This window comes from Castellaniella sp. S9, from assembly GCF_027257175.1.
Lineage (GTDB): Bacteria > Pseudomonadota > Gammaproteobacteria > Burkholderiales > Burkholderiaceae_B > Castellaniella.
Window position 1 is genome coordinate 279914 of record NZ_JAPFGD010000004.1, and the last position, 57671, is coordinate 337584.

Annotated in this window: 44 protein-coding genes, 1 pseudogene and 1 CRISPR repeat array (2 of these 46 running past the window's edge); of the genes and pseudogenes, 32 read left to right on the plus strand and 13 right to left on the minus strand. The window is 65.6% G+C overall.

What is annotated here, in order from left to right; genetic code table 11:
• Both OOZ48_RS08435 and OOZ48_RS08440 read left to right on the plus strand, forming a co-directional pair.
• Positions 1 to 280 carry the 3' portion of a phage holin family protein gene (locus tag OOZ48_RS08435; RefSeq protein ID WP_269497317.1) on the plus strand. The gene continues 137 nt to the left of window position 1, outside the view, so 280 of the gene's 417 nt are visible here — the last part of the coding sequence; its start codon lies off the left edge, out of view; it ends in the stop codon at positions 278 to 280.
• Positions 277 to 597, plus strand: coding sequence for a hypothetical protein (locus OOZ48_RS08440; RefSeq protein ID WP_269497318.1), 321 nt, complete (start codon positions 277 to 279; stop codon positions 595 to 597). Before OOZ48_RS08435 ends, OOZ48_RS08440 begins: the two co-directional genes overlap by 4 nt.
• A gap of 11 nt (positions 598 to 608) precedes the next feature.
• Here OOZ48_RS08440 and ubiD read toward each other — a convergent pair whose 3' ends face one another.
• Positions 609 to 2153: a 4-hydroxy-3-polyprenylbenzoate decarboxylase gene (gene ubiD, locus OOZ48_RS08445; RefSeq protein WP_269497319.1), complete on the minus strand. Its 1545-nt coding sequence runs from the start codon at positions 2151 to 2153 to the stop codon at positions 609 to 611.
• Between the two features lie 77 nt (positions 2154 to 2230).
• Between ubiD and OOZ48_RS08450 the strand changes: the two genes are divergently transcribed.
• On the plus strand, positions 2231 to 3127 hold the full coding sequence (locus OOZ48_RS08450; RefSeq protein WP_269497320.1) for a lytic transglycosylase domain-containing protein: 897 nt from the start codon (positions 2231 to 2233) through the stop codon (positions 3125 to 3127).
• 51 nt (positions 3128 to 3178) lie between these two features.
• Here the strand turns inward: OOZ48_RS08450 and OOZ48_RS08455 are convergent, their stop codons facing one another.
• Positions 3179 to 4339, minus strand: coding sequence for a pyridoxal phosphate-dependent aminotransferase (locus tag OOZ48_RS08455; RefSeq protein WP_269497321.1), 1161 nt, complete (start codon positions 4337 to 4339; stop codon positions 3179 to 3181).
• Between the two features lie 61 nt (positions 4340 to 4400).
• Between OOZ48_RS08455 and OOZ48_RS08460 the strand changes: the two genes are divergently transcribed.
• The 4 genes from OOZ48_RS08460 (at position 4401) to OOZ48_RS08475 (ending at position 9421) form a co-directional block, all read left to right on the plus strand.
• Positions 4401 to 5303 carry a hypothetical protein gene (locus OOZ48_RS08460; RefSeq protein ID WP_269497322.1) on the plus strand — a complete coding sequence of 301 codons (903 nt, stop codon included), beginning with the start codon at positions 4401 to 4403 and terminating at the stop codon, positions 5301 to 5303.
• 170 nt (positions 5304 to 5473) lie between these two features.
• Positions 5474 to 7768: an NADP-dependent malic enzyme gene (locus OOZ48_RS08465; RefSeq protein ID WP_269497323.1), complete on the plus strand. Its 2295-nt coding sequence runs from the start codon at positions 5474 to 5476 to the stop codon at positions 7766 to 7768.
• Complete coding sequence (locus OOZ48_RS08470) at positions 7743 to 8954, plus strand: patatin-like phospholipase family protein (RefSeq protein ID WP_269497324.1); 1212 nt, start codon at positions 7743 to 7745, stop codon at positions 8952 to 8954. Before OOZ48_RS08465 ends, OOZ48_RS08470 begins: the two co-directional genes overlap by 26 nt.
• Entirely contained in the window at positions 8942 to 9421 is a 480-nt protein-coding gene (locus OOZ48_RS08475) for a barstar family protein (protein WP_442867555.1), read from the plus strand. Before OOZ48_RS08470 ends, OOZ48_RS08475 begins: the two co-directional genes overlap by 13 nt.
• A 32-nt stretch (positions 9422 to 9453) precedes the next feature.
• Here OOZ48_RS08475 and OOZ48_RS08480 read toward each other — a convergent pair whose 3' ends face one another.
• Positions 9454 to 10185: a 16S rRNA (uracil(1498)-N(3))-methyltransferase gene (locus OOZ48_RS08480; RefSeq protein ID WP_269497325.1), complete on the minus strand. Its 732-nt coding sequence runs from the start codon at positions 10183 to 10185 to the stop codon at positions 9454 to 9456.
• A gap of 139 nt (positions 10186 to 10324) precedes the next feature.
• Between OOZ48_RS08480 and tkt the strand changes: the two genes are divergently transcribed.
• The 12 genes and pseudogenes from tkt (at position 10325) to cas2e (ending at position 23888) form a co-directional block, all read left to right on the plus strand.
• Positions 10325 to 12367 (plus strand): transketolase, encoded by a 2043-nt coding sequence (tkt, locus tag OOZ48_RS08485; protein ID WP_269497326.1) that lies wholly within the window; start codon positions 10325 to 10327, stop codon positions 12365 to 12367.
• A gap of 14 nt (positions 12368 to 12381) precedes the next feature.
• Positions 12382 to 13395 carry a type I glyceraldehyde-3-phosphate dehydrogenase gene (gap, locus tag OOZ48_RS08490; RefSeq protein ID WP_269497327.1) on the plus strand — a complete coding sequence of 338 codons (1014 nt, stop codon included), beginning with the start codon at positions 12382 to 12384 and terminating at the stop codon, positions 13393 to 13395.
• A gap of 66 nt (positions 13396 to 13461) precedes the next feature.
• The gene (locus tag OOZ48_RS08495) at positions 13462 to 14661 is read left to right on the plus strand and encodes a phosphoglycerate kinase (RefSeq protein WP_269497328.1); all 1200 of its coding nucleotides are present in this window, start codon (positions 13462 to 13464) and stop codon (positions 14659 to 14661) included.
• A 418-nt stretch (positions 14662 to 15079) separates the two neighbouring features.
• Positions 15080 to 15329: pseudogene (locus OOZ48_RS08500) on the plus strand (molybdopterin adenylyltransferase); the annotation flags it as partial.
• 140 nt (positions 15330 to 15469) lie between these two features.
• Positions 15470 to 18019, plus strand: a complete 2550-nt coding sequence (cas3, locus tag OOZ48_RS08505; protein ID WP_269497434.1) for a CRISPR-associated helicase Cas3' — start codon at positions 15470 to 15472, stop codon at positions 18017 to 18019.
• Positions 18012 to 19622, plus strand: a complete 1611-nt coding sequence (casA, locus tag OOZ48_RS08510) for a type I-E CRISPR-associated protein Cse1/CasA (protein ID WP_269497329.1) — start codon at positions 18012 to 18014, stop codon at positions 19620 to 19622. The genes cas3 and casA overlap by 8 nt, the downstream gene beginning before the upstream one ends.
• Positions 19619 to 20164, plus strand: coding sequence for a type I-E CRISPR-associated protein Cse2/CasB (gene casB, locus OOZ48_RS08515; RefSeq protein WP_269497330.1), 546 nt, complete (start codon positions 19619 to 19621; stop codon positions 20162 to 20164). The genes casA and casB overlap by 4 nt, the downstream gene beginning before the upstream one ends.
• A gap of 5 nt (positions 20165 to 20169) precedes the next feature.
• Positions 20170 to 21309, plus strand: a complete 1140-nt coding sequence (gene cas7e / locus OOZ48_RS08520; protein ID WP_269497331.1) for a type I-E CRISPR-associated protein Cas7/Cse4/CasC — start codon at positions 20170 to 20172, stop codon at positions 21307 to 21309.
• A 3-nt stretch (positions 21310 to 21312) separates the two neighbouring features.
• Positions 21313 to 22029 (plus strand): type I-E CRISPR-associated protein Cas5/CasD, encoded by a 717-nt coding sequence (gene cas5e / locus OOZ48_RS08525; protein ID WP_269497332.1) that lies wholly within the window; start codon positions 21313 to 21315, stop codon positions 22027 to 22029.
• On the plus strand, positions 22026 to 22724 hold the full coding sequence (locus tag OOZ48_RS08530; protein WP_269497333.1) for a type I-E CRISPR-associated protein Cas6/Cse3/CasE: 699 nt from the start codon (positions 22026 to 22028) through the stop codon (positions 22722 to 22724). Before cas5e ends, OOZ48_RS08530 begins: the two co-directional genes overlap by 4 nt.
• Positions 22725 to 22753: 29 nt before the next feature.
• Positions 22754 to 23620, plus strand: coding sequence for a type I-E CRISPR-associated endonuclease Cas1e (gene cas1e / locus OOZ48_RS08535; protein WP_269497334.1), 867 nt, complete (start codon positions 22754 to 22756; stop codon positions 23618 to 23620).
• Positions 23621 to 23657: 37 nt separating this feature from the next.
• Positions 23658 to 23888 carry a type I-E CRISPR-associated endoribonuclease Cas2e gene (gene cas2e, locus OOZ48_RS08540; protein WP_269497335.1) on the plus strand — a complete coding sequence of 77 codons (231 nt, stop codon included), beginning with the start codon at positions 23658 to 23660 and terminating at the stop codon, positions 23886 to 23888.
• A 60-nt stretch (positions 23889 to 23948) separates the two neighbouring features.
• Positions 23949 to 25928: a CRISPR direct-repeat array (repeat unit 28 nt; unit sequence GGCTGCCCCGCGCATGCGGGGATCTACC).
• Between the two features lie 344 nt (positions 25929 to 26272).
• Here the strand turns inward: cas2e and OOZ48_RS08545 are convergent.
• Positions 26273 to 26623 carry a GFA family protein gene (locus OOZ48_RS08545; RefSeq protein WP_269497336.1) on the minus strand — a complete coding sequence of 117 codons (351 nt, stop codon included), beginning with the start codon at positions 26621 to 26623 and terminating at the stop codon, positions 26273 to 26275.
• A 252-nt stretch (positions 26624 to 26875) separates the two neighbouring features.
• Here OOZ48_RS08545 and OOZ48_RS08550 point away from each other — a divergent pair, with 252 nt between their 5' ends.
• From OOZ48_RS08550 to mog, 4 genes are all read left to right on the plus strand, one after another.
• Complete coding sequence (locus tag OOZ48_RS08550) at positions 26876 to 27121, plus strand: type II toxin-antitoxin system Phd/YefM family antitoxin (protein ID WP_269497337.1); 246 nt, start codon at positions 26876 to 26878, stop codon at positions 27119 to 27121.
• 192 nt (positions 27122 to 27313) lie between these two features.
• On the plus strand, positions 27314 to 27664 hold the full coding sequence (locus tag OOZ48_RS08555; RefSeq protein ID WP_269497338.1) for a Spx/MgsR family RNA polymerase-binding regulatory protein: 351 nt from the start codon (positions 27314 to 27316) through the stop codon (positions 27662 to 27664).
• A 24-nt stretch (positions 27665 to 27688) separates the two neighbouring features.
• Positions 27689 to 28213: a hypothetical protein gene (locus OOZ48_RS08560; protein WP_269497339.1), complete on the plus strand. Its 525-nt coding sequence runs from the start codon at positions 27689 to 27691 to the stop codon at positions 28211 to 28213.
• A gap of 70 nt (positions 28214 to 28283) precedes the next feature.
• On the plus strand, positions 28284 to 28904 hold the full coding sequence (gene mog, locus OOZ48_RS08565; protein WP_269497340.1) for a molybdopterin adenylyltransferase: 621 nt from the start codon (positions 28284 to 28286) through the stop codon (positions 28902 to 28904).
• 172 nt (positions 28905 to 29076) lie between these two features.
• Here mog and OOZ48_RS08570 read toward each other — a convergent pair whose 3' ends face one another.
• From OOZ48_RS08570 to OOZ48_RS08580, 3 genes are all read right to left on the minus strand, one after another.
• Positions 29077 to 30846, minus strand: coding sequence for a sensor domain-containing diguanylate cyclase (locus tag OOZ48_RS08570; RefSeq protein WP_269497341.1), 1770 nt, complete (start codon positions 30844 to 30846; stop codon positions 29077 to 29079).
• Positions 30847 to 31266: 420 nt separating this feature from the next.
• Positions 31267 to 32421 carry a type I restriction endonuclease gene (locus tag OOZ48_RS08575; protein ID WP_269497342.1) on the minus strand — a complete coding sequence of 385 codons (1155 nt, stop codon included), beginning with the start codon at positions 32419 to 32421 and terminating at the stop codon, positions 31267 to 31269.
• A 300-nt stretch (positions 32422 to 32721) separates the two neighbouring features.
• Positions 32722 to 39357 (minus strand): DUF3320 domain-containing protein, encoded by a 6636-nt coding sequence (locus OOZ48_RS08580; RefSeq protein ID WP_269497343.1) that lies wholly within the window; start codon positions 39355 to 39357, stop codon positions 32722 to 32724.
• Positions 39358 to 40020: 663 nt separating this feature from the next.
• Here OOZ48_RS08580 and fba point away from each other — a divergent pair.
• The 7 genes from fba to ggt all read left to right on the plus strand — a co-directional run bounded on the left by fba (position 40021) and on the right by ggt (position 47206).
• The gene (fba, locus tag OOZ48_RS08585) at positions 40021 to 41085 is read left to right on the plus strand and encodes a class II fructose-bisphosphate aldolase (RefSeq protein WP_269497344.1); all 1065 of its coding nucleotides are present in this window, start codon (positions 40021 to 40023) and stop codon (positions 41083 to 41085) included.
• Positions 41086 to 41134: 49 nt separating this feature from the next.
• Positions 41135 to 42022 (plus strand): phosphoribosylaminoimidazolesuccinocarboxamide synthase, encoded by an 888-nt coding sequence (locus OOZ48_RS08590; protein ID WP_269497345.1) that lies wholly within the window; start codon positions 41135 to 41137, stop codon positions 42020 to 42022.
• A 67-nt stretch (positions 42023 to 42089) separates the two neighbouring features.
• On the plus strand, positions 42090 to 42605 hold the full coding sequence (purE, locus tag OOZ48_RS08595) for a 5-(carboxyamino)imidazole ribonucleotide mutase (protein WP_269497346.1): 516 nt from the start codon (positions 42090 to 42092) through the stop codon (positions 42603 to 42605).
• Positions 42602 to 43798: a 5-(carboxyamino)imidazole ribonucleotide synthase gene (locus OOZ48_RS08600; protein WP_269497347.1), complete on the plus strand. Its 1197-nt coding sequence runs from the start codon at positions 42602 to 42604 to the stop codon at positions 43796 to 43798. Before purE ends, OOZ48_RS08600 begins: the two co-directional genes overlap by 4 nt.
• Positions 43791 to 44810, plus strand: coding sequence for an L-threonylcarbamoyladenylate synthase (locus OOZ48_RS08605; RefSeq protein WP_269497348.1), 1020 nt, complete (start codon positions 43791 to 43793; stop codon positions 44808 to 44810). The genes OOZ48_RS08600 and OOZ48_RS08605 overlap by 8 nt, the downstream gene beginning before the upstream one ends.
• Positions 44811 to 44907: 97 nt before the next feature.
• Positions 44908 to 45345: a MaoC family dehydratase gene (locus OOZ48_RS08610; protein ID WP_269497349.1), complete on the plus strand. Its 438-nt coding sequence runs from the start codon at positions 44908 to 44910 to the stop codon at positions 45343 to 45345.
• Positions 45346 to 45448: 103 nt separating this feature from the next.
• Positions 45449 to 47206: a gamma-glutamyltransferase gene (ggt, locus tag OOZ48_RS08615; RefSeq protein WP_442867561.1), complete on the plus strand. Its 1758-nt coding sequence runs from the start codon at positions 45449 to 45451 to the stop codon at positions 47204 to 47206.
• A 20-nt stretch (positions 47207 to 47226) separates the two neighbouring features.
• Here the strand turns inward: ggt and purU are convergent, their stop codons facing one another.
• The 4 genes from purU to OOZ48_RS08635 form a co-directional block, all read right to left on the minus strand.
• Positions 47227 to 48075 carry a formyltetrahydrofolate deformylase gene (gene purU, locus OOZ48_RS08620; RefSeq protein WP_269497350.1) on the minus strand — a complete coding sequence of 283 codons (849 nt, stop codon included), beginning with the start codon at positions 48073 to 48075 and terminating at the stop codon, positions 47227 to 47229.
• Between the two features lie 117 nt (positions 48076 to 48192).
• Complete coding sequence (locus OOZ48_RS08625) at positions 48193 to 48723, minus strand: flavin reductase family protein (RefSeq protein WP_269497351.1); 531 nt, start codon at positions 48721 to 48723, stop codon at positions 48193 to 48195.
• Between the two features lie 9 nt (positions 48724 to 48732).
• Positions 48733 to 49362 (minus strand): pyridoxamine 5'-phosphate oxidase, encoded by a 630-nt coding sequence (gene pdxH / locus OOZ48_RS08630; RefSeq protein WP_269497352.1) that lies wholly within the window; start codon positions 49360 to 49362, stop codon positions 48733 to 48735.
• 27 nt (positions 49363 to 49389) lie between these two features.
• Positions 49390 to 50037, minus strand: a complete 648-nt coding sequence (locus OOZ48_RS08635; protein ID WP_442867562.1) for a gamma-glutamylcyclotransferase — start codon at positions 50035 to 50037, stop codon at positions 49390 to 49392.
• 89 nt (positions 50038 to 50126) lie between these two features.
• Between OOZ48_RS08635 and OOZ48_RS08640 the strand changes: the two genes are divergently transcribed.
• Positions 50127 to 50990: a tRNA threonylcarbamoyladenosine dehydratase gene (locus OOZ48_RS08640; protein WP_269497353.1), complete on the plus strand. Its 864-nt coding sequence runs from the start codon at positions 50127 to 50129 to the stop codon at positions 50988 to 50990.
• 48 nt (positions 50991 to 51038) lie between these two features.
• Here OOZ48_RS08640 and OOZ48_RS08645 read toward each other — a convergent pair whose 3' ends face one another.
• Positions 51039 to 51701: an aminotransferase class IV gene (locus OOZ48_RS08645; RefSeq protein WP_269497354.1), complete on the minus strand. Its 663-nt coding sequence runs from the start codon at positions 51699 to 51701 to the stop codon at positions 51039 to 51041.
• Entirely contained in the window at positions 51691 to 57348 is a 5658-nt protein-coding gene (gene uvrA, locus OOZ48_RS08650) for an excinuclease ABC subunit UvrA (RefSeq protein ID WP_269497355.1), read from the minus strand. The genes OOZ48_RS08645 and uvrA overlap by 11 nt, the downstream gene beginning before the upstream one ends.
• A gap of 217 nt (positions 57349 to 57565) precedes the next feature.
• Between uvrA and OOZ48_RS08655 the strand changes: the two genes are divergently transcribed.
• Positions 57566 to 57671, plus strand: the 5' portion of a protein-coding gene (locus tag OOZ48_RS08655; protein ID WP_269497356.1) for a YceI family protein. The gene runs 458 nt beyond the window's last position; the window shows 106 of its 564 coding nt (coding positions 1-106); its start codon is at positions 57566 to 57568; its stop codon lies beyond the right edge, outside the window.

The window sequence follows — 57671 nt, forward strand, 5'->3', positions numbered from 1 at the left end:
GGCGGCCTGCCTGTTCATGGCGTTGCTGATCGCCTCGCTGGCGATCGGCCTGTATTTCTGGCCGACTGAATACCGCTATGTGGCCCTGGGGCTGCTGGTCCTGGCCTATGTCGTCGCGGGCGGTATCCTGGCCTGGCGCCTGTGTACGGCCCTGTCGCGCGGCCCGGCGCCGTTCTCGACCCTGGCCGAGGTGCTGGGCGAGGATGCGCGGTCGCTGCGCCGCGGCCGCGAGCTGCCCCCACCCTCGCCCGAGCCCAGCACCCCCGAGGAGGCCTCATGAGGAACGGCTCCGATCGCCGCGCCCGCATCGAGCTGCTGCGCGCCCGCGCGCTGGTCGAGCGCATGATGCTGCGGCGTGCCGCCTGCGATGCCCTGGAAGGCCTCAGGCCCGAATCGCTGGCCTCCGACGCATCGGCCGGGCTGCGCGCCGCGGGCATGGGCTGGCTGACCGCCGCGATCCGCACCGTGCGGCGGTATCCGCTGGTCCTGTCGCTGGCCTCGTCGGCGATATCCGGGGTGCGTCACGGCAATCCCTACGCCCGGGTCGGCATGCTCGCCCTGGTGGCCTGGCGCCTGTTGCGCGCGCGCAGGCGCTGACGGCCCCGGCCCTATAGGCCCAGCTGGTCCCACATCGCGTCGACCCGCGCCTTGACGGCCTCGTCCATGCGGATCGGGCGGCCCCATTCGCGGCTGGTCTCGCCCGGCCATTTGTTGGTGGCGTCCAGGCCCATCTTGCCGCCCAGCCCCGACACTGGCGAGGCGAAATCCAGATAGTCGATGGGCGTATTTTCGACCAGCACGGTATCGCGCACCGGATCCATGCGCGTGGTCATGGCCCAGACCACCTCGGTCCACTGGCGCGGATCGATGTCCTCGTCCACCACCACGATGAACTTGGTGTACATGAACTGCCGCAGGACGCTCCATAGGCCGAACATGATGCGCTTGGCATGGCCGGCGTACTGCTTGCGCATGGACACCACCGCCAGGCGGTAGCTGCAGCCCTCGGGCGGCAGGTAGAAATCGACGATCTCGGGGAACTGGCGCTTGAGCAGCGGCACGAAGACCTCGTTGAGGGCCACTCCCAGCACCGCGGGCTCGTCGGGCGGCTTGCCCGTGTAGGTGCTGTGGTAGATGGGCCGGCGCCGGTGGGTGACGCGCTCGACCGTGAACACGGGAAACCAGTCCTGTTCGTTGTAGTAGCCGGTGTGGTCGCCGTAGGGCCCCTCCAGCGCCATCTCGTAGCCGGTGTCCGGGGCCGCGGGCGCGCCGTCCGGGACGGCGGGCGCCACGGCGCGCGGGTCGGCGGCCGGCAGGATGTGGCCTTCGAGGATGAGTTCGGCGTGGGCCGGCACCGACAATTCGCTGCCCAGCGCCTGGGCGACCTCGGTGCGTCCGCCGCGCAGCAGGCCCGCGAACTGGTATTCCGAGAGACTGTCCGGGATGGGGGTGACGGCGGCCAGCAGCGTGGCCGGATCCGTGCCCAGCGCCACGGCGATGGGGAAGGGTTGCCCGGGGTGGGCGAGGGCGTGGTCGCGGAAATCCAGCGCGCCGCCGCGATGCGACAGCCAGCGCATGATGAGCTTGTTGCGCCCGATCAATTGCTGGCGGTAGATGCCCAGGTTCTGGCGCCGCGCGCGCGGCCCGCGGGTCACCACCAGGCCCCAGGTGAGCAGCGGGGCGGCGTCCCCCGGCCAGCAGGTCTGCAGGGGCAGGGCGTCCAGGTCCACGTCGCCGCCCTCCAGCACGACCTCCTGGCAGGGGGGCGCGCGCAGCGTGCGGGGGTTCATGTCCCACAGCGCGGATTTCAGCATGGACACCTTGGACAAGGCGTCGCGCATGCCTTGCGGCGGGGCGGGCTCGCGCAGCGAGGCCAGGAGTTCCCCGGTGTCGCGCAGCGCCGCGACGGATTCCGCCCCCATGCCCCAGGCCACGCGCTGCGGCGTGCCGAACAGGTTGGCCAGCACCGGGATGGGGCTGTCGGCGCCGCCGTGCACGGGCCGCTCGAACAGCAGCGCCGGCCCCCCGGCGTGCAGGACCCGGTCGCTGATCTCGGTGATCTCGAGCTCGGTCGAGACCGGGTGGGCGATGCGCTTGAGCTGGCCCAGGCGCTCGAGCTGGGCGATGAAGTCCCGAAGGTCGCGGTATTTCACAGAACTCCGTCATCAGGTTACAGTTGGGTTCGTGTCACAGATTACCACCGACTCCCCTCGTTCTGTTCGGAGGCTCCATGCCCGCTGCCACGGTCGGTGACCGGCTGCTGGCCGGACTGCTGTCGGTCGTGCGTCCGATCGGTGAGTTCATCCACGTCAGCGCCATCTATCTGGGTATCGCCGTCCTCACCACGCTGGGCCTCAGCCTGGTGCTGCCGTCCATGCGCCAGCAATCCCAGCAGCTCCACGAGGTCGTGCTGACCATGTTCCAGGCGGACGGCGACGGTTACGCCGCGGCCGACGAGCCCCTGGCCGACCCCGCGGCGGCCGACTGGTCCATGCCCGTCGCGCCACCGGATGCGCAGGCAATCCCGGACGAGGGCGCGGCGCAGGCCGACGGCGAGGCCGCCGCGCCGGGGGACGAGGCCACCGTGCCCGAGGCCGACGAGGCGCCGCCCAACTTCGCGCTGGCGCTGGATGCCGCGATCCGCAGCCAGCCGATTCCCGGGGTCACCCAGGCCCAGGCGCAGGCCCTGCGCAGCTACCTGGCCCGCAAGTACAAGATCGCCAACAGCGTGGCCGGCGCCCTGATCCGCATCGCCTTTGCGGTCGGCGAGCAAAAAGGCCTCGATCCGCAATTGCTGCTGGCGGTCATCGCCATCGAGTCGCGCTACAACCCCTTCGCCGAGAGCTCGGTCGGCGCCCAGGGGCTGATGCAGGTCATGACGCGTGTGCACCACGACAAGCTGACGGACACCGGTGGCGGCCAGGTGGCCGTCTTCAACCCCGCGGTGAACATCAGCGTGGGCGCCCAGATCCTGTCCGACTGCATCCGGCGCCGGGGCTCGCTGGCGGGGGGGCTGGCCTGCTATGTGGGCGCCACCGGCCCCAACGACAGGGGCTATGGCGCGCGCGTGCTGGCCGAGCAGCGGCGCATCGCCCTCGCCTCGGGAATCGCGCCCACCCGGCGCTGACGGTGTCGTGGATGCGTAGGGTTCCGGGGTGCCGGATGCGGCCGGACGCCGTCAGGCCCTGAGGAAACGGCCCATCCGGTCGACCGCCTCGCGCAGGCGGTCGAGGCCCGTCGCATACGAAAAACGCAGCGTATGCGCGGCGTGCGCCTGGCCGAAATCCACCCCCGGCACCGCCGCCACCAGGGCCTCGTTCAGCAGGCGCCGGGCAAAGTCCGTGCTGTCGGTGCTATGGGCCGAGATGTCGGCGAAGATGTAAAACGCCCCGTCGGGCGCCACCGGCACCTCGAGACCCAGGCGCGCGAACTCGGGCAGCAGGTAGTCGCGGCGTTCCTTGAAGGACAGGCGGCGGCCCTCATAGATGCGCATGACCTCGGGGGCGAAGCAGGTGAGGGCGGCGTGCTGGGCCAGCGAGGGGGCGCAGATCGCCAGGCTGGCGGCCAGGCGCTCGAGCGCCGGCATCATCGAGGCCGGGGCGATCAGCCAGCCCAGCCGCCAGCCCGTCATGTGGAAATATTTGGAAAAGCTGTTGATGATGACGATGTCGTCGTCCAGCGTCAGCGCGCTGAGCGGCGCGTCCTCGTAGTACAGGCCGAGGTAGATCTCGTCCATGATCACGAAGCCGCCGCGCTGCCGGACCTGCGCGATCAGGGCGCGCAGGGCCTCGCGCTCGATCGAGGTGCCCGTCGGATTGCTGGGCGAGGCGATCAGGACGCCGCGCGTGGCGGGGCCCCAATGGGCCGCCACGTCCCCGGCGCTGAGCTGGTAGCGGTTGGCGGCGGTGCAGGGCACCAGGCGCGTGATGCCGCCGGCCGCGGTGATGAAGTTCTGGTTCGCCGGATACGAGGGATCCGGCATCAGGATCTCGTCGCCCGGATTGATGAGGGCCATCGCCGCCAGCAGCAGCGCGCCCGACGCCCCCGAGGTGATCAGCACGCGCGCGGGATCGACCTCGGCCTGGAACTGCTGCTGGTAATAGTGCGCGACGGCCTCGCGCAGGGCCGGGATGCCGGCCGGCGGCGTGTAGCCCCCCAGGCCCGCCCCCGCGGCGCGGTTCAGGGTCTCCAGGACCTGGGGCGGGGCGGTGAAATCGGGCTCGCCGATCCCCAGGCTGATCACGTCGTGCCCCTGTGCCGCCAGCGCCTGCGCCTGCTTGAAGACTTCGACGGCGTAGAATGGCACCGTGCGATCGGTTCGGGCGGCAAGACGAGGCATGACGAACTTCCAGAAAAATGAACATTGTAGGGCCTGTTCACCCATGCAGGAGTTTCACGATATGGAATCACCCGCGCGCCGTGCGTTCCTGACGGGACGCCGCAAGGCGCAGACGCCCTGGGAAGACTTCCTCAGCCGTCTGCGGCGCACGGTCGAAGGCAAGGTCTTCGACTTTTCGTCGCCGGCCGGCAGCGCCCGCCTGGTGCCGGCCCGCATGACCGACGTCTATCACGCCCGCAGCCTGTGCGCGCAACACGGCATCGTGCTGGCGCTCGACGGCGTGCCCCATGCGTCGCGCCTGGACGAGGGGCCTGTCCTCTGGGTGGAGCCGGGCGCCGCCATGGCGCGCTTCGAGCGCATGGGCGAGGGCGATACGCGCTGGTTCGTCCAGCCCGGCTGCCTGATCGGCGAACTCGAGGAGGCCGGCCTCCCCCAGTTCCGCGACCTGCCGCCGCACCTCACCGTGGCCGCCTGGCTGGCCGATCGCGAAGGCTGCGACTGGGATGCCGGGCGCACCGCCGATTCGGGACTGGTGCACGCCCTGGTGCTGCTGGGCGACGGCACGCAGGCGAACCTGGGGGCCTTCGGCCTGCGCAACCAGAAGCCCCTGGACAATATCCGCGTGCAGCAGATGATCCCGCGGCTGTTCGAACTGGCCGGCGCCGCGGACGCGGAGCAGGTCGGCGCCGGACCCGCCTGGGATGCGCGCTACCGGCTCGACGCCCTGCGGCCCGCCGACGGCGCCGGCATCAACCTGGCCCACCTGCTGCTGGGCCATGGCGGCGACCTGGGCTGGGTCGAGTGGATGGTGCTGGACGAGCGTGCGCCGGCGGCCGCGCCGCGGCCCTACGAGCGCCGCTATTTCAAACGCGGGCCGGCGCCGGCATCCAGCGTCCTGGATCGCGCGGTCAAGGACCTGTTCGACGCCGCGCGCCTGTTTCCGGCCCCGGGACAGCGGCCCTGAGCCGTCCCGGCGGCGGGGATTGCGCCGCCGCCGTGCGCAAGCCGTGGGGCCATCCCTGTCCTAGGGACCCGCCAGGGGCTAGAATGATCCGCACGCGCGGACGGCCCGCGCGGTGTGTGCCTCATGCACGCTCGATCGAACATTTTCGTCTTTATATAGGCTGCCTCACCATGGATGACTCCTTACGCGTCGCCGCGCTTGAATACCACGAGCACGGCCGTCCCGGAAAAATCTCCGTCACCCCGACCAAGCAGTTGTCGAACCAGCGCGACCTGGCTCTGGCATACTCGCCGGGCGTCGCGGCCGCCTGCGAGGAAATCGTCGCCGATGCGCACAACGCCTTCCGCTATACCGGGCGCGGCAATCTGGTCGGCGTGATCACCAACGGCACCGCCGTGCTGGGCCTGGGCAACATCGGCGCGCTGGCCTCCAAGCCCGTGATGGAAGGCAAGGCCGTGCTGTTCAAGAAATTCTCCGGCCTGGATGTCTTCGACATCGAGATCAACGAAACGGATCCCGACAAGCTCGTCGACATCATCGCCGGGCTCGAGCCCACCTTCGGCGGCATCAACCTCGAGGACATCAAGGCCCCCGAATGCTTCGAGGTCGAGCGCAAGCTGCGCGAGCGCATGAACATCCCCGTCTTCCACGACGACCAGCACGGCACCGCCATCTGCGTCACCGCCGCCTTCATCAACGGCCTCGCGGTCGTGGGCAAGGACATCGCCCAGGTCAAGGTCGTGGTCTCGGGCGCGGGAGCGGCCGCCCTGGGGTGCCTGGACCTCATGATCGACATGGGCCTGCCGCTCGAGCACATCTGGGTGTCCGACATCGAAGGGGTGGTCTACAAGGGCCGCACCGCGCTGATGGACGACAAGAAAGCGCGCTTCGCCCAGGACACCGATGCCCGGACCCTGGACGACATCATCGGCGATGCCGACGTGTTCCTGGGCCTGTCGGCCGGCGGCGTGCTCAAGCCCCACATGGTGGCCAGGATGGCGGCTCGCCCGCTGGTCCTGGCGCTGGCCAATCCCAACCCCGAGATCCTGCCCGCCGACGCCTTCGCGGTGCGCGAGGACGTGGTGATGGCCACCGGGCGCTCCGATTTCCCCAATCAGGTCAACAACGTCCTGTGCTTTCCCTACATCTTCCGGGGCGCGCTGGACGTGGGCGCCACCACCATCACGCGCGGTATGGAAAAGGCCGCGGTCATGGCGATCTGCAAGCTCGCTCGCGAGGAACAGAACGACGTGGTGGCGGCGGCCTACGGCCTGTACGACGTGTCCTTCGGCCCCAGCTACTTCATTCCCAAGCCCTTCGACCCGCGCCTGATCGTGCGGATCTCGCCGGCCGTGGCCAAGGCCGCCATGGACGACGGCGTCGCCTCCCGGCCGCTGGCGGACATCGACGCCTATGCCGAGCAGCTCCAGCAGTTCGTCTACCATTCGGGCGCCTTCATGAAGCCCCTGTTCTCCAGGGCCCGCCAGATGGTGCGCGACGGCGGCAAATCGCGGATCGTGTTCGCCGAGGGCGAGGACGAGCGCGTCTTGCGCGCCGTCCAGATCGTGGTCGACGAGCGCGTGGCGCATCCCATCCTGATCGGCCGCCCGGCCGTGCTGGCCGCCCGCATCGAGAAATACGGCCTGCGCCTGCGGCTGGGCGAGGACGTCGAGGTCACCAACCCCGAGCACGACGAGCGCTTCCACCGCTACTGGACGGCGTACTGGGAGATGATGTGCCGCAAGGGGATCACCAAGGAAATGGCGCGTGTCGAGATGCGCCGCCGCCTGACACTGATCGGCGCCATGATGGTCCACCTGGGCGATGCCGACGGCATGATCTGCGGCACCGTCGGCGCCTACGGCAACCACCTGCGCTTCATCGACGAGGTCATCGGCCGCCAGCCGGGCGTGCTGACCTATGCGGCCATGAACATCCTGCTGCTCGACGAGCGCACCGTGGCCCTGGCCGATACCCACGTCAACGACAACCCCGACGCCGCCCAGATCGCCGAGATCACCCTGATGGCCGCCGAGGAGATGCGGCGCCTCGACATCGAGCCCAAGGTCGCACTGCTGTCGCGCTCGAATTTCGGCACCGGCAGCTCGTCCTCGGGGGCCAAGATGCGCGAGGCCCTCGACCTGGTGCGCGAGCGCGATCCGGGGCTGGAGATCGACGGCGAGATGCACGGCGACTGCGCCCTGGATCCCTCGCTGCGCGAGCGCATCCTGCCCTCGACCACGCTGCACGGCGAGGCCAACCTGTTGATCTGCCCGAACGTGGATTCGGGCAACATCGCCTACAACCTCCTCAAGACCGCCGCGGGCGGCAACGTGGCCGTGGGCCCCTTCCTGCTCGGCGCCAATGCGCCGGTGCATATCCTGACCTCCAGTTCGACGGTGAGGCGCATCGTCAACATGGCCGCCCTCACCGTGGTCGATGCCAACAAGCCACGCAGCACCTGAGCGGCCGGCGATCGGGCTGGTCCTGACCGGGGGCGGCGCGCGCGCCGCCTACCAGGCCGGCGTGCTCTCGGGCGTCATGGACATCCTCGACCCCGAGCGCCGGCCCGGCTTCCGCAATCCGTTTCCCATCATCTCGGGCACCTCGGCCGGCGCGATCAACGCCACGGCCCTGGCCTGCCGCGCGCACCAGCCCCACCGGGCGATCGATCGCCTGGGCGCCCTCTGGAGCGGCCTGCGCTCCGAGGACGTCTATTACGCCGACGCGCCGCGGCTGCTGCGCACCGGCCTGCAATGGCTGGGCATGCTGGGCCTGGGCTGGATCGCGCCCAGCCTGAACGTCTACGCGCCGCATTCGCTGCTGGACAATTCGCCGCTGGCCGACCTGCTGGCCCGCACCATGAATTTCGAGCGGCTCAGGATCAACCTGGCCCGGGGCCACCTGTCGGCCGTCGCCGTGACGGCCACCGCCTACACCACCGGCGAGCACCTGACCTTCTACCAGGCCCACGAGCGCATCAAGCCCTGGACGCGCTCGCTGCGCCGCGCCGTGGCCTGTCCGGTGGGCGTGGACCACCTCCTGGCCTCCAGCGCCATTCCCTTCGTCTTTCCGGCGCGTGCCATCCTCGTGGGCGACGCCACCTTGTGGTGCGGCGACGGCTCCATGCGCCAGCTCGCGCCCATGAGTTCGGCGATCCACCTGGGGGCCGAGAGGATCTTCGTGGTGGGCACGAACTACCGCGACGAAACCCACCCCGGCGCGCGCGAACTCAATCCGTCCTACCCCAATCTGGCGCAGGTCGCGGGCCACACACTGTCGAATATTTTCCTCGACAGCGTGTCCATGGACATGGAGCGCGTGGAGCGCATCAATGAGTTGCTTGCACGATGTCCTCCAAATGGATTAAAAAGCGAGTCACTGCGCCCCATCCGCTCGCTGATGATCGCGCCCAGCCAGTCCCTGGATGATCTGGCGATGGCGCATCTGCAGGAGCTGCCGCGCGCCGCGCGCACCTTGTTCCGTGTGCTCGGCGTGTCTCCGCGGCAGGCCCGTGCGGGCAGCGGGGCCCTGGTGTCTTATCTATTGTTCGAGGCGGGCTATACGCAAGACCTGATCGCGTTGGGAAGGGCTGATAGCATGAGCCGTGCTGGGGAAGTCGAGGCTTTTTTCAAGGAGTGGTCCGAATGAGTCAGGCCCAGTTAAAAAAGATGCTGAAGACCGGCGTCGTTGATGCCAAGGCGGTGTCCGAGGACGAGGCCTTGGCCGCCGCGCGCGAGGCCGGCCTGACGGCCTTCGTGGTCGACTGCGATCGGGCCCGCAGCCGCTCGGCGGTCCTGCGGGCGGTCGTCAAGGCCGTGGATTTCCCCGAGTATTTCGGCGGCAGTCTCGATGCCTTCTATGATTGCCTGTGCGACACCATGCTCGACCAGAAGGACGGCCTGTTCCTGTGGTTCCGACACCTGCATTCCGGCGACCCCGCCCTGGCCGAGGACGCCGTCGCCATCGAGGCGGTCTGCGAGGACGCCATCGAGTTCGCCAGCAACAACGATCGCCGCTTTGCCTACGCCATCCAGCATGCGGGCAAGCACCCCGATCCGGAACCCGGCGTCGATCCCACCCCGTATTCGGGCCATCGCGAGGAAGAAGGCATCTGATCCGGCGGGCCGGCGGCTTGGCCGCCGCGCCCTCACCAGCCCAGCAGGGCGGTGGCGGCCGCGATCAGGGCCACGCCGGCGGTCTCGGTGCGCAGCACCCTCGGCCCCACGGTGACGGGCACCAGCCCCGCCGTGGCGGCCGCCGCCAATTCGGCGTCCGACCAGCCGCCTTCCGGGCCGACCAGCAGGTTCAGGCGATCCCGCACGGGCATCAGGGCCTGCGCGAGGGGCAGGGCGCCCTCGGGATGGCAGAACAGCGCCGGCCCCTCGGCGGGCGTCAGCCCGCGCAGCGCCTCGGCCAGCGGCTGCGGGTCAGCGACGGCCATCAGGCGATTGCGGCCGCATTGTTCGCTGGCGGCGCGGGCGATGGCGCGCCAGTGCGTCAGGCGCCTGGCCAGGCGCGGCCCGGCCAGGCGCAGCACGCTGCGGTCGGCGGTGATCGGCACGACGCGGGCCGCCCCGGTCTCGACCGCCTTTTCGATGATCCAGTCCATCTTGTCGCCGCCGGCCATGCCCTGCAGCAGGGTGATGCGTCCAGGCAGTTCGCGCTCGACGGGGTCGAATTCGCCGGTGTCGGCCCAGGCGGCCTTGCCGTCGGCCTGCAGGATGGCGGGGTATTCGCCGCCGCCGCCGTCGAACAGCGTGATCGGCGCCCCCGGGCGCAGCCGCAGCACCCGCAAGGCGTGGTGCGCGAGGGCGTCGGGCAGCTCGATGCGGGCATGGGGCGCCAGCGGCGCGGGACAGTGGAAGCGGGGTGCGGGCATGCCGGGGTTGCGCGTGAACGGGCGCCGGGCGCCATGTGGTGTGCGAACTATAAACCGGATCCTCCAGGATGGTAAAATCTGCAGCTTTGCAATCCTTTTTTTCGGCGCCGCCGACCTTTTGCGCCGCGCCCTCCGACCTATGAGCATCCCCGCCCCCGATCCCTCCATGGCCAATGCGGTCCGCGTATTGGCCATGGATGCCGTCCAACAAGCCAATTCCGGACATCCGGGGGCCCCAATGGGGATGGCGGACATCGCCCACGTGCTGTGGACGCGGCACCTGCGCCACAACCCGGCCGACCCGGCCTGGATCGACCGCGACCGCTTCGTGCTGTCCAACGGCCATGGGTCCATGCTGATCTATGCCTTGCTGCACCTCACCGGCTACGACCTGCCGATCGACGAGCTGCGGCAGTTCCGCCAATTGCATTCCCGCACCCCCGGCCATCCCGAGGTCGGCATCACCGCGGGTGTCGAGACCACCACCGGGCCGCTGGGCCAGGGGCTGGCCAACGCCGTGGGCATGGCGCTCGCCGAGGCGCTGCTGGCGCGCGAGTTCAACCGCCCGGGCTACGACCTCATCGACCACGACACCTACGCCTTCGTCGGCGACGGCTGCCTGATGGAGGGCATCTCGCACGAGGCCTGCTCGCTGGCGGGCACCCTGCGGCTGTCGCGGCTGATCGTGTTCTACGACGACAACGGCATTTCCATCGACGGCGAGGTGCGCGACTGGTTCGCCGACGACACCCCGGCGCGTTTCGAGGCCTACGGCTGGAACGTCCTGCGCGGCGTCGACGGCCACGACATGGCGTCCATCGAGGCCGCCATCGCTCAGGCCCAGGCCAACGCCGCGGCCGGCCAGGGGCCGACCCTGGTGTGCTGCCGCACCGTCATCGGCAAGGGCGCGCCCAACAAGGCCGGCACCGAGAAAGTCCACGGCGCCCCGCTGGGCGCGGACGAGATCGCCGCCACGCGCCACGCCCTGGGCTGGACGCACGACCCTTTCCAGATCCCCGCCGAGGTCTACCAGTACTGGGACGCGCGCGAGGAAGGCGCGCGCCGCCAGGCCGACTGGGAGGCCTTGTTCTCGCGCTATGCCGAGGCCCATCCCGCCGAGGCGGCGGAACTGCGCCGCCGCATGGCCGGCGAACTGCCCGCCGACTTCGCGCAGCGCGCCGCCGAGGTGCTGCGCGCGACCCAGGACAAGGGCGAATCCATTGCCTCGCGCAAGGCTTCGCAGCAATCCATCGAGGCCTTTGCCGCCATCCTCCCGGAAATGCTGGGCGGCTCGGCCGACCTGACCGGCTCCAACTTCACCGACTGGAAGGGCGTGGCGCCGGTACGCGCCGGCACCGACGCCATCCAGGCCGGCCGCCACATCAATTACGGCGTGCGCGAGTTCGGCATGGCGGCCATCATGAACGGCATCGCGCTGCATGGCGGCTACCTGCCCTTCGGCGGCACCTTCCTCACCTTCTCGGACTATTCCCGCAACGCCCTGCGCATGGCGGCCCTGATGCGCCAGCGCGTGGTTCATGTCTTTACCCATGACTCGATCGGCCTGGGCGAGGACGGCCCCACTCATCAATCCATCGAGCACGCCGGCAGCCTGCGCCTGATTCCCAACCTGCACGTCTGGCGCCCCTGCGACACGACCGAAACCGCCGCCGCCTGGACGGCGGCGCTGTCGCGCCCGGCCAGCCTGGGCATGACGGTGCGCGAGGGCGGCCCCACGGCCCTGCTGCTGTCGCGCCAGAACCTGCCCTTCGTCGCGCGCGACGAGCGCACCACCGAGGCCATCGCCCGCGGCGGCTACGTGCTGCGCGACGCCCCCGGCGCGTGCGCGGTCATCATCGCCACCGGTTCCGAGGTCGGCCTGGCCCTGCAGGCCCAGGACCTGCTGGCCGCCAAGGGCGTCGCCACCCGCGTCGTGTCCATGCCGTGCACCGAGGTGTTCGACGCCCAGCCGGACGACTGGCGCCGCGCCGTGCTGCCCGACGGCCTGCCGCGGGTCGCCGTCGAGGCCGGCGGCACCACCACCTGGTACAAGTACGTCGGCCTGCAAGGCGCGGTCGTCGGCATCGACACCTACGGCGAGTCCGCCCCCGCGGGGGTATTGTTCAAACACTTCAACCTGACGGCTGAACACCTTGCCGCCACGGTCGAGCAGCTTTTGTAAACAGGAGATCCATCATGACCATACGCGTGGCGATCAATGGCTATGGCCGCATCGGCCGTAACATCCTCCGGGCCCATTATGAGGACGGCAAGCAGCACGACATCCAGATCGTGGCGATCAACGACCTGGGCGACCCCAAGACCAACGCCCACCTCACCCGCTACGACACGGCCCACGGCCGCTTCCCGGGCACCGTCGAGGTCGATGGCGACAACATGGTGGTCAACGGCGATCCCATCCGCGTGCTGGCCGAGCGCGACCCGGCCAAGCTGCCCTGGGGCGATCTGGGCGTCGACGTGGTGCTGGAATGCACGGGCTTTTTCACCTCCAAGGAAAAGGCCTCGGCCCACCTGAAGGGCGGCGCGAAAAAGGTCATCATTTCCGCCCCCGGCGGCAAGGACGTCGATGCCACCATCGTCTACGGCGTCAACCACCAGGTCCTGAAGGCCTCGGACACGGTGATCTCGAACGCCTCCTGCACCACCAACTGCCTGGCGCCGCTGGTCTATGCGCTGAACAAGGACCTGGGCGTGGTCAACGGCCTGATGACCACGGTGCACGCCTACACCAACGACCAGGTCCTGACCGACGTCTACCACTCGGACCTGCGCCGCGCGCGCTCGGCCACGCAAAGCATGATCCCGACCAAGACCGGCGCCGCGTCGGCCGTCGGCCTGGTGCTGCCCGAACTGAACGGCAAACTGGACGGCTATGCCATCCGCGTGCCGACGATCAATGTCTCCATCGTCGACCTGACTTTCGTGGCCGCCCGCGCCACCACCGTCGAGGAGGTCAACGGCATCCTCGAGGCGGCCGCCAACGGCCCGCTGAAGGGCATCCTGGACTACACCACGGAACCCCTGGTCTCGGTCGACTTCAACCACACCGCGGTCTCCAGCACCGTGGACGCGGGCCTGACCAAGGTCTCCGAGGGTACGCTGGTCAAGGTCGGCTCCTGGTACGACAACGAGTGGGGTTTCTCCAACCGCATGCTCGACACCACGGTCGCCCTGATGTCGGCCAAATAAGCCGGCCGGCAGGCAACACGAGGGCGGGGCAACCCGCCCTCATCGTATCCACTTGGAGCCCACCCTATGTCCACCTCTGTCCTGACCTTGTCCGGCTTGGCCGGATCCGGCGCCCTTGCCGGCAAGCGGGTCTTCATCCGCTCCGACCTGAACGTGCCCCTGGATGCGGGGCGCATCACCGAGGACACGCGCGTGCGCGCCTCGGTGCCGGCCATCCGCATGGCCCTGGACGCCGGCGCGGCCGTCATGGTGACCTCGCACCTGGGCCGTCCCAAGGAAGGCGTCCTGAACCCCGAGGACTCCCTCGAGCCCGTGGCGCGCCGCCTGTCCGAATTGCTGGACCAGCCCGTGCGCCTGCTGCGCGACTGGGTCGGCGGGGTGCAGGTCGCCCCGGGCGAGGTCGTGCTGCTGGAAAATTGCCGCGTCAATCCCGGCGAAAAGAAGAACGATCCCGACCTGGCGCGCCGCATGGCGGCCCTGTGCGATGTCTATGTGAATGATGCCTTCGGCACGGCCCACCGCGCCGAGGCCACCACCGAGGGCATCGCGCGCTTTGCGCCCGTGGCCTGCGCCGGCCCTTTGCTGGAGGCCGAGCTGACGGCCCTGGGCAAGGCGCTGGAGGCGCCGCGCCGGCCGATGGCGGCCATCGTCGGCGGCTCGAAGGTCTCGACGAAGCTGTCGATCCTGCAGTCCCTGTCCGAGCGCGTCGATCAATTGATCGTGGGCGGCGGCATCGCCAACACCTTCATGCTGGCCGCCGGCCTGCCCATCGGCAAGTCGCTGGCCGAGCCCGACCAGGTCGAGCAGGCCCGCGCGGTCATCGAGGCGATGCGCGCACGCGGGGTCGAGGTGCCGATTCCCGAGGACGTGGTGGTCGCGCAGACGTTTGCGGCGGATGCGCCGGCGACGGTGAAGGACGCGGCCGACGTCGGCGCCGACGACCTGATCCTGGACATCGGGCCGCGCACGGCGGCGCGCCTGGCGGCGCAGTTGCGCGAGGCGGGCACGATCGTCTGGAACGGGCCGGTGGGGGTGTTCGAGTTCGAGGCCTTCGCGGGGGGCACCCGGGCGATTACCGAGGCGATCGCGGCCTCGAATGGATTTTCGATCGCGGGCGGCGGGGATACGCTGGCGGCGATTGCGAAGTTCGATATCGCCGATCGCGTGGGGTATATCTCGACGGGGGGCGGGGCGTTCCTGGAGTTTCTGGAGGGGAAGTCCTTGCCGGCGGTGGCGGTGTTGAAGGAGAGGGCGGCTGGGGGGTGATTGTTGTTGGGGTGTTGCTGGGGTTTTGGGGTTTTCGGCTGTTGCGTCGGATTGGCAGGCACAACTTCCGGGAACCCGCCAGCGGTCCGGCCTGACGGCCGGACTGCCCGGACCTTCCTCGTCCAGGCGGGCGGCGCGCAAACTCGGCCCTGCGGGCCTCAGACAGTGCGCGCCGACACCTCCCGCCTTCCCTTCGGAAGCCTCCGGCGCTGGCTCAAAGTTCCCGGAAGCTGTGCCTGCCAATCCGCTGGAGTGTCTGACGGGGGCGGGTGTGGGGGAGGCGTCAGCGCGATGCATGTGGACGCACTATGAGTAGCGCGCCTGATAGCCTCAGCGACTATCCGCTGTGGGCCGATTGCCGCGCCACAGCGGCTCTTACAATACCAGCAGCTTGATTCTGAATCGGCGCAGTCCATACTCATCTATCTTGTCGCGCCAGGTCGCCGCCATCCGCGAATTGGCCGACTATGCCGCGCTGATCATCGATCTACCGGAGCAGCACAAGGCGATTCAGGAAACGCTGGGGCCCGCGAGTCGCCGACGGGACCGTCGAAGTCCCAGGTGTTCTTGCTGCCGTTCCTTATTGTCTGGGTTTGATCAGTGGTCCGTATATTAAGACGCATGATGAAATTGTGACGGCGTTTCGACCCAGGTCGGCGCGTCGTTGAGGTAGATTCAGAATACCTGCCCAAAGCCAAGGGGTGATACAGGTCGATACGGTTGTGTCATACTAAGATACATATCGATCGGAATCAGCGCATCGCTGAGCGTCCGACCAAGACAGTCATAGGAGACTTGAGGCTTGGTCATGCGTACAGGAGCGGCATGGGGCAAATTCAGTGAGCGGGATGGCCGTAAGCATCCCTTAGCTGATCATTGTCTGGATGTCGCCATCGTTTTTCGCTTGCTGTTGGATTTGCCGCTACTTGCGCGTATCACCAATTTGAATCCGGCCCAGCAGGCGCGACTTGCCGTGCTGGCCTTCCTGCATGACTTTGGCAAGTGCAATCACGGGTTTCAATCCAAGTCCGACCCCGCTGCCAGGCTGACAGCTGGACATGTCATGGAAGCCGCAGCACTGCTATTGGATCTCAGCGATCAATGGACCGAGGCGTGGACCGGGCTGATCACTGAGATCTGCGGCTGGTTCGTCAACGAGGAACAAGCTGCACAGATGCTGTTGGCGAGCATCTCACATCATGGCCGGCCAGTGTCACTGAATGACTACGGTAGTTCGGGCGCAGCATACGCGGCAAGGAAATGGTGGGGTGCGATGGGCGGGTATGACCCCAAAGCACAGCTCGATATCTTGGCCGACAGGGCCCGTACGGCGTTCCCCGACGCCTTTGGGCATGATGTGCCTGCCATTGATGCAGTCCCGGAACTTCAGCAGCGTTTTGCCGGTTTGCTGATGCTGGCGGACTGGATCGGATCAGATACCCAGTTTTTTCCCTATCGCCAAAGTGCCGACGAGGATCGGTTCCAGGTCGCCACCGTCGCCGCCGGACGAGCCCTGTGGGCGATTGGGTTGATGCCGCCGGATCAGCGTGAGGTCAACGCATTCCAGGCCATATTTCCATTTTCACCGACACCGTTGCAGGCCGCATTGGCTGAGGACATCGATGTCAGTGGTGATACGCAACTGCTACTGGCCGAGTCGGATACCGGCTCCGGCAAGACGGAAGCAGCATTGGCCTGGTTTTTTCGACTGTACGCCAGCGGCAGAGTGGACGGCCTGTACTTTGCGTTGCCCACGCGCGTGGCCGCGCGAGAGCTTTATGACCGGGTGCTAAGGGCGGTGCGGGCGGCTTTCGAGGATGGCAGTCGTCCCGGGCCGATTTTGTTGGCCGCACCGGGCTACGTCAAGGTCGATGGTCAGACTATTGGGCAAGCGCTGACTGATCCCAATGGAACATTGTGGAATGACGACGCCATGGACGGGCACCGTGAGCGCCTGTGGTCCTCCGAGAGGCCCAAGCGTTTTCTGGCGGCACCCATCGCCGTGGGAACCATAGATCAGGCGCTATTGTCTGCGTTGCAGGTCAGACACAGTCTCTTGCGCTCAGTGTGCCTGGATAGCCATCTGCTTGTAGTGGACGAGGTGCATGCTTCCGATCCGTACATGCGCGAGATACTGCAGGCGCTGTTGCGTGGACATCTGCGACGAGGCGGCCATGCCTTGCTGCTCTCGGCCACACTTGGCGAATCGGCTGCCGCGCTGTACTTTGATCGCGACATGGCGTCCTTGGACGACGCGCTCGCCCGCCCTTATCCCTTGTTGAGCGCGCGCAATCGTACCTGGCCCATGCCTGTAGAGCGCCAACGCCACATCACAGTCGAGCTGTGCCGCTCACTGACGGCTGATGACGCGCTGCTGCCGCCTCTTATCAGTGCGATCAACTGTGGCGCGCGTGTTCTGGTGGTATGCAACACCGTCTCCCGCGCCAATGCGCTGTTCCGATGTGTCGAGTCTGCCCTTGCCGACCGGCAGCCGTCGCTGTTACCCGCTCTGTTTGCATTTGATGGTGTGCGCTGCCCTCATCATGGCCGCTTTGCTCGTGAAGACCGGGCGTTAATCGATGGCGCCGTGACGCAGCAGCTGGGTAAAGGTTCGCGTGACGGCGCACGTCTGTTGATCGGGACGCAGACACTCGAGCAAAGCCTGGATATCGATGCTGATTGGCTGGTGACGGACCTGGCACCCATGGATGTGTTGATTCAGCGCTTAGGCCGCTTGCACAGACATGTTCGCACCTCTCGGCCACCCGGATTCGAGAGCCCGCGCGTATTGGTGAGAGTGCCGGAGCAGGATCTGCTGGCGTATCTGCGCAAGGATATCGAGCTGCGAGCGCCCGCAGGTTTGGGCAGCGTTTATTCCGATGGGCGAGTGTTGGCACGCACATGGGACGAGCTGACACAGCGGGCCGTGCTGAACCTTCCGCTCGAGTCCCGCGAGCTGATCGAGCGTACGACGCATGGCGAAGCGCTGGATAGCTTGCCCGACGCATGGCGAATGTACGGTGAGGCCTTAGCCGGAAAAGTTCATGCCGAGATCTTTCAGGCGTTGCGGTCAGTCCAGGATGACGAGCCTTTTGGTGAGCTGCATTATCCCGACAAAAGCGAGCGAGTGTTGACCAGGCTTGGCCACCCGACGCTCGAATTGCCGCTGTTCAAGCCGATGCGTTCACCTTTTGGCTCATTCATTCACCAAGTGACCTTGCCCGCTCATTGGCTTCCGGGTGATTTGGCCTTCCCTGATGTAGTGCGCGCAGAGCCGACCGACGACGGTTTTTGTTTTTCGATTGGCAAGGCCATCTTTCGGTACTCCCGTTTTGGCTTGGAGAAGGACGATGCATGATCTGCTCATGGAACCGTTGATTGGCGTTCGGCTCACGAACGCCGAGGACAGCCTCAGCCTCCCGGCATTGTTGGCCGCATTGAGCGCAGGCGAAGTCGAGGCATACACCGGCTTGCGTCCCCATCAGGCGGACCCATGGCATGTGTTTTTGGTCCAGCTGGCGGCCAGCATCCAGGCACGTCGTCCCACCGAGGAACTGCCGTCGGACCCCTCGTACTGGCGTGATGGATTGCTGGATCTGTCTGACGGCATGCATACGGCCTGGCATCTCGTCGTCGAGGACGTCACCAAGCCGGCGTTCCTGCAGCACCCATGGATTAGTTGGGAGGCTGAGGCTGTGGATTTTGGTGTCAAGCAGACTCGCCGTGGCGTCATGTATACACCCAAGGCGAGCGCCCCGGACGAGCTGGATGTGCTCGTGACGGCGAAGAACCATGACGTCAAGATGGCCCGTTTCCAGGCGGATGTGGTGGATGCCTGGTTGTATGCGCTACTGGTGTTGCAGACGACCAGCGGTGTTCTGGGAGCCGGCAACTACGGCATCATCCGCATGAACGCAGGTGTCGCCAGCCGTCCGGTCATCGCATGGGCGCGCAGCCTGAATCCCTCAGTGCGATTTGTGGACGAGGTTCGCATGCTGCACGGTTTGCGGCGGCAAACCTGCCGCGACTTTCATTATGCCTCCAGGGGCCTCGTCCTGACGTGGCTGACGCGCTGGGATCGGGCCAATCATTATTGCCTGTGCTCGGATCTGGAACCTTGGTTTATTGAGTCCTGCCGACCGGTGCGTCTGCTAAGGGCGTGCGATGGTTCGCTGTACGCCCTTGGCGCCACCACGAAGGCGCGACAAATTGGTCCAAAGACCATCGAGAATGGCGATGTGGGGGATCCATGGATTCCGATCAATGTGGAAGACAAGAAAAAGGGTCGGTCGGCATTGACCTTGTCAGCGGATGGGTTATCACCACAACGTCTGTCTGATCTGTTGTTCGAGCAAGGCTTTGAACTCACCGCCATGCAAAGGCCCAGACCAGGCGAGGGGGCCGGCTGGTTTGTCGCATCCTGCCTGGTGCGCGGGCAAGGCACGACAGAGGGCTTCCATCGCATCGAACTGCCAGTACCCGCGAAGGCGCGCCTGGCGCTGCTCAATAAACAGCACAAGGACACCCTGGCGATGCTCGCCCAGCAATTGCTTTCCGATACCAAGGAAGTGCAAAGAGCCTTGAGCGCCGCGTTCACCGTTTTGATTGAGGGCGGCCCGGCTAAAACCGATTTTGACCGGGGTGCGGTCAAGCGTTGGGTGGACAGTCACAGGGCGCATTTTGTCACGCGCTGGGGGCACATCTTTTTTCCTACCTTATGGCGCGGAGCGGATGAGGCACATGATGTTCTCCGCAAAGAATGGCGACAACGACTCGTCAATGAGGCTCAGAGCCTGTTCGACGAAGCTGTCATGCGTCTGCCGACACCCTCTAACCGTGGCTGGCGGGCCGTCGTACGGGCTCAGAGCGCATTGCGAGGCATGCTCGACAAGCTTGGCCTGCCCACGCCCGCAATCACATCCGCCGAACCCACCGATTCCACCGATAAGGAAATGGTATGACTGAACCAGCCCAACAACAGAATGACGAACAGCCGCGAGTGGACCCAACGAAGGGTGACGCTGTGGCGCATCTGGCGGCGGTGATTGGTGCCGCAAACTATCCGGCGCGCGATCGCGCAATGTTACGGCGCTGGGTGCCGGACCAGCCGGTGCCTTTGTCCTTTTATCGTCTTTGGTTGCGCCATTTGGATTCGGATCTGCCTTCAGAACAGCAGACAGAGGCCTGGATGACGATTGCCTGGGGATTGGCTGTCCTGGGCGCTGACTCACACGAACCCAAGCGCCCACTTGGACAGGCCTTGTCTGAAAGCGGATTTTCAGAAGGGCGTCTGGAGCGTCTGTTGTCCTCGCCGGATGATGTGCGTACCGATCTGTTCATGAGCGCCATCCGTTTCCTCGCCGCACACCGCGAACGCTTCAATTGGCGGGAAGGCGCCTGGTTTCTGCTGACGGGCGACAGCGATAAGCGCGAACGCATACACCGTCGCATCGCGAAGGCTTTCTATCGTTATCTGCCCAAAGATTCCAATGCCAAGGAGTGATCACCATGTTCCTGCAGATCCATACCCTCACTGCCTACCCGGCCGCCCTTTTGAACCGTGATGACGCGGGATTGGCCAAACGCATCCCGTTTGGCAACGCCATCCGGCTGCGGGTGTCGTCGCAATGCAGCAAGCGCCATTGGCGTGAAGACCTCACGCAACAGCTGCCGGACCTGCCAGATGGGTTGCGCACCCGCTCATTCTTCACGCGTACTGTGTTGCCCAAGGCGATCGAGGCCGGGGTGGACGAGGCGGTCGCTAAGGCGTTGATCGAACCCTTGGCCAAGGCTGTCGTCGATGGGGGCGTCAAGGAGGGCGGCGATCTGAACCAACCCGTGTTGTTCGGTCTGCGCGAGGCCGATTACTTCGCGCAGATGTTGTCGGAGGTCGGTGCTGAGACCGATCCGGCCAAGGTGCTGGCGGAGCGCCTCAAGACCAAAGAGGAGAAGGACAACCTCAAGGCTATGAGCAAGTCCGCGGCGGGCCTGACCGCCGCCTTGTTTGGACGCATGGTCACCTCGGATCTCCTTGCTCGTGTGGATGCGCCGGTGCATGTCGCGCATGCCTTCACGGTGCATGCCGCAAACACCGAGATGGACTATTTCACCGTTGTGGATGACCTTAATCGGGATGACGAAACCGGTGCTGCGCATGCCAATCAGGCGGAGCTTGGCGCGGGAGTCTATTACGGATATGTCGCGGTCGATGTGCCATTGCTGGTCTCGAACTTGACGGGGTGCGAGGCAGCAGCGTGGCGTGACCAGGACGTTAGTTTGGCGCGACGAGTACTCGAGGCCTTGATTTTCAGCATTATCAGACAAAGTCCGGGTGCCAAGAAGGGTAGTACTGCACCGTATGCGTGGTCCGATTTTCTGTTGCTGGAAACCGGTGTCGGGCAGCCGCGGTCGCTGGCCAATGCGTTTCTGGAGGCCGTGCCATGGAAGGGGGCCCAGCAGGACCTGCGCAACTTGGCGATGACTCGATTGGCGAACTACCTGCACAAGCTGGACGAAATGTATGGCGCGTCGAATGATGGTTACTATCGCGGCATCTCGACTGTGCTTGACCCACTGCCGCCTAGCCTCCCGCAAAAGTCACCGGTGCCAGCCAACATCGCTGCCGCGATTGATGCACTGCGGGCCTGAGCCATGGACTGCCTGATCTTGCGATTGGATGCACCGCTGATGAGTTTTGGGGCAGTGGTGGTGGATCAGTACAACCCCACGTGGCGCTTTCCGGGTAAATCCATGCTTGCGGGCCTGCTGGGTAACGCATTGGGTTGGGATCATCGTGACGTTGAGCGTTTGCAGGCACTGCAAAGGCGGCTGCGTTTCGCAGTGCGCTGGGATGCGGAACCTGAGTTGTTGACCGATTACCAGACCGTCGATCTGGGCCAGCATTTTCTGGTGGATACTGGGTGGACCACTGAGGGTGGGCGTGAGGATCGAGGAAAAGGCAGCGCCACGAGAGGTACTCATATCCGTGAACGTGACTATTGGGCCAATGGGGTCGCTACTGCTGCGCTGACGCTTGAGAGTGGGGACGGCATGCCCAATTTGGATGAGGTCGAGCATGCACTACGTTTTCCTGCACGCCCATTATTCATCGGCCGTAAACCATGCCTGCCGGCCGCACCTGTCCTCTTTGGTCGGCGAGATGCCGCAGGCGTCAAAGCCGCGCTGTTGGCGGAGCCATTGGCTGACATAGGCGGGCGCCGTCGTCCTGCCCGAATCCAGGCGTTGTGGCCGCTGATTGAAGGCCGGGGCGTTGAAACGGAAGAGCGCTATGATCTGCGCGATTGGTCCAACAATATTCATCGCGGTGCCGAGCGCTATGCGGTGGGGTTTCTGGAGATCACGACATGAGTGGCCTGCATTTGTTGCGCATTCCGGTTCAGGTGCCGCCCCTGCTGAAGTTTGCGGCGGAATCCGGTATCACACAAGAGGACGAAACACTGGGCTACACCTTGCATGCTTGGTTTGCAGCGCTGTTTGGCACCCACGCACCCAGGCCTTTCCGGTACTTCGATCGACGCAATGAAGTATTGGCCTATGCGCACGCAGACGCTGCGATCTTGCTGGAACAAGCACAGACCTATGCGTCGCCCTTGGCGTGGGCCGCGCTCGATGTCGATGGCGTTGCCAGTAAGACTATGCCCGAGACCTGGCAGGCAGGTCGACGTCTGCGAATCGAGGCATTGGTTTGTCCCGTGGCCCGACAGGACAATGTCGAGAAAGACGTCTTCCTGCGCACCCTCGACCGCCTCGGCGATGACGCACCGGGGCGCGCCGAGGTGTATCGCGACTGGTTTACTGTGCAGTGGAATGATGTCTTGCGATTCGGGCACGTGGAAATTCTGGGCATGACGGCACGCACACGCCTGTTGCGGCGTTCGCGCCGCGGTGGCAATCGTCTTCGCGTGGTAGAGCGCCCGCAAGTACTGATCGGTGCCGACGCAGCCATCGGCGACGGCCAGGGCTTTGCGAGATTGCTTGCGCGCGGTATCGGTCGCCATCGTGCGTTTGGTTTTGGCATGGTGTCGCTTTCTCCGCCGCGATGAGTCCCTCACCCGGTCTATTGCATGGGCGGTTGGGTCTGGCTGCCTCCCGCATTCCGCATGCCGACAGGCATGGTTTGCTATGGCTCGAATATGGAAAGCTGTCGGTGGAGGATGGCACATTGCGATTCGTCGCTGCGCAGAGTGTTGCGCTGGACGCCGGGGATTACGCGATTCCCTATCAGGCCGTTTCAATGATTCTGCTGGGACCGGGTACCAGCCTGACGCAGGATGTATTGCGGCTGTGCGCGCGGCATGGCACCTTGGTTGCTGCAGTGGGGGACGGTGGCGTCAAGAGCTATACAGCACCGCCGATGGGCCAAGGCCATTCAGCGTTAGCGCGCGCCCATGCAAAGCACTGGGCGGATCCCAAACAGCGACTCGATACGGCACGGCGCCTCTATGCATGGCGCTTCGGGCGTGTGTTCCCGCATCGCGACATCGAAACTTTGCGAGGCATCGAGGGAGCGCGTCTCAAGGAAAGCTACAGACTCGTGGCGCAGCGATATGGCATCGACTGGCATGGGCGGCGCTACGACCGGCAGAATCCAAACGCGGCTGATTTGCCCAACCAGGCAATCAACCATGCCGCTACCTTCGTGGAGGCCGCAGCCGACATTGCCGTTGCCGCTGTTGGTGCCTTGCCGCCATTGGGTTTCATCCACGAAGATTCCAGCAACGCATTCACACTAGACATCGCGGATCTGTACCGCGTGGACGTGATCCTACCGCTTGCTTTTGGGGTTGTACGCGCACATGCGGCCGGTAAGGTCGAAAACATCGAACGCGAGGTGCGCTATAGCGCCGCAAAGCTGTTCCGACAACAGAAACTTATTCCGCGCATGATCGACCGCATCAAGGAATTGTTCGATGTCAATGACCGTGATAGTGACGCGTAACGTGTCCCCTCGCGTGCGAGGCCTTCTCGCTTCCGTGATGCTGGAGCTGGCCCCAGGCGTATATAGTGCTCCGCGCATTTCACCTGCTGTCAGACAGCGTGTTTGGAGCGTTTTGAAAGACTGGTTTCCAAATGAGTATGAGGCGTCCATCACCATGATCTGGCAGGATCGCGAAACCCCAGGCGGCCAAGCTGTGCGCACGTTGGGTACACCCGCAGTCCAGATCGTGAGCATTGATGGATTGTTGCTGACCAGGCGCGATGCCTGACGTCCGATCAGCAGATGCTCTTTAACAAAATGCTGATTTCACAAGAAGTTATACTCTAGAGGCTGCCCCGCGCATGCGGGGATCTACCCAGCAAAAGAACTGCTAGACAACCCCAAGATCGGGCTGCCCCGCGCATGCGGGGATCTACCCGGAAGAAGAAGCAGTAGAGATTACGAATCTACGGCTGCCCCGCGCATGCGGGGATCTACCTTCGGTCTTGCGCTGGGCGGGCTGACCTTCGCCGGCTGCCCCGCGCATGCGGGGATCTACCGTCGATTACATCCGCGCTAACAACGGCGGCGAGGGCTGCCCCGCGCATGCGGGGATCTACCCTGCGCAAGAAGTGTATTACTTTGAAAAGAGGGGGCTGCCCCGCGCATGCGGGGATCTACCCCGTCCACAACCACATCACCTTCGCGCCGGTGAGGCTGCCCCGCGCATGCGGGGATCTACCCGAGCCTGTACTGACGCCGGAGGGGTGGAGTTTGGCTGCCCCGCGCATGCGGGGATCTACCCGGGCGTGGTATCACAGCCTGAGCCAAGAAGATGGCTGCCCCGCGCATGCGGGGATCTACCTGATGTGGCCACCACGATCGATGTCGAAGGTGAGGCTGCCCCGCGCATGCGGGGATCTACCTTCGTTGGCGGCGGCGGCACGGATGTCCTCGCCGGCTGCCCCGCGCATGCGGGGATCTACCCTGCGTGTTGGGGACAGACAGGAAAGGATTTATGGCTGCCCCGCGCATGCGGGGATCTACCTGAGCGTCCCCACAGAGAGTCGAGAATATGAGTGGCTGCCCCGCGCATGCGGGGATCTACCTGTCATCTGGCTTTCCAGACAATGCTCGGTCTTGGCTGCCCCGCGCATGCGGGGATCTACCTCTGTGAAGGCCGGCAAGTCCACGCCCTGGAAGGGCTGCCCCGCGCATGCGGGGATCTACCCCATCATACTCATACGCCCCCTTTCGCTTAAGTGGCTGCCCCGCGCATGCGGGGATCTACCCTATATCACTTACTCCGGTTGGTGGCAGGATGCGGCTGCCCCGCGCATGCGGGGATCTACCTCTCGGGGAGGTGCGGATAGAGCGCGTCCATGTGGCTGCCCCGCGCATGCGGGGATCTACCTCTGGACGAACATACCAACAGCGGTTCTCGAGCGGCTGCCCCGCGCATGCGGGGATCTACCCATCGCCGTGTCCGTCCCACTGCCACATGCCGAGGCTGCCCCGCGCATGCGGGGATCTACCTCTGCATCACCACCGGCTATGCACCCGATGCGGGGCTGCCCCGCGCATGCGGGGATCTACCTTAAAGTGACCGCAGGGCTGCGAATCCTAGATCGGCTGCCCCGCGCATGCGGGGATCTACCCTATCACCACGCAATCAGATTGACCGTGTGTGTGGCTGCCCCGCGCATGCGGGGATCTACCCTCGGTCGAGTAGTTGCTTGTGAGTGTCGGTTTGGCTGCCCCGCGCATGCGGGGATCTACCATATACACGGTTCATGGTGTTTCGCAACATCTTGGCTGCCCCGCGCATGCGGGGATCTACCCTGTCGCTGCGCAGGTGTACGCCAGACCTTCCAGGCTGCCCCGCGCATGCGGGGATCTACCTGCCACGATCACGCTGTCCTGGCCGGGTGTGTCGGCTGCCCCGCGCATGCGGGGATCTACCCCGGTCGTCGGCGCGTCCGATCTCTGCGGGCTGGGCTGCCCCGCGCATGCGGGGATCTACCCGTGGCAGCCATGTGGTGAGTGTGGATGCCGAGGGCTGCCCCGCGCATGCGGGGATCTACCCCAAAGTGACGCTGCCTGCCGACTGGATTGGCGGGCTGCCCCGCGCATGCGGGGATCTACCTTCCTGGGCGGTTCTTGACGGCTTCGAACACAAGGCTGCCCCGCGCATGCGGGGATCTACCTTTCGTGATTCCTGCCGCTGAAGCCGGGACGCTGGCTGCCCCGCGCATGCGGGGATCTACCCGGAGCATTGAGGATGTCCACCCTGACGACCTGGGCTGCCCCGCGCATGCGGGGATCTACCATCTCGACAAGGTGTGGCACGGGCTGGAATCTGCCGACATGGAAGCCCATGTCCACGGTTGGGCGGGTGGCGTAGGAAATTCCAGTCTCATTTCTTCGAAAGTCTCCAACGTGGCCGAAAAGTCTCCTAAGCTATCCTGCCGATCCCCCGGGGTGTCTGGCGGGGCGGGCGGGGGCGTCGGCATGTGTTCGAGCTCAGAAGGGCGGTGAAGGGCTAGCCAGTTAGTCGCTATGTTTGATCTGATACCTCACAATTCGTCTGAATTGGCCGTCCAAACCATGGGTGCACGGTGTGGCAGATGCACAGGTGCGCCACTGTGGCACCGCGCCCGGCCCGTCGTCAATTTATGCTTTCGCGCCGTCGTAGTACTGAAGCTCCAGGGTATTCAGATCGATTGACGGCACGCAGCGCAGATTGATGGCCCGAACCTGGGATCCGTCAGGATTTGCCCCGTATGCGAAAGGCTCGGTGCCGCAGTTCTGGCAAAATTGATGTTCGATTTTGTGCGTATTGAACAGATAGGAGCGAAGGGATTCTTCACCCTGCACCAAGACGAATTGCTCTGCGGGAAAGAAAGACAATAAAAACCCTTTCCGTCGACAGTGAGAGCAATTGCAGCTAATGGCCTTGGACGGCGGTTGGGCGTCAACCTTGAATTGAACAGCCCCACAGTGGCAGCTTCCTTCAAATGACATAGAGGCTCCTTACACACGAATTTCTGGGCTTTAACGATGCTGGCTAGTTTCATGGCACTTTGAGTGCCGCGCTCTAGCCATGTTACACCGACCTATTGCGGAGGTCCGGGAATCTGTCCTGCCAATCCGCCGGGGTGTCTGATGAGGGCGGATGTAGGCTTTGACACATGTGCGAGCCCATAAGGGATGATCGCCTATTCTTGATTGTACGTACGTAAAAACGTACCATTTGAGGCTCTTCGGAGAACCACCATGTCCGCAACCATCACCGCCACCGAGGCGCGGGCAAATCTCTACCGCCTCATCGACCAAACCGCCGAGTCTCATCAGCCGATTCGAATTGCCGGTAAGCGCACAAGCGCCGTGCTGATCTCAGAAGCCGATTGGGATGCTATCCAGGAGACTCTGTACCTGGCCTCTGTGCCCGGCATGCGCGAGTCCATTAAAGAGGGGATGGCAGAGCCTCTGGAGAAGAGCACCAAGGAACTGGGCTGGTGACTTGGCAAGCCGTCTTTGCAAATGCGGCGCTCAAGGATGCAAAGAAGGTCGTAGCGGCGAGTAGGACGCCTGGTTGCACGATGTGGGCGTGGTGCAGCAACCGGTCGAGCAAGGCGGCGGTGCAGGCTTGCTGTCTATGTAAACCGTCCAAGAAAACGTCCGCACCTTCACCCCAAAAATGAGCAATCCGACATGACGGTTACCATCTACGGCATCAAGAACTGCGACACGATGAAGAAGGCCTTCATGTGGCTTGACGCGCAGGGCGTTGATTTCACATTTCACGATTATCGCGTCGCGGGCATTACCCGCGCCGAAGTCGCGGCGTGGGTTGCCGAAGCGGGACTCGACAAGGTGCTGAACAAGGCGAGCAAGACGTTCCGTGCCCTGCCTGTAGCGGCACGCGACGGTCTGGATGAAACCAGAGCGATCGACCTGATGGTTGCAGAGCCGACGATGATCAAGCGCCCGGTGCTGACGACGCCGCACGGCATTGAAGTCGGTTTCAAGCCCGAGCGCTACGCAACAATTTTCGGGCTTTGAACGCGGCGGCGAGCTATTTTGACCATGCCTCACAATCCTCAACTCGTCACCCAGGGCGCACATGGTGAAGCCGCCCTAAATCGTTGGCTTCAAAGTTGTCGCTTGCCATATGTAGCTGTTTGCCAAAATCCCGATACGTTTTCGACGCTATTCCCCCAGGAGGTCAAGCGTCCGGATTTTCTGCTCCTGATCCCATCGCTCGGCACGGTTGCGGTTGATGCCAAGAATTACACGCTGTCAGGTGGGGTCTATACCCTGAATCTGGAAGCCGAGCTTCGTCGATCGATTGCGTTCGAAAGGCTTTTCAGGATGCCGTTGCGGTATGCCTATATGGATCACAAGTCTGATGGACAAGGCTGGTACTGGATCAGCGCATTAAAGGCTGTTGAGGTTAGAGCTGTCAGGGTGAATTCGCAAGAGAACGAGGAGTTTCTGGCTATCCCGGTTAGCGAGTTTGCATACATCGAAAACCGGGACGACCTCGCGAAGCTCTACCATCAGCACCTTCCAAGCGCGGCCAATATTTCGAAGCTACCGCTGGGTCTCTGAGCAAAGCGCAGTTGGTCCTGCAGTACTACCCTATAGACCCCATCCGACTCAGTATTCATGGAGCTCATTCATGTCCCAAGCATTCCCCCTGCAGCGCAGCCACCCCGATGAATTGCTGGTCGGGCTTGTCTCGGTCTCGGATCGGGCGGCCTCGGGGACTTATCAGGATCAAGGCATCCCGGCGCTGAGCGACTGGCTGCAGCGCGCGCTGGTCCAACCGCCCCAGATCGTCTCGCGCCTGATCCCTGACGAGCGGCCGCGTATCGCCGCCACCCTGCGCGAACTGGTTGACGAGGCGCGCTGCGACCTGGTGCTGACCACCGGCGGCACCGGCCCCGCGCGCCGCGACGTGACGCCCGAGGCGACCCTCGATGCGGCCACCCGGGAAATGCCCGGCTTTGCCGAGCAGATGCGCCAGGTCAGCCTGCGCTTCGTTCCGACCGCCATCCTGTCGCGCCAGGTCGCGGTCATCCGCGAACTGCCCGACCATGCCGCGTTGATCATCAATCTGCCGGGGCAGCCCAAGGCGATTCAGGAAACGCTCGAGGGCCTGCGCGACGCCGATGGGTCGGTGCTGGTGCCGGGGGTGTTCGCCGCCGTTCCCTATTGCCTGGATCTGATTGGCGGTCCATACATCGAGACCCACGACGCCATCGTCAAGGCGTTCCGACCCAAGTCGGCGCGCCGCTGACGGGGCGGACATGGATAGAAAGAGCGAGCGCGAAATCGGGTTGCGGTGATTAGGAGGTATTCGCCGCAAATTATGCGGAATATAATTCTCTCCATCAGAATTTTCACCATAATCTCCGCGTAAAGTGCGCCGATCATGTCCATCAGATACGGGGTTGCCCTGATCGTCAGGCCTACGCCACCTCGACTCGATTGCGCCCCGCATGTTTCGCCGCATAGAGGGTCATGTCAGCCCGGCTGATCATCGTCACGACATCATCCTCTGGCTCGAAACATGTGACGCCGAAACTGGCCGTCATTTTCCCGACGGCCGGGAAATCATGAGCCTCGATCCCGCTGCGCAGCTTTTCCGCCAGGCGGGCCGCGTCGCCCAGGCCGGCATTCGGCACGACGATCAGGAACTCCTCGCCGCCCCAACGTCCCACCGTATCCGTGATGCGCGTATTCGCCGTCAAGATCCTGGCGGTGCTCACCAACACCTCATCACCGACCAGGTGGCCATGCACGTCGTTGACCTGCTTGAAGTGGTCCAGATCCAGCAGGATGATCGAGAAAGGCACGGCATAGCGCAGAGCCTGCTGCAGGTTCTCCTCCAGCACGTGATCCAACTGAATCCGGTTGACCAACTGGGTCAGGCGATCCGTCCGGGAAAGCTGGGTGATTTCCCGATTGGAGGCCTCAAGCTCCGCCGTGACCGCATCGATGAAGCGCACCAGGCGCGACACCACCCGCGTGTGCTTATGCGCATAGGGATCGCTGCCATCGACCGCCGTACCGGCATGGTGAGCCGGCGCCCGATCCGAACCGGCATCGGTCGTCTCGCCCTCGCGCAATCCAATCGCCACCATCGTCGAATTCAACAGCCTGAGGTGGTTCGACGAAAAGAATTCCCCATACGTATAAAAGCCAAAGGTGGGCGCCAAAGCCTCGAACGGCATGGTTTCCAGATCCACATCGTTCTGCATCAAGAAACGGCGGCACCCGCAGGTGTACAGAAATATCGCCTGCGGCGAAAAGCCCGCCATGGATTGATGGATGTGCAAGGCATCACTGACGATCAAATCCATGTCGCCATAACCGATGCGGAAACGCTCGCCTGCCTGGATGTCGGCGATAAACTGCAATGCGCCATCGCTGTCCGCCGCGATCGGCACCCTGGCCACTAGCTCGCCGGACCGTTCCAGTAGGAAGGGAAACTCCAATGCGTTCAGGAAAAAATTCTCGTCGTTGGATATGTTGAGATAGTGTCGGTACACATCGAAGGCGGGCTTGCCATCGACCGTCTTGACCAGCAGTTGGTCCACCTCCGTGACCTGCATCGATTTGCTCAGAGGCCGCCAGCCCAGGTAGGTGCTGGACTCGATGTGCAGATCGTCCCCGGCCAGCACCACCGCCACCGCGCCTTGCGGGTAGTGCTGGTCACCGGCAAACACCAGCGAGTGGGTCATGGCGGCGTAATCGCCGGCCCCACCGCCGAAAATTGGAAAGCCACCCGCGGTCGATTCGATGCCCTGCAGCAGGGCGCCAGCATCGATGCTCAAGGGGGTGGCCAGCAGAATGACGCCCGCGATCTTGCCTGGGCACTGACTGATGCGCGTCCCCAGTTCGGCACCGGCTTGGCGCACATCCGCGCCCTGGCAAGGCATCGCCATCACAGAGATCGTCGAGCTCTCAAAGCAGGTGATCCCCACCACGGTGCTGTTTGTGAGCAAGCGACCTTCGTAGACCTCGCCAACCGTGGTTGCACCCACCACTATTGCCCGTGGCAGCTTGGTACTGACCAATGCCGACACTGTACGCAGATGCACCACGTTGGTGTCTGCCGAGAAAATCTGGACCAGCATGGAGGAGGATGACGAAATGGTTTCCAGAAGCTTGCCGTCGTTCAGCAAGGCCTCCAGCGCCTCTTGATCCGTGTAGCGGTGAGAAATGTGGGTAATCATCGCAAGTCCCCGGGGCGGTTGCGAGGAGTGTACTTCGTTACGGTGCTTGGATGGTGGTTTGGGGTGAGGCCGCTGTTGGCGGTGGCGGTAGCCGGGGTGGCTGTGCTTTAGGTGTGCGTGTGGGGAAATTGCGTGATTGAGTCGAGAATAGAGGGGCGTGTTAGCGTCGAAATGGTTGTGCGTGGGTGTCGGCAGTCGATCCGAAGCGGAAGTTGCCGACACGAAGAGGCAGACGGTCAACGTTCGAATTCACGGAAACTGCCGTAGCTCTTTGCTGCAGGTTCGATAGAATGATGAGCTAAGTCTCATTTATGGGATTTGCATTGCAGAATTAATCCTGAGCACGGCTGTAACATCCGGGCGTCTTGAGGTAATGACTTTGTCAAACACCTCTTGGATGAATGGAGCAACCCAATACTGCTATCCAGCATCTCCAGTGCGTCCCTTTCGTCGGAAATTCTCATCGTCCTTGCAATAGGCAAGGGCATCTCCCACGATACCGGCCAATCGATACAGGTTTTCGGGCTTATCGAGCAGAACCTGGTCGCTGGCACCGATTTGCAATCCGGCGCGTCCAATCTCGGCGCGGTGCGTCTCGGTGAGCGGCACGATGAACTGCACGGCCGGCCGCTTCTTGTCCCCCCAGAACCGGAACAGCCAGCGATTTGACTTGCCTCCGTGAATGATCGAGAAGTAGGACTCTGTGTCTCGCGCAAGCAGATCTTCATCCGGTAGGATGTCGCAGCAGATATCGAACAGGTTGTGCTCTTCCGGCGTAGTGAGGATCTTTTCATTATTCGGATCCACGATTGGTGCATCGTCGTCGGCGATGATCTCAACCGGGGCGGCAGCCGGCATGGTTTCTGGTGTGGACAGGCTGGTGGCCACCATGGAGCTAATGGACTGGGCAACGGCTTGTTTCACCAGTGGTTGAATGCTTTCCAGGAACCTCGCATTGAGCTGACGTTGTACACCCGCCTGTTGGGCGATGAACTTGACGAAATCCGGTCCGCAGTCGCGAAGCGCCGAGGTGATGGCATCCTTGAAAGAATGCAGGTAGACATTTTCCTCGGCGAGGGCGCGAAGGGCGGCGGGTTCCAGACGGTCGTAATGAAAACGTTCGAACTGTTCGGCGATATTCTCTGAGTCACTGGTGAAATCAATCGTCAGGAACGGTTCGCGATCCATGATGTTGCGATTGCCAAGATCCGTAAAAAAGCGCCACTCGCGCCCATTGGTGATGGCTGCTACGGCGACCTCGGGCGTGGCGTTGTAGTAGCGTGAGAGTTGGGGGCAGTGGTTGGTGAGGCTACATGCGTAGGCCTTGGCTTCGATGAACAAGACCGGCACACCATTGCTGAAGAGGGCATAGTCGACGCGCTCACTGGCCTTTGCGCCCGGGAAATCGGCGCCGTACTCGGCCTTCACCTTGATCGGGTCGTACGGGCTGAAACCCAAGATGTCTAGCAGCGGAAGGATCAGCGCTTGTTTTGTGGTTTCCTCGGTCGCGCAGTGTGCACCGACATTCTTGACATGCTCAATGTGGTGTTCGATGCGCCGCCTGAATTCCTGCATCTCTCCCTCCGTCTTCGTGTCTTAACACATTCACATTGTCACTAATTTTTTGTTACTTATTGGATCACGGTACTCCTCCGGTTTGGGGACATCAATCGGGGTTTCTCTGAGGATGAGGCCGCACGACCTCAGCAGATTGGCAGGCACAGGCTCCGGCGCCTCGCACGCTTCGCTGCATAGAGGCTCATGTTGGCTCGGTTGATCATCGTTACCTATTGAGCCGGGTGCCATGCTCAAGAGCAGACTTTGGCGTGCGACCTATGGCATAGGCGGGAGGTATGCTGTTGGCTGGTGGACCCTTCAGTTTCCTGACGCTGGAGGCAAGGAGCGTACGGCAATCTCTAGACGAGCCCGACTGGATGCCCGCAGCTGCTGAAGTCCCAGTTTTCGTGCCATTGCTCGGAACATGTCTTCACCTTCCGTCCCTGTCGCGATTACGGTACGAGCTAAGGATGTTAGTTCCGGAATACTGATTTCGTCTGCTGCTCGCACGCTGTCTTCATTAATAGGCTCGCGGAATGGAGGCTCGTCCTCAGGGTTGAGATGTTCAGGCCAATAGAATGTGCCGACACCTTCATCAGTCGTTCGATAGCGGATCCGTGCGAGTTCGAACACACGCTCTCGGATGCGTCCGCCCGTGCGAAGCCAGCCGTGGGCTCGGGCAATGCGGCGGGCCAGTAGGGCGTCAAGCACGGGACCCTCATGATCGATGACGTGGGCAATCATGGCGGACAAGATGTCGTTGTAATCACTATCGAAAAAATGATCGGGATTGACGTCGGCTACCGCTTCGGCGGGATTTGTGACCTGATAGGGCGACTCCTCCGATAGCTCTGTTTCCAAGGCTGAGGCTGTAGAGATGCGGGTGGCAAAGACTTCCTCTGCTTGCTGTGACTGAACTGTTGCGGGGGGTTTAGGTGAGACAGAGACCTTATTTTGAATTGACGCATCTGGGTCTTCGTCTGAGGTTGTCACTGACTCCAAAGTTTGTTCCATAGCCACTTGTGCCAGGCGCTCTGCTTCAGCTTCACGCTCGGCTTGTTCGACTCGTCGTTCGCGCTGGTCTGTGAGAAGGGCTTGTAACTTGGCATCCAGCTTGTCGAGCGTGCCGGCGGGATCAATCCACCAGTCGGTTGACCAGACTCGAACAATGTCCCACCCCAGGCCGCGCAAGACCTGTTCGCGTAACTTGTCGCGGTCGCGTGCAGTCGCGCTTCGATGATAGGTGGCGCCGTCACACTCTACGCCGGCCAGGTAACGTCCAGGCGCGTCGGGATCGACGATGCCCAGGTCGATACGGAAGGAGGAAGCCCCGATCTGGGACTGAACTCGCCAACCTCGCTGGGCTAGAGCGGTGGCCACAGCTTGTTCAAATGGACTGTCAAAACCACCGACGCTGCCTCGGTTCACTTCGGCTAGTGCTTGAGCACCGCGCTCTGCGAATTCCAGGAAGTGTTTCAGGTCGCGCACGCCGATGGCTGAGGTCCGAGCTAAGTCCATCTGCTCTGCACGGAAGCTGGCGAACAAGCGTAATTCGTGACGCGCACGCGTGATGGCTACGTTGAGTCGCCGCTCGCCGCCCTGACGGTTGAGTGGGCCAAAATTCATGGCTAATTGGCCTGACGAGTCGGGACCGTAAGTTATGGAGAAGTAGATAAGATCGCGTTCGTCCCCTTGTACGCTCTCTAGGTTCTTGACGAACAGTGGTTCCAACTCACTTTCGGCGAAGTAGTGCTCTAGTCGTGGCTCCTTCCTTCGAGCTTCGTCGAGTAAGTCCTCTATCAGCTTTTGCTGTTCGGCGTTGAAGGTGACTATACCGATCGTGCGTTCACTTGCGCGGAAATCGGGCGCCGTCAGATGCGCTACCACGTCGGCGACTAGCGCTTTGGCCTCGGAAGGATTCGTCCGGGCACCCCCTTTCTGGTATATGCCCGATACCAACTGCAAGCTGACTGCACGATCGTTGGTGACAGGGGAGGGAAAGGTGACTAGCTCACCGTCGTAGTACGCGTGATTGGAAAAGGCAATCAAGCTTTCATGTCGAGACCGATAGTGCCAGTTGAGATTCCGTGTTGGCAGGTTGGCGCCGATGCATTCATCAAGGATGCTTTCCAAGTCGGCCTCTATATCTGCATCGTCCAGTCCGGACTCGGCGCGGTCGAAGAAGGAAGTAGGTGGAAGCTGCTTTGGGTCTCCGACCATGACGACTTGACGACCGCGGGCGATGGCACCAATCGCGTCCCAAACCGGGATTTGTGAAGCTTCGTCAAAAATTACTAGGTCGAAGGCGTTGGCCCCAGCGTGGAGGTATTGCGCGATGGACAATGGGCTCATTAGCAAGCAGGGTGTGAGCTTGGTCAGCGCCTCGGGAATTTTGGTCATTAGCTCACGTAAGGGTAGGTGTGCGCGCTTCTTGCCGATCTCGTGCCGCAACAACCCCCATTCTGAGTTGCGGCTGACATTGTCTTGAGAGGGAATATCGGTGCATAGCCGGGCACGCAGCCAATCCCGGGTTAGGGCTGTAAACCGCTCGTCGAGGTCGCGGAAATCGCGGATGCGTCGCTCATGCTCAGCGCTGACGAAGCTCCGAATAACGGGCTCGTGATCGACCACAGCGTTGAGCCACCAGCGTGCGTAGTTGGTTTCAAAGGCTTGGAGCGACTCGCTCGGACCGATGTGGCCTTGCTCAATGCCCTGAACAAGCGTCCCCAGGCCGAAAGCTAGTGCCTCGTCGCGCGCCTGGCGCCAGGCGCACCAACTGCGCAGACTGTGTTCTGAGCGCACGATAGCTTGGCTCTGCTCGATTAGTGCGTCGAGCGGCATGGACTGCCATTGTGTGCGGGCATCTTCGGCAAAGCATCCGATTGTCGCGAGTGTCTCCAGCCGGGGAAGCAGTTGGTCCCACTTTTCTGCGTATCGGGCACCGGCCATCGCGATGCGGCCACCTGGCTCCAGCAATGTATTGGCATCTCCCAATAGAGCATGTAGCGGCGCCTTGCAAGCTGAAATATGCTCAGGTGTAGTCGCGAGATGCGTCAGCACTGCGGCCAAGTCCTCACGGAGTTGACAAGCCTGTGCGAGCTCCTCCAGATGGGTGGCCAAGCCCTTCCATAATCCCGCGGTGAGCTCACACAAGTCATCTAGCGCTGCCAGCGCTAGCTCCGTTTCGGCCCGCTGGCGAAGCGTCTGATGATCGCGCGCTAGAGTGGGGCCGCAAACACCTTCCTCGACCAAGGAGTGGGGACGATCCAGAGAGCCCTGCCGGAGATGTGCTCGCCAGTCACTCAGGAAATCCAGTGCGGCATTCAGGTGTTTGGCTTGGGTGTCATAGCCCGCCCACAGACCATCGGTGGTCGCTTCTAGAGAGGCATGCTCGGCGATATCCTGGTCCAACTGGCGTAGTCGACGCGCATTCAGCAAATCGGATTGTAGGACGGCTCCGCACTGGCCGTCTGTGATGATATCGAAGCCGTCGTCTTCCCATGCTCGGCCTTCGCGCACAGCGGCCAGAGATATCTGCCAACGTAGGGCTGTGCGAACCTTATTCTCGTTGGTGTCCAAGCCCGCCCAGACGGACGCACCTTCTTGGGAGGGCGTGATAGCCCGCAGCTGTTGGCGCAACCCACGAATAGCGTTCCAGTGTCGCAGGTCGTTGGGGACGTCGGGCTGAGATCCAGCCTTGATGGCGCTAGATAAGCGCGCGGCCACTTTGCGTTTTCCCAGCCAGGACTTGGGCCAGACAGCTTTTTCGGCTTGCTCCCACATTTGCTGTAACCCGACGGTGTCGAGCTTTTCGATCGATTCGTCATAAGGGGCCGATAATGCAACGCGGTGTTGGGAGATCTGCGTTAGCAGGTCGAGCCCCTCGTGCAGTTGCGTGACCGTGGAAGGAGCCCAAGGCTCGCTGAGCTGTGCATGGAGCTCTCGGTGTTCGGTGAGCGCCGCTAAACCTTCGATGCAAGCAGCCACGATGGAACTGGGCCATGGTGTAGAGAGCTGCTTGTTCAGTTCAGCGTGGCGGAGCACCAGGGCCGCGCCGTCCTGGAGGCGGTGGCTCAGGATCCGCGCGTCCGGGCGTAGAACGAAACGCCAATCGTGCCCCGCTGCTGATGGCAGGCATCGGGCCAAGGTCAGCAGCGCCTTGCAAGTTTCGGGCATCAATTTAGGTGAGGGAAGTCCAATAGTTTGGACAAATGCAGCGGCCGACTCGATCGTGGCCTGGGCAGTAGGTAGCAGGTCACGAGCTGCGGAGATTAGCTGCTGCTGCCAAGTGGGTGACCAGTTTCCCTGGCCAATCAGAGACAAGGAATGCCGCGCAAGCGCGGCATGGCCTATAGCTTGGGCATTGACCTCCAGACGTTCCGCGGAATTGCGCAGTTGCTCCATATCAGCGCGATTGTGCTGATCGGCTGCAGGCCAAGACAAAGTGAGAGCCGGAACGTCTTGTCCCGCGCTGACAGTGCCGATGGCATCAAACAGACTCAAACCGTTGGAACGTCGCTGATGAAGGCGTTCTACATAGATATTTAGCACATCGCGCAGGCTTTTCAGCTTGTCTGCTTCAGCCCGCCACTCCTCGGCGTCGGCGTGGCCGCTGCTGGCCCAAGCGGCTTGCAACTGAGCCAGCACGTCGAGTTTGCGGGCTTTGCTTGAGTGCAATTCCAAGCAGAACTCGCCCAGACCAACTTCGCGCAGACGTCGGTAGACGACATCCAGCGCTGCGATCTTCTGGGACACAAAGAGCACACGCCGGCCCTGTGCCAAGGACTGGGCGATGAGGTTGGCGATGGTCTGGCTCTTGCCGGTCCCTGGTGGGCCAATCAGGACAAAGTCCTTGCCTTGTGACGCGGCCAGCACGACCGACAACTGTGAGGAATCTGTCGCTAAGGGGCAAAACACTTGTTTCGGGTCGAAGCGCTGGTCCAGCTCGCGCACCTGCGGGAACGGAGCGCCCGGCGGATAAGCATCGCGTGGGGTGTCCAGGAGGTGACGCACGACCGGATTCTCGCGCAACTGGTCGCTGCGTTCGGCCAGGTCCTTCCACATCAGATACTTGGCGAACGAGAACATGGACAACACGACGTCCTCGGTCACTTCCCAGCCCTTGACCTCTTTGATGGCGTGACCGACGGCCTGCCAGACCGCCGCGACATCTAGGCCGCTGTCGTCGCGCGGCAGCTCACCTTCAAGGCCCCCCAGGCTCAGCTCGAAGTCCTGGCGCAGCATCTCGATTAAGGTTGGATTGAAGCGTGGCTCGTCGTCATGCAGGATGAGTGTGAAGCCCGAGCGCGCGCTCTTACGCTGCAGGCTAACTGGCACCAGGATCAAGGGGGCGCGGTAGCGCTGGCCGTCGCGGTCTTCCCGTGTCCAGGATAGGAAACCCATGGCGAGGTAAAGCGTATTGGCACCACCCTCCTGCAAGGTCGTGCGGGCGCTGCGGAACAGTTCGGTTAGGCGCGAATCGAGATCGGCCTCAGGTGCGTCGATGAAGACTTCAGATTTCTGCAGCGCCTCTAGCGCGTGTGCCTGGCGAACATTCTCATGTTCGCGAGTTTCGTAGATAGCCTGATCGCGCGGATCGGCGCCACTCATCAAATCCGGGCGCGCACGTAGCTTCAAGGGCTGGCCGCTAGCCAGCAGATCCTCCAGTGCGCCGGGATCTGGCGCGTCCAGCTTAAGCGCCTTCTTGCCACTCTTGAAGTTAAGTAGATTATTGCGAAGAGAGAGGTCCAGTAGCTTGCGTTGCCAGCGGAGCAGCCTGTCTTTGGGGTCCAGTTGATTAGCATTGTCTGTATTGATCGGTGTGCCATCGAGAAAGTCAGGCGCGTCCTCGATTTTTGGCAACAACGGCGTGGACGGTGGTGCTTCCGGGGCCGAGACCGCAGTAACTGCCGCTTCTGCGCTGGCCAGGGGTTTTATACGTTGCAGCCGTGCTCGGCGGATATCCACGGCTAAGCGGAATTCTGCATCCCGAGATTCTTCCAACTGCTGAGCACCGCGTTCGGTGGCATAGCTGAAGGGGACAGTGGGGCGCTGGGTGATCAAGGTGGTCTCGAACAACACGAGTTCCCTGAGTTTGAGACGCTTGCGCAACGAGGTCACGTCATCCACGACCGTAGTGGAGAACTCTTCGGGTTGCAGCCAAGCACCGGCGAAGGCATGCCCCTCGGTGAAGATCAGCAACGGATTTAATCCCGCCTGTTCCAGGGCAGCGCAAAACAGCAATGCAAGGTCAAAACACGTTCCAAGACCTGAGTCTTCGATCTGGCTGGGGCTGCGCACCTTCTGTCCTGACTGCTCGAAACTGGCGGGTGGTAGGGCGTAGTCCAACCGCATGCCAGCCGTGGCTCCCCAGATGGCAGAGACTAGCTCCCAGACGCGCTTCGCACCACCGGTGTAGCCGTCTAGTGCAGGGTTGCGGTCGTTTTGGCGCAGCACTTCAGCGGCTTGCTTGAGTAGCCGATCCACAGCCGGATCATTGGGTTGGACGAACGCAGCGACCAAGTCGGGCAGATGGGAGAGGCCGCCCCATTGATTGCGTGGTAGTAGCTCTAGATGGGTATCGCACCGCGCGAGGGTGGGGGTGGACGCATTCGCGTCCACTGCACGTAGTGCTAACGAGACCGTTGCCGTCTCAGCTTCGGTTAGCCGCGCGAGCATTCCCCCGTCCAGGTTCAGGGCCAGGTCGCGGATTGGATAGCGTGACCGTGCCGCCAGCGCATCTATTCGCCAACAACGCGGCTTCAGAAAGGGCGGATTGGATGTCAGAGTCAGCTCCACCTGCTCGTGCGTCTGGTCGGTTTCATTGATTAGCCAAAGATCTCGGATCAGAGGGACTGCATTCTGAAAATCGGCCAAGTTCAATTTGCCGATCAGAGTAATGTCGATCTTTAGCTCGGCAGAGATGGCCGAATCTTCTGGTTGCGTTTCATCCATGAAAACCTCTGCGGTGCGTCTGTCCAACTTGTGTAGGTGAGGGACTTCATTTAACCGAGTGTTGCAACAGATGCGGCCGGGCTGCGCTCCCCCAGTGGAGTATCCGATGAGCCGCCTGAATTCCTGCAACTCTCCCTCTGTCTTCGTGCCTTAACACATCCACATTGCCACTAATGTTTTGTTACTTGTTGGGTCAAGGTACTCCTCTGGTTTGGGGACATCAATGGGGGTTTCTCAGAGGGTGGGGTCACACCACCCCAGCGGATTGGTAGGTAAAGCTTCCGGGAACGTTTGGCCAGCGCCGGAGGCTTCCGAAGGGAAGGGGGGATGAGGCCGGACATGGAACAGTCCTGAGGACTGTTCCATGCCTGACGAATCCGAGCGGCATGCCGGCCGCGAGGTGGGGGTGCGCACTGTCTGAGTGCCCGCAGGGCCGAGTTTGCGCGCCGCCCGCCTGGACGAGGAAGGTCCGGGTAGTCCGGCCGTAGGCCGGACCGCTGGACGGTTCCCGGAAGCTTTACGTACCAATCCGCAGCAACAGCCGAAAACCTCAACCCCGCCCACAACAACCAGCAACCCCTCCCCCAGCACCAATTCCCGTTACGCCTTAAAATCCCAGGAACTCCGGTTTTCCGCCATCCAACCTATTCTGGAGGTCCTTCCATGGCCCTGGTTTCCATGCGTCAGCTCCTCGATCACGCAGCCGAAAATGGCTACGGGATTCCCGCCTTCAACGTCAACAACCTCGAACAGGTCCAGGCCATCATGGAGGCCGCTGACCAGACCGACAGCCCCGTGATCATGCAGGCCTCGGCCGGCGCCCGCAAATACGCCGGCGAGGGCTTCCTCAAATACCTCATCCAGGCCGCCGTCGAAACCTACCCCCACATCCCCGTCGTCATGCACCAGGACCACGGCCAGTCGCCCGACGTCTGCCGCGGCGCCATCGAACTGGGTTTCTCCAGCGTCATGATGGACGGCTCTCTCATGGCCGACGGCAAGTCCATCGCCTCCTACGAATACAACCTGGACGTCACCCGCCAGGTCGTCCAGATGGCCCATAAACTGGGCGTCACCGTCGAGGGCGAACTCGGCTGCCTGGGCTCGCTCGAGACCATGAAGGGCGACAAGGAGGACGGTCACGGCGCCGAGGGCACCATGACCATGGAACAGCTGCTGACCGACCCCGAGCAGGCCGCCGACTTCGTCAAGCAGACCCAGCTCGATGCCCTGGCCATCGCCATCGGCACCAGCCACGGCGCCTATAAATTCACCCGCAAGCCCACCGGCGACATTCTGTCGATCCAGCGCGTCAAGGAAATCCACGCGCACCTGCCGAACACCCACTTGGTGATGCACGGCAGCTCCAGCGTGCCGCAGGAACTGCTGGCCGAAATTCGCGAGTTCGGCGGCGACATGAAGGAAACCTACGGCGTGCCGGTCGAGGAAATCCAGGAGGCCATCAAGTACGGCGTGCGCAAGATCAACATCGACACCGACATCCGCCTGGCGATGACCGGCGCCATCCGCCGCTTCATGGCTGAAAACCCCTCCAAGTTCGACCCGCGCGAATACCTCAAGCCCGCCCGCGAGGCCGCCAAGAAAATCTGCCTGGCGCGCTACGAGCAGTTCGGCACCGCCGGCAACGCCGCCAAGATCAAGGCCGTGCCCCTGGAGGAAATGGCGCGCCGCTACGCCGCCGGCGAGCTCAAGCAGGTCGTGCAGTAAGGCGGCCCGCCGCCGCAGACCCTTGCCGTCCAATCCTACCGGGAACCGCATGAAGGCCCAGCACCAATCCACCATCGAGTCGCTGCCCCTGGTGGGGCGCGGCAAGGTCCGCGACATGTATGCCGTGGGCGACGATAAATTGCTCATTGTGGCGTCGGACCGGATCTCGGCCTTCGACGTGATCCTGGACGATCCGGTGCCCGGCAAGGGCCGGGTGCTGACCGCCCTGACGGAGTTCTGGTTGGGGCGGCTGGCGCACATCGTGCCCAACCACGCCACGGGCATTGCGCCCGAGGACGTGGTGGCGCCCCACGAGCGCGACCAGGTCGCCGGGCGCGCCATGGTGGTCAAGCGCCTCGAACCGATTCTGGTCGAGGCGGTGGCGCGCGGCTACCTGATCGGCTCGGGCTGGAAGGACTACCAGGCCACCGGCGCGGTATGCGGCATCGCGCTGCCGGCCGGGCTGCGCCAGGCCCAGCGCCTGCCGCGGCCGATCTTCACGCCCGCGGCCAAGGCCGAGTTCGGCCAGCACGACGAGAACGTCGATTTCGATTACGTGGTGGCGCAGGTGGGCGGCGAACTGGCCACCGAACTGCGCCGGGTGACCCTCGCCCTGTACCAGGAGGCGGCCGAATATGCCCGCGCGTGCGGCATCCTGATCGCCGACACCAAGTTCGAGTTCGGGCTGGACGCGGCCGGCCGCCTGCATCTCATGGACGAGGTCCTGACGCCGGATTCCTCACGCTTCTGGCCCGAGGACGGCTATGCCGAGGGCATCAGCCCGCCGTCCTTCGACAAGCAATACGTGCGCGACTGGCTGGAAACCCAGGACTGGGACAAGACCCCGCCCGCGCCGCGCCTGCCCGCCGAGGTCCTGCAGCGCACGGCCGCCAAGTACGCCGAGGCCCTGGAACGCTTGACGGGAAGGGTGCCATGAGCGCGCCGGGCCGCCCCAAGCGCGAATTCCCCCGTGGGGGGACGGCGCGCAGCGCCAAGGGGGCACCATGACCGCATCCGCATCCGCATCCGCGCCGCGCGTCGGCCTGATCATGGGCTCGTCCAGCGACTGGGACGTCATGCGCCATGCCGCCGCCGTGCTCGACGAGTTCGGCATTCCCTACGAATCCCGCGTGGTGTCCGCGCACCGCATGCCGCTCGACATGGTGGACTACGGCGCCCAGGCGCACGGGCGCGGCCTGCGCGCCATCATCGCCGGGGCCGGCGGCGCGGCCCACCTGCCGGGCATGATGGCGGCCCTCACGCCGGTGCCGGTGTTCGGCGTGCCGGTGCCCTCGCGCTATCTGCGCGGCGAGGATTCCCTGCTGTCCATCGTGCAGATGCCGCGTGGCGTGCCGGTGGCCACTTTCGCCATCGGCGAGGCCGGGGCGTCCAACGCCGCTCTGCATGCCGTCGCCAACCTGGCCATGACGGATCCCGATCTGCTGCGCCGGCTGCAGGATTATCGCGGGCGCCAGACCGAGGCCGCCCGCGCCATGACCGTCCCGCCGGTGGCGTCATGAGCGACGCACCGCCAGAGGCCGGGGGATCCGGCGACCGCGGCGCCGCGCTGCCCTCGGGCACGTGGCTGGGCATCCTGGGGGGCGGCCAGCTGGGCCGGATGTTCTGCCATGCCGCGCAGGCCCTGGGGTATCGCGTCGCCGTCCTGGATCCGGCCGAGACCTGTCCGGCCGGCATGGCCGCCGACCGTCACCTGCGCGCCGCCTATGACGATCCCGAGGCGCTCGATCGCTTGGCGGATTTGTGCGCGGCGGTCAGTACCGAATTCGAGAACGTGCCCGCCGACAGCCTGCGCCGCCTGGCGCGGCGCGTGCGCGTCGCTCCCGGCGGCGACGCCGTGGCGGTGGCCCAGGACCGCATGGCGGAAAAAGCCTTCATCCGCGCGGCGGGCGTGCCCGTGGCGCCGTATGCCGAGGTGCGCGGCGAGGACGACCTCGCCGGGGCGCCCGGCGAGCTGTTTCCGGGCATCCTCAAGGCCGCGCGCCTGGGCTATGACGGCAAGGGCCAGGTGCGGGTCGCCGACCGCGCCCAGGCCCAGGCGGCGTTTCGCAGCCTGGGCGGCGTGCCCTGCGTGCTCGAGGCCCTGCAGCCGCTGGACTACGAGATCTCGGTCGTCGTGGTGCGCGACGCCCATGATGCGGTCGTCACTTTTTCGCCGTCGCGCAACACGCACCGCGACGGCATCCTGGCGCTGTCCCTGGTCGACGGCTCGGTCGACGCGCGCGTGGCCGACGCGGCCCGCGCCCACGCCGTGCTGCTGGCGCGCCGGCTGGATTACCAGGGCGTGCTGTGCGTGGAATTCTTCGTGCTGAAGGACGGCCGGATCGTCGCCAACGAGATCGCGCCGCGGCCGCACAACAGCGGCCACTACACGCAGGACGCCTGCCTGGTCAGCCAGTTCGAACAGCAGGCCCGGGTCATGGCGGGCCTGCCCATCGGCGATACCGGGCTGCTGCGCCCGGCCGCCATGCTCAATCTGCTGGGCGACCTGTGGTTCGGTCCGGACGGCGCGCGCCGCGAGCCCGATTGGGCCGCCGTGCTGGCGGTGTCCGGCACGCGCCTGCATCTGTACGGCAAGGCCGAGCCCCGGCCGGGACGCAAGATGGGGCACGTCAATGTGCTGGGCGACGATCCCCGCCAACTGCGCGAGCGCATCGCGCGCGTGGCCGCGGTGCTGGGGCTGCCCGATGCCTGAGGCGGATCCCGCCGGCGATGCCCTGATCCACGAGGCCGCCCGACGCCTGGCCGATGGCCGCCTCGTGGCATTCCCGACCGAAACCGTCTATGGCCTGGGCGCCGACGCCGAAAACCCCGCTGCGCTGGCCGCCCTGTATGCCGCCAAGGGGCGGCCCACCGACCATCCCGTCATCGTCCATCTGGCGCCCGAGGCGGACCCGGGCTATTGGGCGGCGGCCGTGCCGGCCGAGGCGCGCCGCCTCATGGAGGCCTTCTGGCCCGGCCCCCTGACCTTGATCCTGCCGCGCGCCGCGCACATCCCCGCCGCCGTCAGCAGCGGGCAGTCCGGCGTCGGCCTGCGCTGTCCCTCGCATCCCGTGGCGCAGGCGCTGCTGCGCGCCTTCGCGCCGCTCAAGCCGCACGGCCACGGCGGAGTGGCCGCGCCCTCGGCGAACAAGTTCGGGCGGGTGTCGCCCACGCGGGCCGAGCACGTGCGCGGCGAGTTTCCCGAATGCGACGCCGAGGCGCTGATGATCCTCGAGGGCGGCGACTCCGAGGTCGGGATCGAATCCACGATACTCGACCTGTCGCGCCTGGACATGGGCGTGGGTCCCGTCCTGCTGCGGCCCGGGCACATCGGCGCGCGGCGCCTGGCGGAGGTCCTGGGCGTCATGCCCGCCCGTCCCGACCGGGCGGCGCCGCGCGTGTCCGGCTCCCTCAAGGCGCACTATGCGCCGCGCACGCCGCTGCGCCTGCTGGATCGTGACGGCCTGCTGGCGCTGGATGCGGCGGCGGCCGGCGGCCCCATCGCGGCGGTCGTCCTCGGTGAGGCGCCCGGCACCGCGCCCGCGGGCGTCGACTGGGTGGTGATGCCGGCGGACCCCGTGGCCTATGCGCGGCGCCTGTACGCCGTGCTGCGCGACCTGGATGCCGCGGGCCATGCCCTGATCGTCCTGCAGCGGCCACCGGCGGATGCCGCCTGGCAGGGCGTCAACGATCGCATCGGCCGGGCCGCCGCAGCCTTTGAGTAGGCGCCGGTCCGGCGCGTGCGGCGGGGGGGGGTGCAGGACTGCCGCTAACGGTTAAACTGCGGGATTGCCCAGTCACCGTTCGTGTCGGAATATCACTATGAAGTTCAAGGATTTCAGCGTCGGCATGGTCCTCACCCACCCGCCCGTCGAGGTGGACGAGGCGGAAATGCTGGCCTTTGCCAAGGCCTACGATCCCCAGTGGTTTCACGTCGATGCCGAGCGCGCGCGCGCCGGCCGTTGGGGCGGCCTGATCGCCAGCGGCTGGATGACCTGCGGCCTGGCGATGCGCATGGCCACCGAGGCCGTGCTCGAGGGCTCGGAATCGTTCGGTTCGCCCGGGCTCGAGCGCCTGCGCTGGATGGCGCCGGTGCGCCCCGGCGATCGCCTGCGGTTCGAGGGCACCGTCGACTCGCTGCGCGTGTCCGCCAGCCGCGACGACCTGGGCATCATGCGCTGGACCTGGCGGATGTACAACCAGGATGACGTCCAGGTGCTCGAGGCCGAGGTCACCAACCTGTTCGAACTCGAAACCTAAGCCGGCCAGGCCCGGGCTGGTTCCCTGGATTTGATCGCCACTCGCCACTGGGCCGCGGCCCGATGTGCCAGAGGGGGCTATCGTGTCTCGCAAATACGCAGCCATGCATCGATTCCTGCGCAGGATGGGCGGGCGCCTAGCGGCGCTGCTGATCGGCGGCCTGTTCTGCGCCGGCGTGCCGGCGGCGGACCACCAGCACCTGAATCCCGAGGCCGCCAGCGGCCGCGCGGCGCACCAGGTCGCCTATGCCGATCACTACATGGCCAGCACGGCCAACCCCTGGGCGACCCGGGCCGCGGCCGACGTCCTCGCGCGCGGCGGCGCGGCGGCCGATGCGGCGGTGGCCGCCCAGATGGTCCTCAACCTGGTCGAACCGCAATCCTCCGGCATCGGCGGCGGCGCCTTCATCGTGGCCTTCGATGCCCGCGACGGCCGGATACGCAGCTACGACGGGCGCGAGACTGCGCCGGTCGGTGCGCAGGCGACGCGTTTCATGCGCGACGGCCAGGCCATGGATTTCCGCGAGGCTGTCAACAGCGGCCGGTCCGTGGGCGTGCCGGGCGTGCTGCGCGCCTTGTGGCTGCTGCACCAGGCCGAGGGCCGCCTGCCGTGGGCCGATCTGTTTCAGCCGGCGATCCGCCTGGCGCGCGAGGGCTTCCCGGTCTCGCCGCGCCTGCACGCCCTGCTGGCGGGGGACCGCGACCTGCCTCGCCAGCCCGCGGCGGCACGCTATTTCTATGACCCGCAGGGCCGGCCCTGGCCCGTCGGGCACGTGCTGCGCAACCCGGCGCTGGCCGATACGCTGGACCGGATCGCGCGCGAAGGCCCGGACGCATTTTACGAGGGGCCCATCGCCCGCGACATGGTCGAGGCCGTGGCCGCCCATGCGGTGCCGGGCGACCTGTCGCTGGAGGACTTGCGCGGCTATCGCGCCATCCAGCGCGAACCCGTGTGCATGCCGTATCGCGCCTATCGCCTGTGCGGCGCGCCGCCGCCCAGCGCCGGGCCCCTGGCGGTGCTGCAGATCCTCGGCATCCTGGCGCATACGCCGATCGCGCAGGCTGCGCCCGAATCCCCGCAGGCCGCCCACCTGTTTTCCGAGGCGGGGCGCCTGGCATTCGCTGATCGCGATGCCTACGTGGCCGATCCGGATTTCGTCCAGGTGCCCGTGGCCGGCATGCTGGACCCCGCCTACCTGGCCGCGCGTGCCGCGCTGATCCGTCCGGACCGCAGCATGGGCCGCGCCGAGGCGGGCGATCCGCCCGCCGGGCCGGCGCGGCCGGGGGCCGACCGCAGCCACGAGCCGCCGTCCACCACCCACGTGTCCATCATCGATGCCTGGGGCGGCGCGGTGTCGATGACCAGCTCGGTCGAGGGCGCCTTCGGCAGCAAGATCTTCGTGCGCGGCTTCCTGCTGAACAATCAGCTGACCGATTTCTCGTTCCTGGCCGAGGACGCGCAGGGCCGGCCGATCGCCAACCGCGTCGAGGCCGGCAAGCGGCCCCGCAGCTCGATGGCGCCCATGCTGGTGATGCGCGATGGGGAGCCCGTGCTGGTGATCGGCTCGCCGGGTGGCAGCGCCATCATCAACTACGTGGCGCACACCCTGGTGGGCGTGTTCGATTGGGGACTGGACATCCAGCAGGCCATCGATCTGCCGCACGTCGGCAGCCGCAACCGCGCCACGGAACTCGAGGCGGGCACCCCGGCCGAGGCGCTGGCCGGCCCCTTGCGCGCCATGGGCCACGAGATCCGCGTGGGCGATTTCCCCAGCGGCCTGCAGGGCATTTTGCGCCTGCCCGACGGACGCTTGCAGGGCGGCGCCGACCCGCGCCGCGAAGGCCTGGCCCTGGGCGGCTGAGGGGCGGCGCGCCGACGGCGCTAGCGGAACACCACCGTGCGCGCGCCGTTCAGCAGGATGCGATGTTCCACGTGCCAGCGCACGGCGCGCGACAGCACCAGGGATTCCACGTCGCTGCCGATCCGCGTCAGGGCCTGGACGTCCATCGCATGGTCGACGCGCTCGATGTCCTGCTCGATGATGGGTCCCTCGTCCAGGTCCTGGGTGACGTAATGCGCGGTCGCGCCGATGATCTTGACCCCGCGTTCGTGCGCCTGATAGTAGGGGCGGGCGCCCTTGAAGCTCGGCAGGAAGCTGTGGTGGATGTTGATCGCCCGGCCTTCCAGGGCGCGGCACATGTCCTGCGACAGGATCTGCATGTAGCGCGCCAGCACCACCAGGTCGACGTGCTCGCGTTCGGCCAGCTCGAGGATGCGCCGTTCCTGGTCGGCGCGCGTCTCGGGCGTCACCGGCAGGTGGTGGAAGGGCACGCCGTGGGCCTCGGCCAGCGGCCGGAAATCCGGATGGTTGGATGCCACGCCCGCGATCTCGACCGGCAGCTGGCCGCTTTGCGTGCGGAACAGCAGGTCATTGAGGCAATGGCCCTGGCGGCTGACCAGGATCAGCAGGCGGGCCTTGCGGCGCTTGTCATGGATCTGGAACTGCATCGAAAACCGTTCCGCAACTGACGCGAAATCGTTCTGCATCTCGTCGATCGCGTTCTCCACGGGCAGCGAGAAATGAATGCGCAGGAAAAAGCGCCCCGAATCCAGGTCGTCGAATTGCTGTGAATGGATGATGTTGCCGTGCCGCGTCAGCAGCCAGCCCGTGACATGGTGGACGATCCCCATGCGATCGGGGCAGGACAGGGTCAGGATGTACTCGTACATGATGGTCTAGGGCCTGTTCACACTAATTAAGGAGTCGCGAAGCTATGAAAAATCTGGCTGAACAAGGCGCCTGGCCCCGGGGCGGCGGCGCGCCCGCGGATCGCCGGGTCCGTGGGTTCAATTGCGTGACAGGGGTTCGCTGGCCGGGGTCAGGTCGAAATCGCCGGCGTGGTAGATCAGCGGCGCGATCAACTGCCGCTGGCAATGCTCGACCTGGCCCACGAGGATGGTGTGGTCGCCCGCCGGATGCCGCTGCACGTTGCGGCATTCGAACCAGGCCGCGCACCGGGGGTCGCCCAGCATCAGCGTGCCGTTGGGTGCGCGGTCCAGGTCCAGGCCGGCAAAGCGCTCGGTTTGCGGGCCGCGGGAAAAGCGCCTGGCCAGCTCGACTTGCGAGGCCGACAGGATATGGATGACATAGCGTTCGATGCGCAGGAATGCCGGCAGGGACGAGGCCGAGTGCGTCAGCGTCCACAGCACCATGGGCGGATTCAGCGACACCGAGCTGAAGGAGCTGATGGTCAGGCCCAGCGGCAGCCCGGTGTCGGGATGCTCGGCCGTGACCACGGTGACGCCGCTGGGAAAGCGCCCCAGGGCGGATCGGAAGTACAGGTCCGGGAAATCGGCGGGAGTCGGCGAGACAGGCATGGACGGCCGTCAGGGTGCGAGGCGCTGCAGCGTCCAGCCGTCGTCCTGGCGCGCATAGGCCAGGCGGTCGTGCAGCCGCGAGGGGCGGCCCTGCCAGAACTCGATGGTGTCGGGATCCAGCCGGTAGCCGCCCCAGTGCGGCGGACGCGCGGGGTCGTCCCCCAGGGATTGCGCCAGTTCCTGCGCGCGCGCGGCCAGCGCCTCGCGCGTCGTCGGCCGGCTTTGCGGCGACGCCCAGGCGCCGATGCGCGACCCCAGCGGGCGGCTGCGGAAATAGGCGTCCGATTCCTCGGCCGCGACCTGCGCGACGCGGCCCTCGATGCGCACCTGGCGCTCGAGTTCGGGCCAGAAGAACAGCAGGGCCGCCGTGGCGTTGGCCTGCAGTTCGCACCCCTTGCGGGAGTCGTAGTTGGTGTAGAACACGAAGCCCCGGGCGTCGTAGCCCTTGAGCAGGACGATGCGCGCCGACGGCCGCCCGGCGGGCGTCGCCGTCGCCAGCGTCATGGCCGTGGGTTCGCGCACCTCGCTGTGCAGGGCCTGGTCGAACCACAGCCCGAACTGGGCATAGGGATCGGCGGCGACGGAGGACTCCAGCAGTTCGAACTTCTGGTAGGTCTGGCGGATATCGGCAATGGACATGGCGGGTTGACGGCCTTCGGTGGGATCCTAGGCGGATGCGTGGTCGGCCGCGACGGCGCGCGCGATGGCGCGCAGCTTGCGGTCATGGATGCCGGCGGCCTCGAGGGCCTGGGCGGTTTGCAGGACGTATTCGGTGCAGGGGCCGTAGCGCCCGTGGCCCTGGCGCACGATGGGCACGATCTGGTCCACCGACAGCCCCGGCACGTAGCCGTCGGCGGCGCGGTCCATGGTGAACACCAGCGCCCGGATCGGGCCCTCGGGGGTCCGGCAGGCCACCCAGCGCGGGATGTACGCTCCGCTGGGCATCTCGCGGCGCCACAGCGCGGCCATGACGGGCGGAACCCGGCCCGCGGCGATCCGGTAGGCGCGGCCCTGGCACGAGCCGCCGGCGTCCAGGCCGAAGACCAGGCCGGGCACCTCGGGCGTGCCCCGGTTGACGCGGGACCACAGGCACAGGGCGCGATGATAGCCGTGGATGTGCGCCATGCGGGATTCGAGGTGCTCGAATTCCGGACGCCAGACCAGCGAGCCATAACCGAATACCCAGAGGTCGCTGCGCCGGTCCCAGCCGTTCAGCATGCGGTCGATCGACGCCTGGTGCTCCGCGTCGTCCAGCAGCCTGAAGCGCCGGATGTCGGGCGGAGATCGGCGGAGGGACGGCTTGGCGGCGTTCACGGGTAGGGGCAATTGGGGGTTGCGGGGATCAGGCCCCTATTGTAGAGGACTTGTCCGTTAAAATGGCCGGTGTGTTGGACGAGCCCTCCATGACCCCAGACTTCCCTGCCGCGCCCGCCGCGCCGCCAGCTGCCGAAACGCCGGTCGATGCCGCGCGGCGTTTCGGCGGCATCGACCGCCTGCATGGCGCCGGCGCGCATGCGGCGCTGGCGGGCCTGCACGTGGTGATCGCCGGCATCGGCGGGGTCGGCACCTGGTGCGTCGAGGCGCTGGCGCGTTCCGGCGTGGGCGCCCTGACGCTGGTCGATCTGGACCATATCGCCGAATCCAACATCAATCGCCAGGCCCACGCCCTGGACAGCACCCTGGGCCGCGCCAAGGTCGAGGCCATGGCCGAGCGCGTGCGCGACATCAATCCCGCCTGCGCCGTGCAGGGCATCGACGACTTCATCGGCGCGGACAATGCCGCGGACATCCTCGCGGCCCCGCCGGGGCCGGGCGTGCTGGTGGATTGCACCGACCAGGTGCCGGCCAAGGTCGCCATGGTCCTCGCAGCGCGCGCGGCGGGCTGGCCGATGGTCGTGTGCGGCGGAGCGGGCGGCAAGACCGATCCGCTGGCGCTACGGGCCGGTGACCTGTCCCAGGCCGTGCACGATGCGCTGCTGGGCCGCGTGCGGCAGATCCTGCGGCAGCGCCACGGCTATCCCAAGGGCGGCGCCGCGGGCGGGCGGCCCAGCCGCCGGCCGGCCCGCATGGGGGTGTCGTGCCTGTGGTTCGACCAGCCGGTCGTGCTGCCCGAGGCCTGGCAGGCGCCGCGCGAGGGCGCCGGCCCGCAGGGGCTGTCCTGCGCCGGCTATGGTTCGATCGTCACCGTCACCGCCGCCATGGGTCTGGCGGCCGCCGATCGTGCGCTGCGCCAGGGCCTGGCCCTGGCCGGCCACGGGGCGGCCTGACCGCAACGCGGGTCGCCCTCATCGTATCCGTATGAATGGAGCAGGGCGCTAGTCCCGTTCCCCTACACCCTCGTCCGCGTCCAGGCGCGCGTCCAGCCAGCCGCGCAGGGCGTTCGACACCCGCAAGGCGGGCGCCGCGCGCAGGTCGGCCAGCGATAGCCGCGCCTCGCGCGCCAGCCCCGCGTCCAGCAGGGCCTGGCGCTGCACCCCCGGCAGCAGGCCGCAGTCCAGCGGCGGCGTCAGCCAGGCGCCGCCGGCATCGCGCACGTACACGGTGCTGCGGCTGCCCTCGCACAGCTCGCCGCGGACGTTGCCGTGGATCACGTCGAACACCTCGGGGTGCCTGTCCAGCCAGGCCTGGGCCGCCGCGAACCAGGGGCGGTGCGTGCTCTTGTGCCCCAGCCAGAAGGGGTCCGCAGCCAGCGGTTCGCGCGCCAGGCGCAGGCGCACGGGCTGCGGCGTGGCGGGCAGGGGGCTCGACGCCAGGCGCGCCGTGCCATCGGCGGCCACCAGCAGGCGCAGGCGGAAGGCGCCGGCCGGCGCGGCCGTGCAGGCGCGTTCCACCAAGGCATCCAGCGCCGCCGGGACCGCGGGATAGCCCAGGACCGCGGCCGAGCGCGCCAGGCGTGCGCGATGTCCCGGCCACAGGGCGACCGCCCCGTCCTCGAGGCGCATGGTCTCGATCAGCTCGGGCGGCGGATCATGCGCCATGGCGGGCCAGGAATTCGGCCAGGACCCGGCCAGTGTGGGTGGCGGTGGCCGCGAGGTGCTCCGGGCTGCCTTCCGCAACCAGCCGCCCGCCGCCGTCGCCGCCTTCCGGGCCCAGGTCCAGGATCCAGTCGGCTTCGGCGATGATGTCCAGGTTGTGCTCGATCACCACCACGGTATTGCCCGCGTCCACCAGCCGGTGCAGCACGTGGATCAGCTTTTCCACGTCGGCGGTCGACAGGCCGACGGTGGGCTCGTCCAGCACGTACAAGGTGTGCGGCGCGCGCGAGGCGCGGCCGGTGCGCGTCAGACCCTCGTCCAGGTGCGCCTTGGTGAGTTCGGTGACCAGCTTGATGCGCTGCGCCTCGCCGCCCGACAGCGTGGGCGAGGGCTGGCCCAGCGTCAGGTAGCCCAGGCCCACGTCCTGCATCAGCTGCAGCGCGCGGGAAATCTTGCGGTGCGCCGCGAAATGGCCGATCGCCTCGTCCACCTCCATGCGCAGCAGCTCGCCCGCGCTGCGGCCGCGCCAGCGCACGCCCAGGGTTTCCTGGTTGAAGCGCGCGCCGTGGCAGGCGTCGCACGGCACCTTGACGTCGGGCAGGAAGCTCATCTCGATCGTGCGCATGCCCTGGCCCTCGCATTCGGGACAGCGGCCATCGCCCGTGTTGAACGAGAAACGGGAACTCGTCCAGCCGCGCATGCGCGCCTCGCGCGTGGCGGCGAACAGCTTGCGCACGTCGTCCCAGAAGCCGACATAGGTCGCCGGGCAGGAGCGGGGCGTCTTGCCGATCGGCGTCTGGTCGACCTCCAGCACCCGGTCGATCGCCTGCCAGCCCCGGATCGAGGCGCAGCCGCGCCAGGCGGGCGCCTTGCGCGCCGACACCGCGCGCGCCAGATTGTCCAGCAGCACGTCGCGCGCCAAGGTCGACTTGCCCGAGCCCGACACGCCGGTCACGACGCTCAGCCGCTCCACGGGAATGCGCGCGCAGACGCGCTGCAGATTGTGCAGGTCGGCGTCCACGACCTCGATCATCGGCGTGTCGGCCTCGACCGCCCGGCGTCCGGCCATGGGGTGGCGCAGGGGCTCGCGCAGATAGCGTCCGGTCAGCGAGGCGGGGTTGGCCATGATGCTGTCGACGCTGCCCTGCGCGACCACCATGCCGCCGCGCACGCCCGCGCCCGGTCCGATGTCGATGACGTGGCCGGCCCGGCGGATGGTGTCCTCGTCGTGCTCGACCACCACCAGGGTGTTGCCGTTGCCCTCCAGGCGCGCCAGCGCATCCAGCAGGATGCGGTTGTCGCGCGGATGCAGGCCGATCGTGGGCTCGTCCAGCACATAGCACACGCCCTGCAGGTTCGAGCCCAGCTGCGCGGCCAGGCGGATGCGCTGCGCCTCGCCGCCGGACAGCGTCGGCGAGGCGCGGTCCAGCGCCAGGTAGCCCAGCCCCACGGATTCCATGAAGTTCAGGCGGCTGCGGATCTCGGCCAGCACGTCGCGCGCGATTTCCCCCTCGCGCCCGCGCCCGCCGATGCCCAGGAAAAAGCGCTGGGCGTCACTGACCGCCATCGAGGCCAGTTCGGCGATCGAGCGGTCGCGCCAGCGGAAGGCCAGGGCCACGCGGTTGAGGCGCTGGCCGTGGCAATGCGGGCAGGGCGGCGGGGCGCCCTCGGCCCATTCGTTCCAGGTCGCCTCCTCGCCGCTTTGGTCGGCGGTGAAGCCCTGGAGCTGCAGGCCGGTGCCGAAGCAGTGTGTGCACCAGCCATGGCGCGAGTTGTACGAGAACAGGCGGGGATCGGGTTCGGGAAAGCTGGTGCCGCAGCTGGGGCAGGCGCGCTTGATCGAAAAGGTCTGGGTGCCGGGTTCGGACGACGGGCCGGCGGCCCGGCGCGCCTCCAGATTGCCCGGCCCGTCGGTCAGTCCGGTCAGCAGGCTGAAGCGCCCGCGGCCCAGCGCCAGCGCCTCGCGCACCGCCTCGCGCAGCGTTCCTTCATCGCGCACGTCGATGATCAGGTCGCGCACCGGCAGCTCGATCGTGTGCTCTTGATAGCGGTCCAGGCGCGGCCAGGGGGATACCGGGATGAAGACCCCGTCCACCCGCAGGTGCGTGTGGCCATGGGAGGCCGCCCATTTGGCGAGGTCGGTGTAATAGCCCTTGCGCGCCACGACCAGCGGCGCCAGCAGGCCGACGTGCTCGCCCGCGTGGTCGCGCAGCAGCTGCGCGACGATCTGCTCCGGCGTCTGCGGCTCGACGGGGACTTGGCAATCCGGGCACATCTGCGTGCCCAGCTTGACGTAGAGCAGGCGCAGGAAATGATGGATCTCGGTCATCGTCGCCACGGTGGACTTGCGTCCGCCCCGGCTGGTGCGCTGTTCGATCGCCACCGTGGGCGGGATGCCGTAGATCGCATCCACGTCGGGCTTGCCCGCGGGCTGTACGATGGCGCGCGCATAGGCGTTCAGGGATTCCAGGTAGCGGCGCTGGCCCTCGTTGAACAGGATGTCGAAGGCCAGGGTCGACTTGCCCGAGCCCGACACGCCGGTGATCACGGTGAAGGCGTCGCGCGGGATGTGCACGTCGATGCCCTTGAGGTTGTGCTCGCGGGCATTGACGATGTGGATGTCGCGCGAGACCTCGGGGCGGACGGCGGCATAGGCGGCCGGCGCCTCGGCCAGCAGGCTGCGGCGCGATTCGAGGCTGCGCACGTAGTCCGCCAGCGCGCGCCCCGTATGCGAATCGGCCTGCGCCATCAGGGCCTCGGGCGTGCCCTGGGCGACGATCCGGCCGCCCTGGTCGCCGCCCTCGGGGCCGAGGTCGATCAGCCAGTCGGCGGCGCGGATCACGTCCAGGTTGTGCTCGATGATCAGCAGCGAATGGCCGGCGCCCAGCAGCTTGCGGAAGGCGCGCATCAGGCGCGCGATGTCGTCGAAATGCAGGCCCGTGGTCGGCTCGTCGAACAGGAACAGGCTGCCACGGGTCGCCAGCGGCTGGCGCGTGGCGGGGGTCTTGGCCGCCTGGGCCAGGTGCCCGGCCAGTTTCAGGCGCTGGGCCTCGCCGCCCGAGAGCGTGGGCACGGGCTGGCCCAGGCGCAGGTATTCGAGGCCGACGTCGGCCAGCGGCGCCAGCGCCCATTGCACGTCGCGCAGGCCCTTGAAGAAATCCAGCGCCTCGCTGACCGTCATGTCCAGCACCTCGTCGATCGAGGCGCTGCGGCCCAGGTGCTCGATGCGGACCTCGAGGATCTGCGGCCGGAAGCGCCGGCCGTCGCAGTCCGGGCAGCGCAGGTACACGTCCGACAGGAACTGCATCTCGACGTGCTCGAATCCTGTGCCGCCGCAGCCCGGGCAGCGGCCGTCGCCCGTGTTGAAGCTGAACGTGCCCGCCGTGTAGCCGCGCTCGCGCGATAGCGGGGCGGCGGCGAACAGCTTGCGGATCGCATCGAAGGCGCCCACGTAGCTGGCCGGATTCGAACGGGCGGTCTTGCCGATCGGCGTCTGGTCCACCAGCACGATGTCGGCCAGCTGCTCGGCGCCCAGCAGGGCGTCGTGCGCGCCGGGCGCCTCGGTCGGGCGGCCCAGGTGCTTGAGCATGGCCGGGTACAGCACATCCTGCACCAGCGTCGACTTGCCCGAGCCCGAGACGCCGGTCAGGCAGACCAGGCGGCCCAGCGGGATGGACACTGAGAGATTCTGGAGATTGTTGGCCCGTGCGCCTTCCAGCACCAGGCGCGGCGTGCCGTCGGCCACCGGCATGGGGCGCGGCGCCTCGATCCGCGCCTCGCCGCTGAGGTAGCGGCCCGTCAGCGTGCCGGAGCGCGCCAGCGCCTCGGGCGTGCCGTCGAACATGATGCGCCCGCCGCGTTCGCCCGGCCCCGGGCCGATGTCCAGGATGCGGTCGGCGGCGACCATGACCTGCGGGTCGTGCTCGACCACCACCAGGGTATTGCCGTGGGTGCGCAGCCGGTGCATGACCTGCACGATGCGGTGGATGTCGCGCGGGTGCAGGCCGATCGAGGGCTCGTCCAGCACGAACAGCGTGTTCACCAGCGAGGTGCCCAGGGCCGTCGTCAGATTGATGCGCTGGACCTCGCCGCCCGACAGCGTGCGGCTCTGCCGGTCCAGCGACAGGTACCCCAGTCCCACGTCGCATAGGAAGCGCAGGCGGGTGCGGACTTCGTCCAGCAGCTGGCTCAGGGCCTCGTCCATCGCCTGGCCGAACTCGATGCGCTCGAAGCAGTCGCGCACGCGCTCGATGGGCAGGCGCATCAGGTCGTGCAGCCCCAGGCCGGGCAGGGCGTCCAGCTGCGCGGGGGTCCAGCGGGCATGCACCGGCATGAAGCGCGGGTAGCCGGGCTGGGGCTCGGTGTCGTGCCCCAGCCGCCAGAGCGTGGCGTCGGGCTTGAGGCGCGAGCCCCCGCAATGGGGGCAGGGCGTGTAGCTGCGGTACTTGGACAGCAGCACGCGCACGTGCATCTTGTAGGCGCGCGATTCCAGCCAGTCGAAGAACCGCTGGGCGCCGTACCATTGGTGCTTCCAGGCCGAGGGGCCGCCCTTCCAGTCGGGGTCGCCGCCGATCACCCACTCGTGTTCGGCGGGCGACAGCTCGCGCCAGGGCACGTCCAGGCGCACGCCGGCGCGCCTGGCATAGCGCTCCATCTCCTCCTGGCATTCCTTGTAGCTGGCGGTCTGCCAGGGCTTGACCGCGCCGCCGCGCAGGCTGCGCGACGGGTCCGGCACCACCAGGCCGTAGTCGATGCCCATCACCCGCCCGAAGCCCCGGCAGTGCTCGCAGGCCCCCAGGGGCGAATTGAAGGAAAACGTGCTGGGCAGCGGCGTGCCGTACTCGATGTCGCAGTGGGCGCAGTGCAGGCCCGCGCTGAAGCGCCAGTCCTCCTCGGCGTCCTCGAACTGGGCATGCACCGTCACGCGCCCGTTGCCCTGCGCAAGCGCGGTCTCGAGGGCCTCGTCCACGCGCGCGGGCTCGGCGTTGCTCAGGCGGAAGCGGTCCTGGATCACATGCAGGATGCGCCGGGCCGGCACCTTCGCGCCCTTGCCTCCGGCCTTGCGGCCGGGCGCGGCGGCCGGCGCGGGCGCCGGGTCCTCGGACCGGTGGATGCGGGTGTAGCCTTGCTGTTCGAGAAAGCCGCGCACCTCGTCGTCGGTGAAGTTGGCCGGTACCGACACCGGGAACGTCACGATCAGGCGCGGGTCGCGGGCCGCGCACAGCGTGGCCAGCCGGCGCGCGATGCTGGCCGGCGTGTCGCGCTCGACCGGGCGCGCGCAGCCCGCGCAATGCAGGTGGCCCACGCGCGCATAGAGCAGTTTCAGGTGGTCGTTGAGCTCGGTCATGGTGCCCACGGTGCTGCGCGAATTGCGCACCGGGTTCACCTGGTCGATGGCGATCGCCGGCAGGATGCCGTCGATGCGTTCGACCTGCGGCTTGTCCATGCGGTCCAGGAACTGGCGCGCATAGGGCGAGAAGGTCTCTACATAGCGTCGCTGGCCCTCGGCATAGAGGGTGTCGAAGGCCAGGGAGCTCTTGCCCGATCCGGATACGCCGGTGACGACCAGCAGTTCCCCTGTGTTGATGGTGACATCGAGATTCTTGAGGTTGTTCTGGCGCGCGCCGACGATACGGATGGGAGCATTCATCGCGCCATCATAATCCGATCCGCCGGACTCCGGCGCGCAGCCCCGGGCGGCCGTGTGGGTGGTGCGCCGGCGCCGTGGGGGACGTCGCGGACCGCATCCTTGATCGAGGTCAGTCAATGGTGTCGCGGCCCCGCGCGCGGGGCGATTTCCTGCCGTATGGTGAAGGCGTGGCATAGGCCGTCCCGGCCGCGCCCGTTGCCTACGTCAGGAGATTGCCATGATCCGCCGCCTTGCCGTTCTGTGGCTGGGCCTCGCCGTCCTGCCGCCCGTGCTGGCGGCCGACTATGAGGTCGAACCCCATCACACCTTCGTGACTTTCGAGG

Coding starts and splice junctions, on each gene's coding strand:
- casA (WP_269497329.1), top strand. CDS start 18,012: ATGCATGATCTGCTCATGGAACCGTTGATTGGCGTTCGGCTCACGAAC.
- mog (WP_269497340.1), top strand. CDS start 28,284: ATGTCCCAAGCATTCCCCCTGCAGCGCAGCCACCCCGATGAATTGCTG.
- OOZ48_RS08600 (WP_269497347.1), top strand. CDS start 42,602: ATGAGCGACGCACCGCCAGAGGCCGGGGGATCCGGCGACCGCGGCGCC.
- OOZ48_RS08470 (WP_269497324.1), top strand. CDS start 7,743: ATGCCAACAAGCCACGCAGCACCTGAGCGGCCGGCGATCGGGCTGGTC.
- OOZ48_RS08605 (WP_269497348.1), top strand. CDS start 43,791: ATGCCTGAGGCGGATCCCGCCGGCGATGCCCTGATCCACGAGGCCGCC.
- OOZ48_RS08545 (WP_269497336.1), bottom strand. CDS start 26,623: ATGTCATTTGAAGGAAGCTGCCACTGTGGGGCTGTTCAATTCAAGGTT.
- OOZ48_RS08625 (WP_269497351.1), bottom strand. CDS start 48,723: ATGCCTGTCTCGCCGACTCCCGCCGATTTCCCGGACCTGTACTTCCGA.
- casB (WP_269497330.1), top strand. CDS start 19,619: ATGACTGAACCAGCCCAACAACAGAATGACGAACAGCCGCGAGTGGAC.
- fba (WP_269497344.1), top strand. CDS start 40,021: ATGGCCCTGGTTTCCATGCGTCAGCTCCTCGATCACGCAGCCGAAAAT.
- OOZ48_RS08555 (WP_269497338.1), top strand. CDS start 27,314: ATGACGGTTACCATCTACGGCATCAAGAACTGCGACACGATGAAGAAG.
- OOZ48_RS08570 (WP_269497341.1), bottom strand. CDS start 30,846: ATGATTACCCACATTTCTCACCGCTACACGGATCAAGAGGCGCTGGAG.
- OOZ48_RS08450 (WP_269497320.1), top strand. CDS start 2,231: ATGCCCGCTGCCACGGTCGGTGACCGGCTGCTGGCCGGACTGCTGTCG.
- OOZ48_RS08530 (WP_269497333.1), top strand. CDS start 22,026: ATGAGTGGCCTGCATTTGTTGCGCATTCCGGTTCAGGTGCCGCCCCTG.
- OOZ48_RS08550 (WP_269497337.1), top strand. CDS start 26,876: ATGTCCGCAACCATCACCGCCACCGAGGCGCGGGCAAATCTCTACCGC.
- OOZ48_RS08590 (WP_269497345.1), top strand. CDS start 41,135: ATGAAGGCCCAGCACCAATCCACCATCGAGTCGCTGCCCCTGGTGGGG.
- OOZ48_RS08440 (WP_269497318.1), top strand. CDS start 277: ATGAGGAACGGCTCCGATCGCCGCGCCCGCATCGAGCTGCTGCGCGCC.
- OOZ48_RS08495 (WP_269497328.1), top strand. CDS start 13,462: ATGTCCACCTCTGTCCTGACCTTGTCCGGCTTGGCCGGATCCGGCGCC.
- OOZ48_RS08640 (WP_269497353.1), top strand. CDS start 50,127: ATGACCCCAGACTTCCCTGCCGCGCCCGCCGCGCCGCCAGCTGCCGAA.
- OOZ48_RS08580 (WP_269497343.1), bottom strand. CDS start 39,357: ATGGATGAAACGCAACCAGAAGATTCGGCCATCTCTGCCGAGCTAAAG.
- tkt (WP_269497326.1), top strand. CDS start 10,325: ATGAGCATCCCCGCCCCCGATCCCTCCATGGCCAATGCGGTCCGCGTA.
- cas7e (WP_269497331.1), top strand. CDS start 20,170: ATGTTCCTGCAGATCCATACCCTCACTGCCTACCCGGCCGCCCTTTTG.
- OOZ48_RS08480 (WP_269497325.1), bottom strand. CDS start 10,185: ATGCCCGCACCCCGCTTCCACTGTCCCGCGCCGCTGGCGCCCCATGCC.
- ggt (WP_442867561.1), top strand. CDS start 45,449: ATGCATCGATTCCTGCGCAGGATGGGCGGGCGCCTAGCGGCGCTGCTG.
- cas3 (WP_269497434.1), top strand. CDS start 15,470: ATGCGTACAGGAGCGGCATGGGGCAAATTCAGTGAGCGGGATGGCCGT.
- OOZ48_RS08560 (WP_269497339.1), top strand. CDS start 27,689: ATGCCTCACAATCCTCAACTCGTCACCCAGGGCGCACATGGTGAAGCC.
- uvrA (WP_269497355.1), bottom strand. CDS start 57,348: ATGAATGCTCCCATCCGTATCGTCGGCGCGCGCCAGAACAACCTCAAG.
- OOZ48_RS08645 (WP_269497354.1), bottom strand. CDS start 51,701: ATGGCGCATGATCCGCCGCCCGAGCTGATCGAGACCATGCGCCTCGAG.
- OOZ48_RS08460 (WP_269497322.1), top strand. CDS start 4,401: ATGGAATCACCCGCGCGCCGTGCGTTCCTGACGGGACGCCGCAAGGCG.
- cas2e (WP_269497335.1), top strand. CDS start 23,658: ATGCTGGAGCTGGCCCCAGGCGTATATAGTGCTCCGCGCATTTCACCT.
- purU (WP_269497350.1), bottom strand. CDS start 48,075: ATGTACGAGTACATCCTGACCCTGTCCTGCCCCGATCGCATGGGGATC.
- OOZ48_RS08455 (WP_269497321.1), bottom strand. CDS start 4,339: ATGCCTCGTCTTGCCGCCCGAACCGATCGCACGGTGCCATTCTACGCC.
- OOZ48_RS08575 (WP_269497342.1), bottom strand. CDS start 32,421: ATGCAGGAATTCAGGCGGCGCATCGAACACCACATTGAGCATGTCAAG.
- cas5e (WP_269497332.1), top strand. CDS start 21,313: ATGGACTGCCTGATCTTGCGATTGGATGCACCGCTGATGAGTTTTGGG.
- purE (WP_269497346.1), top strand. CDS start 42,090: ATGACCGCATCCGCATCCGCATCCGCGCCGCGCGTCGGCCTGATCATG.
- gap (WP_269497327.1), top strand. CDS start 12,382: ATGACCATACGCGTGGCGATCAATGGCTATGGCCGCATCGGCCGTAAC.
- pdxH (WP_269497352.1), bottom strand. CDS start 49,362: ATGTCCATTGCCGATATCCGCCAGACCTACCAGAAGTTCGAACTGCTG.
- OOZ48_RS08610 (WP_269497349.1), top strand. CDS start 44,908: ATGAAGTTCAAGGATTTCAGCGTCGGCATGGTCCTCACCCACCCGCCC.
- OOZ48_RS08465 (WP_269497323.1), top strand. CDS start 5,474: ATGGATGACTCCTTACGCGTCGCCGCGCTTGAATACCACGAGCACGGC.